At 71.1% G+C, this 57,671-nt stretch carries 48 protein-coding genes (2 of these 48 cut by a window edge); 26 read left to right on the forward strand and 22 right to left on the reverse strand.

Annotated elements, in window-relative coordinates; all coding sequences use genetic code 11:
* From ACU6P3_RS22520 to ACU6P3_RS22565, 10 genes are all read right to left on the reverse strand, one after another.
* Positions 1-735 carry the 5' portion of a cation:proton antiporter gene (locus ACU6P3_RS22520; protein WP_447193852.1) on the reverse strand. It extends 555 nt beyond the left edge of the window, so only the first 735 of its 1,290 coding nucleotides appear in the window; it begins with the start codon at positions 733-735; its stop codon lies off the left edge, out of view.
* Entirely contained in the window at positions 732-1,286 is a 555-nt protein-coding gene (locus tag ACU6P3_RS22525; protein ID WP_447193853.1) for a flavin reductase family protein, read from the reverse strand. Before ACU6P3_RS22525 ends, ACU6P3_RS22520 begins: the two co-directional genes overlap by 4 nt.
* A gap of 153 nt (positions 1,287-1,439) precedes the next feature.
* On the reverse strand, positions 1,440-2,978 hold the full coding sequence (locus ACU6P3_RS22530) for a tryptophan halogenase family protein (RefSeq protein ID WP_447193854.1): 1,539 nt from the start codon (positions 2,976-2,978) through the stop codon (positions 1,440-1,442).
* 101 nt (positions 2,979-3,079) lie between these two features.
* Entirely contained in the window at positions 3,080-4,309 is a 1,230-nt protein-coding gene (locus tag ACU6P3_RS22535; RefSeq protein ID WP_447193855.1) for a methyltransferase domain-containing protein, read from the reverse strand.
* A gap of 64 nt (positions 4,310-4,373) precedes the next feature.
* On the reverse strand, positions 4,374-4,985 hold the full coding sequence (locus ACU6P3_RS22540) for a dTDP-4-dehydrorhamnose 3,5-epimerase family protein (protein ID WP_447193856.1): 612 nt from the start codon (positions 4,983-4,985) through the stop codon (positions 4,374-4,376).
* A gap of 73 nt (positions 4,986-5,058) precedes the next feature.
* Positions 5,059-6,951: an AfsR/SARP family transcriptional regulator gene (locus tag ACU6P3_RS22545; RefSeq protein ID WP_447193857.1), complete on the reverse strand. Its 1,893-nt coding sequence runs from the start codon at positions 6,949-6,951 to the stop codon at positions 5,059-5,061.
* A 363-nt stretch (positions 6,952-7,314) separates the two neighbouring features.
* A complete protein-coding gene (locus ACU6P3_RS22550) occupies positions 7,315-8,397 on the reverse strand; it encodes an aminotransferase class I/II-fold pyridoxal phosphate-dependent enzyme (protein ID WP_447193858.1) in 1,083 nt (360 codons plus the stop codon).
* 18 nt (positions 8,398-8,415) lie between these two features.
* Positions 8,416-9,042 (reverse strand): class I SAM-dependent methyltransferase, encoded by a 627-nt coding sequence (locus ACU6P3_RS22555; protein WP_447193859.1) that lies wholly within the window; start codon positions 9,040-9,042, stop codon positions 8,416-8,418.
* 416 nt (positions 9,043-9,458) lie between these two features.
* Entirely contained in the window at positions 9,459-10,697 is a 1,239-nt protein-coding gene (locus tag ACU6P3_RS22560) for an activator-dependent family glycosyltransferase (RefSeq protein WP_447193860.1), read from the reverse strand.
* A gap of 18 nt (positions 10,698-10,715) precedes the next feature.
* The gene (locus tag ACU6P3_RS22565) at positions 10,716-12,011 is read right to left on the reverse strand and encodes an activator-dependent family glycosyltransferase (protein ID WP_447193861.1); all 1,296 of its coding nucleotides are present in this window, start codon (positions 12,009-12,011) and stop codon (positions 10,716-10,718) included.
* 240 nt (positions 12,012-12,251) lie between these two features.
* Between ACU6P3_RS22565 and ACU6P3_RS22570 the strand changes: the two genes are divergently transcribed.
* From ACU6P3_RS22570 to ACU6P3_RS22580, 3 genes are all read left to right on the forward strand, one after another.
* Positions 12,252-13,205: an aldo/keto reductase gene (locus ACU6P3_RS22570; RefSeq protein WP_447198017.1), complete on the forward strand. Its 954-nt coding sequence runs from the start codon at positions 12,252-12,254 to the stop codon at positions 13,203-13,205.
* Between the two features lie 45 nt (positions 13,206-13,250).
* Positions 13,251-14,255, forward strand: coding sequence for an NAD-dependent epimerase/dehydratase family protein (locus ACU6P3_RS22575; RefSeq protein WP_447193862.1), 1,005 nt, complete (start codon positions 13,251-13,253; stop codon positions 14,253-14,255).
* A 67-nt stretch (positions 14,256-14,322) separates the two neighbouring features.
* Positions 14,323-15,672, forward strand: coding sequence for an activator-dependent family glycosyltransferase (locus ACU6P3_RS22580; RefSeq protein ID WP_447193863.1), 1,350 nt, complete (start codon positions 14,323-14,325; stop codon positions 15,670-15,672).
* 78 nt (positions 15,673-15,750) lie between these two features.
* On the opposite strand, the gene ACU6P3_RS22585 is transcribed toward ACU6P3_RS22580, so the two are convergent.
* The 4 genes from ACU6P3_RS22585 to ACU6P3_RS22600 form a co-directional block, all read right to left on the reverse strand.
* Complete coding sequence (locus ACU6P3_RS22585; RefSeq protein WP_447193864.1) at positions 15,751-17,355, reverse strand: PH domain-containing protein; 1,605 nt, start codon at positions 17,353-17,355, stop codon at positions 15,751-15,753.
* Positions 17,352-17,855, reverse strand: a complete 504-nt coding sequence (locus ACU6P3_RS22590; RefSeq protein WP_447193865.1) for a PH domain-containing protein — start codon at positions 17,853-17,855, stop codon at positions 17,352-17,354. Before ACU6P3_RS22590 ends, ACU6P3_RS22585 begins: the two co-directional genes overlap by 4 nt.
* A gap of 128 nt (positions 17,856-17,983) precedes the next feature.
* On the reverse strand, positions 17,984-18,169 hold the full coding sequence (locus tag ACU6P3_RS22595; RefSeq protein WP_447193866.1) for a DUF397 domain-containing protein: 186 nt from the start codon (positions 18,167-18,169) through the stop codon (positions 17,984-17,986).
* Positions 18,166-19,029, reverse strand: a complete 864-nt coding sequence (locus ACU6P3_RS22600; RefSeq protein ID WP_447193867.1) for a helix-turn-helix domain-containing protein — start codon at positions 19,027-19,029, stop codon at positions 18,166-18,168. The genes ACU6P3_RS22595 and ACU6P3_RS22600 overlap by 4 nt, the downstream gene beginning before the upstream one ends.
* Positions 19,030-19,292: 263 nt before the next feature.
* Here ACU6P3_RS22600 and ACU6P3_RS22605 point away from each other — a divergent pair, with 263 nt between their 5' ends.
* Positions 19,293-19,670 (forward strand): nuclear transport factor 2 family protein, encoded by a 378-nt coding sequence (locus tag ACU6P3_RS22605; RefSeq protein WP_030278697.1) that lies wholly within the window; start codon positions 19,293-19,295, stop codon positions 19,668-19,670.
* Positions 19,671-19,731: 61 nt separating this feature from the next.
* Here ACU6P3_RS22605 and ACU6P3_RS22610 read toward each other — a convergent pair whose 3' ends face one another.
* Positions 19,732-20,577, reverse strand: coding sequence for a helix-turn-helix domain-containing protein (locus tag ACU6P3_RS22610; RefSeq protein WP_447193868.1), 846 nt, complete (start codon positions 20,575-20,577; stop codon positions 19,732-19,734).
* 151 nt (positions 20,578-20,728) lie between these two features.
* Between ACU6P3_RS22610 and ACU6P3_RS22615 the strand changes: the two genes are divergently transcribed.
* Positions 20,729-21,070 (forward strand): hypothetical protein, encoded by a 342-nt coding sequence (locus ACU6P3_RS22615; protein ID WP_447193869.1) that lies wholly within the window; start codon positions 20,729-20,731, stop codon positions 21,068-21,070.
* A gap of 109 nt (positions 21,071-21,179) precedes the next feature.
* On the opposite strand, the gene ACU6P3_RS22620 is transcribed toward ACU6P3_RS22615, so the two are convergent.
* Positions 21,180-23,957, reverse strand: coding sequence for a discoidin domain-containing protein (locus tag ACU6P3_RS22620; RefSeq protein ID WP_447193870.1), 2,778 nt, complete (start codon positions 23,955-23,957; stop codon positions 21,180-21,182).
* Positions 23,958-24,295: 338 nt separating this feature from the next.
* Between ACU6P3_RS22620 and ACU6P3_RS22625 the strand changes: the two genes are divergently transcribed.
* The 5 genes from ACU6P3_RS22625 (at position 24,296) to ACU6P3_RS22645 (ending at position 29,623) form a co-directional block, all read left to right on the forward strand.
* Positions 24,296-25,048: a GntR family transcriptional regulator gene (locus ACU6P3_RS22625; protein ID WP_447193871.1), complete on the forward strand. Its 753-nt coding sequence runs from the start codon at positions 24,296-24,298 to the stop codon at positions 25,046-25,048.
* A 316-nt stretch (positions 25,049-25,364) separates the two neighbouring features.
* Entirely contained in the window at positions 25,365-25,544 is a 180-nt protein-coding gene (locus ACU6P3_RS22630) for a hypothetical protein (RefSeq protein WP_030749770.1), read from the forward strand.
* Between the two features lie 22 nt (positions 25,545-25,566).
* On the forward strand, positions 25,567-25,977 hold the full coding sequence (locus tag ACU6P3_RS22635) for a (deoxy)nucleoside triphosphate pyrophosphohydrolase (protein ID WP_447193872.1): 411 nt from the start codon (positions 25,567-25,569) through the stop codon (positions 25,975-25,977).
* A gap of 384 nt (positions 25,978-26,361) precedes the next feature.
* Complete coding sequence (locus ACU6P3_RS22640) at positions 26,362-26,928, forward strand: ATP-binding protein (RefSeq protein ID WP_447193873.1); 567 nt, start codon at positions 26,362-26,364, stop codon at positions 26,926-26,928.
* Positions 26,929-27,073: 145 nt separating this feature from the next.
* Positions 27,074-29,623, forward strand: coding sequence for a SpoIIE family protein phosphatase (locus tag ACU6P3_RS22645; protein ID WP_447193874.1), 2,550 nt, complete (start codon positions 27,074-27,076; stop codon positions 29,621-29,623).
* Positions 29,624-29,718: 95 nt separating this feature from the next.
* Here ACU6P3_RS22645 and ACU6P3_RS22650 read toward each other — a convergent pair whose 3' ends face one another.
* The 5 genes from ACU6P3_RS22650 to ACU6P3_RS22670 all read right to left on the reverse strand — a co-directional run bounded on the left by ACU6P3_RS22650 (position 29,719) and on the right by ACU6P3_RS22670 (position 34,364).
* A complete protein-coding gene (locus ACU6P3_RS22650; protein WP_447193875.1) occupies positions 29,719-29,955 on the reverse strand; it encodes a hypothetical protein in 237 nt (78 codons plus the stop codon).
* A 262-nt stretch (positions 29,956-30,217) separates the two neighbouring features.
* Positions 30,218-31,003: a succinate dehydrogenase/fumarate reductase iron-sulfur subunit gene (locus tag ACU6P3_RS22655; RefSeq protein WP_344270210.1), complete on the reverse strand. Its 786-nt coding sequence runs from the start codon at positions 31,001-31,003 to the stop codon at positions 30,218-30,220.
* Complete coding sequence (locus ACU6P3_RS22660; protein ID WP_447193876.1) at positions 31,000-33,072, reverse strand: fumarate reductase/succinate dehydrogenase flavoprotein subunit; 2,073 nt, start codon at positions 33,070-33,072, stop codon at positions 31,000-31,002. Before ACU6P3_RS22660 ends, ACU6P3_RS22655 begins: the two co-directional genes overlap by 4 nt.
* Positions 33,073-33,169: 97 nt before the next feature.
* Positions 33,170-34,027 carry a succinate dehydrogenase subunit SdhC gene (sdhC, locus tag ACU6P3_RS22665; RefSeq protein ID WP_447193877.1) on the reverse strand — a complete coding sequence of 286 codons (858 nt, stop codon included), beginning with the start codon at positions 34,025-34,027 and terminating at the stop codon, positions 33,170-33,172.
* Positions 34,028-34,133: 106 nt separating this feature from the next.
* Positions 34,134-34,364, reverse strand: a complete 231-nt coding sequence (locus tag ACU6P3_RS22670; protein WP_447193878.1) for an Rv0250c family protein — start codon at positions 34,362-34,364, stop codon at positions 34,134-34,136.
* Between the two features lie 350 nt (positions 34,365-34,714).
* Between ACU6P3_RS22670 and ACU6P3_RS22675 the strand changes: the two genes are divergently transcribed.
* The 12 genes from ACU6P3_RS22675 to ACU6P3_RS22730 all read left to right on the forward strand — a co-directional run bounded on the left by ACU6P3_RS22675 (position 34,715) and on the right by ACU6P3_RS22730 (position 52,570).
* Positions 34,715-37,456, forward strand: coding sequence for an ABC transporter substrate-binding protein (locus ACU6P3_RS22675; RefSeq protein ID WP_447198018.1), 2,742 nt, complete (start codon positions 34,715-34,717; stop codon positions 37,454-37,456).
* Between the two features lie 355 nt (positions 37,457-37,811).
* Positions 37,812-39,686, forward strand: a complete 1,875-nt coding sequence (typA, locus tag ACU6P3_RS22680) for a translational GTPase TypA (protein WP_447193879.1) — start codon at positions 37,812-37,814, stop codon at positions 39,684-39,686.
* 587 nt (positions 39,687-40,273) lie between these two features.
* Positions 40,274-41,302, forward strand: coding sequence for an ABC transporter permease (locus ACU6P3_RS22685; RefSeq protein ID WP_447193880.1), 1,029 nt, complete (start codon positions 40,274-40,276; stop codon positions 41,300-41,302).
* A gap of 102 nt (positions 41,303-41,404) precedes the next feature.
* Positions 41,405-43,204 (forward strand): ABC transporter substrate-binding protein, encoded by a 1,800-nt coding sequence (locus ACU6P3_RS22690; protein WP_447193881.1) that lies wholly within the window; start codon positions 41,405-41,407, stop codon positions 43,202-43,204.
* A 110-nt stretch (positions 43,205-43,314) separates the two neighbouring features.
* Positions 43,315-44,292, forward strand: coding sequence for an ABC transporter permease (locus ACU6P3_RS22695; RefSeq protein ID WP_030749732.1), 978 nt, complete (start codon positions 43,315-43,317; stop codon positions 44,290-44,292).
* An 11-nt stretch (positions 44,293-44,303) separates the two neighbouring features.
* Positions 44,304-45,365: an ABC transporter ATP-binding protein gene (locus tag ACU6P3_RS22700; protein WP_344270228.1), complete on the forward strand. Its 1,062-nt coding sequence runs from the start codon at positions 44,304-44,306 to the stop codon at positions 45,363-45,365.
* Between the two features lie 25 nt (positions 45,366-45,390).
* Positions 45,391-46,521: an ABC transporter ATP-binding protein gene (locus tag ACU6P3_RS22705; protein WP_344270231.1), complete on the forward strand. Its 1,131-nt coding sequence runs from the start codon at positions 45,391-45,393 to the stop codon at positions 46,519-46,521.
* Positions 46,522-46,768: 247 nt separating this feature from the next.
* Complete coding sequence (locus ACU6P3_RS22710; RefSeq protein ID WP_447193882.1) at positions 46,769-48,421, forward strand: peptide ABC transporter substrate-binding protein; 1,653 nt, start codon at positions 46,769-46,771, stop codon at positions 48,419-48,421.
* Between the two features lie 13 nt (positions 48,422-48,434).
* Positions 48,435-49,358, forward strand: coding sequence for an ABC transporter permease (locus ACU6P3_RS22715; RefSeq protein ID WP_447193883.1), 924 nt, complete (start codon positions 48,435-48,437; stop codon positions 49,356-49,358).
* Positions 49,359-49,521: 163 nt separating this feature from the next.
* A complete protein-coding gene (locus tag ACU6P3_RS22720) occupies positions 49,522-50,481 on the forward strand; it encodes an ABC transporter permease (RefSeq protein ID WP_447198019.1) in 960 nt (319 codons plus the stop codon).
* 3 nt (positions 50,482-50,484) lie between these two features.
* Complete coding sequence (locus ACU6P3_RS22725; RefSeq protein WP_447193884.1) at positions 50,485-51,498, forward strand: ABC transporter ATP-binding protein; 1,014 nt, start codon at positions 50,485-50,487, stop codon at positions 51,496-51,498.
* A complete protein-coding gene (locus tag ACU6P3_RS22730; RefSeq protein ID WP_447193885.1) occupies positions 51,491-52,570 on the forward strand; it encodes an ABC transporter ATP-binding protein in 1,080 nt (359 codons plus the stop codon). The genes ACU6P3_RS22725 and ACU6P3_RS22730 overlap by 8 nt, the downstream gene beginning before the upstream one ends.
* A gap of 189 nt (positions 52,571-52,759) precedes the next feature.
* Here the strand turns inward: ACU6P3_RS22730 and ACU6P3_RS22735 are convergent, their stop codons facing one another.
* Positions 52,760-55,018 (reverse strand): prolyl oligopeptidase family serine peptidase, encoded by a 2,259-nt coding sequence (locus ACU6P3_RS22735; protein WP_447193886.1) that lies wholly within the window; start codon positions 55,016-55,018, stop codon positions 52,760-52,762.
* Positions 55,019-55,175: 157 nt separating this feature from the next.
* On the opposite strand from ACU6P3_RS22735, the gene ACU6P3_RS22740 reads away from it, so the two are divergent.
* The 4 genes from ACU6P3_RS22740 to ACU6P3_RS22755 all read left to right on the forward strand — a co-directional run.
* A complete protein-coding gene (locus ACU6P3_RS22740) occupies positions 55,176-55,370 on the forward strand; it encodes a hypothetical protein (protein ID WP_030749702.1) in 195 nt (64 codons plus the stop codon).
* Positions 55,371-55,851: 481 nt separating this feature from the next.
* A complete protein-coding gene (mshB, locus tag ACU6P3_RS22745; RefSeq protein WP_447193887.1) occupies positions 55,852-56,739 on the forward strand; it encodes an N-acetyl-1-D-myo-inositol-2-amino-2-deoxy-alpha-D-glucopyranoside deacetylase in 888 nt (295 codons plus the stop codon).
* Complete coding sequence (locus ACU6P3_RS22750) at positions 56,736-57,170, forward strand: DUF6113 family protein (RefSeq protein ID WP_447193888.1); 435 nt, start codon at positions 56,736-56,738, stop codon at positions 57,168-57,170. Before mshB ends, ACU6P3_RS22750 begins: the two co-directional genes overlap by 4 nt.
* Before the next feature lie 197 nt (positions 57,171-57,367).
* Positions 57,368-57,671, forward strand: partial view of a hypothetical protein gene (locus ACU6P3_RS22755; RefSeq protein ID WP_447193889.1) — the start only. 1,769 nt of this gene lie beyond the right edge of the window; only the first 304 of its 2,073 coding nucleotides appear in the window; the start codon lies at positions 57,368-57,370; the stop codon falls past the right edge of the window.

The raw sequence follows: 57,671 nt of genomic DNA on the forward strand, positions 1-57,671 counted from the left end.
GAAGATGATCGCGCCGCACAGCAGCGACACGGTGAGCCCCCGCTCGGAGTCCACGCGCCGCACCAGCACCCGCAGAGCGGGACGTACGCACAGCGCGGTCACCGCCACCAGCGCCACCGCCAGGCAGGCCGTCTCCATGGGCGTGGTGGTGGGGGACTCCGCGGTGCCGGCGAGGATGAAGGTGAGCCCGAGCCAGGCCACCCCGTCGCCGACGGCCGCCGAGGACATCGCGAGGGTGCCGACCCCGGTGCGGTCGAGCCCCAGGTCCACGAGGATCCGCGCCAGTACCGGCAGCGCGGTCACGGACAGCGCCAGGCCGAAGAACAGGGCGTACGGCGTCGTCCCCGTACCGTCCACCGCGAGCAGCGGCGCGAGGGCGGTGGCGATCCCGATCCCGGCGACGAGCGGGAGCCCCATGCCGCCCAGCACGACGGCGGCCACCACGCGCGGAGGTCTGATCCGGTCGGTCCTCAGCTCGCAGCCGAGCAGGAACATGAACACCACCAGGCCGAGCTGGCCGACCTTGTCCAGACCGTCCAGCACCGCCGGCGCGGACACCCAGTCCAGCGCTCCCGGCCACACCAGTCCCAGCGCCGACGGGCCGAGGGCCACACCACCGAGGATCTCCCCGAGCACCGCCGGCTGCCCCAGCCGCCTCATCATCCCCCCGAGCAGATGACTGACCAGCAAGATGGCCGCGGTCACCAGCAGGAACCGGGTGATCGGGTCGGTCATGACGGCCTCCTGCCCGGCACCGGTACGGACGCCGGTACCGGGGCCGCCGCCGGCACCGGCGCCGCGTCCGCCCGTTCCTCCGGCGTCGGCGGGCCCGGGGCGTCGTAGAAGCCTCGCCGCCCGTACAGCAGCGGCGCCGGAGGGTGCTCCCGCGCCGTGGTCGTCACCCCCATGACGGCGCCATGGACGACGGCATGGTCACCGACCACATGCGTGGCGGTGGTCCGGCACTCCGCGATGGTCCGGGCGCCGTCGGTGAGCCACGGCAGGCCCAGCCGCGGCGAGGGCTCCCACGCGACCCGCCGGAACCGGTGGCGCGTGGGGGAGGCGAACAGCTCCGCCGCCCACCGCGCCCGCCCGTGCAGCAGGTTGACGACGAAGCCGCCGCGCTCGCGCACGGCCGCCAGTGTCCCGCTGCGCAGGTCGAGGCAGACCAGCAAGGTCGGCGGCGCGAAGGTCACACTGGTGAGGGAGTTGCAGGTCAGGCCGTGCGGGGCACCAGCGGTATCCAGCGAGGTGATCACCGTGACACCGGTGAAGTAGTCGCTCATGAACCCGCGGAAGGCGTCTCGCGTTGCCGGGCCCGGTGTGTCGGCGTCCAACGGGCTCACTCTCCGGTCCGTCCGGTCGGGACACCCACGCCCGGGGCCGGCCGGCGGATCGGCCCGATCCGCCGGCCGGGCCCCCGGGGGGAGGCGCCGTGCTCAGTCGTTGATGCTCGCCAGGTACTCGTGGCAGCTGGGGAGGGCGGCGACCATCGCTTTCGCCTCCGCCTCGATACGGGCGAACTCCGCGAGGGCCCGGGTCGGGTCGATGTGTTTCAGCGCGGGATGGGGCCGTCGCGGCCGGAGGCCGAGCCCCACGCTCATCGCGTTCCACGAATAGCTCTCGAATCCGTGGTAGTGCGGGTAGATGGTCTCCTCGTCGAGCAGCCGGCTCCCGGCCAGCTCCATCCGCGCCGCCAGGCCGTCCGGCACGGCCCGGACCTTGGCTTCCTTCCAGTACGGGGTGTCGTCCCGCCGTGCGGCTCTGTAGTGCAGGGCGAGGAACTCCTTGACCCCGTCGACGGCGTTGCCGATACGGGTGTTGTACGCGGCGGTCTGCCGCTCGTCGAAGGTCTCGTCGGGAAAGTGCTTCACCAACTGCTCGACGGCGTGCTGGATGAAGAAGATGCCGGTGGACTCCAGCGGTTCGACGAACGCGCTGGACAGGCCGATGGCCACACAGTTGTTCACCCACGAGTGCGTGTGGCGGCCGATCCGCATACGGATGTGGTTGGCCTCGAGGTCGTCGCGACCGGGTGCCACCGTGTCGCGCAGCTCCCGTTCGGCGTCCTCCGGGCTGATGAACCTGTCCGAGTAGACATAGCCGTTGCCGTCGCGGCGGAACAGCGGGATGGTCCACATCCAGCCCGCGTTCATCGCGGTCGCCTTGGTGTACGGCGCCATGTCGCTCTCGACCTCCCGGGGCACGCGCAGCGCCACGGCCCGGTTGTTCGGCAGCACGTCCTCGAAGGACTCGAACCGCGTCCCCAGCGTCTTGTCGATCAGCAGGGCGCGGAAGCCCGTGCAGTCGATGAACAGGTCACCGCGGAGCGAGCCGTGTTCGGCCGTGCGCACCTCGCTGATCCAGCCGCGCTGGTCCTGGACCACCTGCTCCACGCTGTCGATGACGTGCCGTACCCCGCGCTCGGTGGCATGGGCCGCGAGGTACCCGGCCACCTTGTCGGCGTCGAAGTGGTAGGCGTACGGGAACTGGGCCCGCTGTTCGTCCAGGGTGGACCTGCCGAGGCTGCCGTCCAGCCCGGCGGCGAACAGCGTGCCGTCCAGCATCCTCGGCGACCGCTTGGCCTCGCTGAGGGCGGTGGTCAGGAAGACCGACCGGTCCATGGGGCGGCCTCGGTCGCCGAGCTCCAGCCACCAGTCGGCCAGCGAGAACCCGTCGACCATCCGCAGTCGCTCGAACGGGTGGTAGAAGTGTCCGCCGTCCCCGTCCCAGTTCTCGAACCGGATGCCCAGCTTGTAACCTCCGGCGCATTTCGGCAGCCAGTCGGCCTCGTCCAGGCCGAGGTAGTCGAAGAAATGACGGATCGTACTGAACGTCGCCTCGCCGACCCCGATACGGGACACGGCCGCGGACTCCACGAGGGTCACGTCGATCCGATCGGCGAACGCCTCCTTGAGGTAGGAGGCCGTCATCCACCCCGCTGTGCCACCGCCCACGATGACCACGGAACGAATCATTCCCCAACTCCTTTGTTCCTGGCTTATTCACGGCAAACAGGGCCCTGAACCGAACGGAATCCACCCTGGACAGGGGAAGGACGGTGCGCCTACCGGTGGCGTTACACGATGTGCACGTCGGGGACGTACAGGATCCACCGGCCGCCGGCGGCGCTGAATTCCTTTTCCTTCGCCATGATCTCGTCCGCGTGGTTCCAGGCGAACAGCAACGCGTAATCGGGGTACGGATCGGCGAACGCCTTCGGATCGCGGACCGGAATATGAGCGCCGGGTGTCAGGCGCCCCTGCTTCGCCGGAGTGCTGTCCGAGACGAACGGAATCAGACCGGGGCCGATTCCGCAAAAGTTGTTGACCGTCGCGCTCTTCGCGGTGGCACCGTACCCGACGACTGTTCTGCCTTCCCCGTGCAGCCGGTTCAGCAGCGCGACCAGATCTGTACGGATCTTGTTGACCCGCTGTCCGAACTCCTCCAGCGTGGCGAGTTCGGTCACTTTCCTCCGGTCCTCCTCGGCGAGCAGTTCCGACACCGCGCCGGACGGTGTCCTCGCTCCCGCGCGGGCGAGGGTGTAACGGACCTCGCCGCCGTGCACCGCGAGCCGTTCGACGTCCACCAGTTCCAGACCGTGCAGGGCGGCCATCGCCCGCACCGACCGGGCGGTGAAGAAGAAGAAATGCTCGTCGTAGATCTGGTCGAAGGACGTGCGCTCGATGATGTCACCGAGGTACGGATCCTCGAAGACGAAGACCCCGCCCGGCGCCAGCAGCACCTTCACGCCGGCCAGGATGGAATCCATATAGGGAATGTGGCACAGCGTGTTGGCCGCGTAGATGACGTCCGCCGGGCCCTCCTCGCGCAGGATGTCCCGTGCGGTGGATTCCTCGAAGAACGATTTCCGCACGCGGATTCCCCGGGCGGCGGCCACATCCGCCACACCGCCGGAGGGCTCCACTCCCAGGTGCCGGACACCGGCCCCGGCGAGGGTGCCCAGCATGACGCCGTCATTGCATCCCATCTCGACGACGAACGGGTCGTCGGCGGTCAGCTCGGTGGCCAGCAGGCGACCGGCGAACTCCTCGAAGTGGGCGCGCATGAAGGAGGATCCCGAGGAGTGGTACGGGTAATCCTCGTGGAACATACGCCCCCGTGGGACCTCCTCCGTCAACTGCACCATCGTGCACTTCTCGCAGATTCCGGTGGCCAGCCGGAAGAAGAACTCCTCCCGGCTGTCCGCCCCCGGCACCACAAAGGCGTCCGACAGTGGCTGGCGTCCGAAATCGAAAAACTCATGGACCCGGCCACCACATATACGACACACGAACTCGGTCGACATCACCACTCCTGATCGTACGAACCGAAAAAAGGCACCCCTGTCCCGCCGGCGAGACGGATCCCGCTCAGGCCGCGGCAGCCGGCCGGAGGGACGCGTAGTGCTCCAGACATTCCTCGTAGCCGGGCAGCATTCCCGCATCCGCCGCGGCGGCCAGTCCGGGTGCCGCGGCATCCTTGTCCGACATGACCGGCGGGCCGTCCAGCTCCCACGGAATGCCGATGTCGGGGTCCAGCGGATTGATCTCGATCATCGTTCCGTGCACATATTTCTCCGAGCACAGATAGTTGACGCAGGCATCGTCGGTCAATGCCACAAAGGCATGGCCAATACCGTCGGACAGGTACACCGAGACCCCGGTCCCGGCATCCTGCCTGGTCATCTCGTACTGCCCGAAGGTGGGCGAGCCCACCCGCAGATCCACGGCCACATCCAGCACCGAGCCACTCACACAGGTGACGAGTTTTGCCTGGCCCGGCGGCAGTGCGGTCCCGTGGATTCCGCGGATGGTGTTACGGCTGCTCAGCGAGCAGTTCGCCTGGCCGATCACGAACGGATAGCCGATGGCCTCGGAAAGAAGGGCGGAACGGGCCAGCTCCATAAAGGATCCCCGTTCGTCCTCATGTATTTCCGGGACGATCCGGAAGGCGTTCGGTATCGACATCTCGGTAATCTTCATCGCACCGATAATGAGTGGAAGGCTTGTCCCGCTGCAACCCCCCGAAACCTCGTGCCGTGATGTGTGCGATGCTTCAGCAGGAAACCGTCGGGGTGGCCCCGAGCGCCACATCGCGGTGATACAGATGTCGCGCGTAAGCGAAGATCAGCGGGTTCAGGCGGAAGTGGTCGTGCACCGGTTCCTGGACCAGACTCGCCTCCACCAGGACGTCCAGACCGCGACGGGCGCCCCGTGGCGTGAGGCCGGCCAGCCGCCCGGCGGATCTGATACCGAATCTGGGCTCGGTGCCGCCGCCCAGCGCGCGGAACATCAGACGGGCGTCCTCCGGCAGCGCGTCGTAGGACCAGCCGAACACGGTCTTCAGGGAGGAGTGGTCGTCGCCGAGCACATCCAGCCGTCCCAGCAGATCCCCCTCGCGGAAGCGGGCGAGGGCGCGTTCCGGCGCGGGGTACATGCCGATACGGGCGCCCGCGATGCGCAGGGCCAGCGGAATGCCACCGCACGCCTCGACCAGTCGCCGCACCTCGGTCTCGGCGCCGGCCACCAGCGGCCGGGCCACCATGCGGCCGAACAACTCGACACCGTCCTCCGTCATCCCGTTCAGCGTGATACGCCGCGCTCCGTCCCGCACGGTGAGTCCCGTCAGGGAGTTCCGGCTGGTGACGATGACCAGACAGGAGGCATCACCCTGCAGAAGCGGCCGGACCTGCTGGACGTAGGCCGCGTTGTCCAACAGGATGAGCAGCCGTCGGCCGGCCACCAGCCGGCGGAGCAGCGCGCGTTGACCCTCGATGTCCAGGTCCGCCCGCGGGGGTGCCCCCAGTCCGTCCAGGAGATGACGCAGCGCCTCGTCCAGTTGCATCGGGCCGGGCCCGTCACCGTATCCTCGCAGGTCCAGCTGCAACTGTCCGTCGGGGAAGTGCGAGGAGAGGGCGTGAGCGATCCGTATCGCGACCGCCGTCTTCCCGATCCCCGGAGCCCCGTTGATCAGGATGACGGCGCTCTCGCCCGCACTCTCGGCGGACTCCACCAGCTGACGCAGTTGCCGGAGTTCGGCCGCGCGGCCGGTGAAGTCCGGTATGTCCCGTGCCAGCTGGGCCAGTTGCGCGGGCGGCGCGGCCCGCACCGAAGAGGCCGGCGCGTTCGACGGCCCGGCGGGTTCGGCTTCCCGCGGCGGAAGGGACATCCTGCTCGACGGCCCGCTGCGCAGGATGTCCTCGTAGAAGCGCTGAATCCGCTCCCCGGGCTCCAGGCCCTGCTCTTCGGCCAGCCTGCCGCGCAGGTCGTGGTACTCCTCGACCGCCTCGGCCTGTCTGCCGAACCGGGCGTAACCGAGCATCAACAGGTGGCGCAGCCGTTCACGCAACGGGTGTTTCCGTACCAGCGAGGAGAGTTCGGACAGCTCGCCGCTGAAGTCGACATCGTGCTCCAGCTGGTGCAGAAGCTCCATCCGGTCCTCGATGGCGGTCAGCCGCAACTCGGTGAGGGCCCTGCGCTCGGTATCGGCGAAGGGGCCGGTCGCTCCGCCGTAGGGAGCGCCGTGCCACAGTGCCAGCGCCGCGTTGAGCTCCTCGACCGCACGCTCGACCGCCTGGGTGTTCTTCAGCTGCCCGGCACGCTTCAGATGGGTCTTGAATCTCCTGAAATCCACTTGGTCCGGAGGGAGTTGCAGTCGGTAGCCCAGGCTGTCGGACACCAGCAGATCCGAGGGCCCGCGCTGGGAACGGGTCGGCTCCAGGAGGCGCCGCAGCCGGGCGACATAGGTGTAGACGCTGTTCATCGCGGTCGCCGGGGCATCGAGCCCCCAGACGGCGGTGACCAACTCCTCGCGGCTGATCACCTGGTTGGCGTGCGCGGCCAGTACCGCGAACAAGGTGCGCTGTCTCGGTGAGCCGAGTTCTAACCCCTGCCCGTCCCTGCAGGCCGTTACCGGTCCTAAGAGCGTGACGTGAGTTGTATCCCCCATACCCTGCACTCTCCATCGTGGGCACCCCGTCGGAGTGCGTGCGCGGCTCCTGATCCTGGTCAACTCAACCTGATTCAGCGATCAGGACTGGATGAAATTGGGTCGTTTGGGGGCGCGAAGGCTCGCTTCGGCGTTGCCACCGCCAGCGTGATGCCTGGTTCCCCCGGTTGCACAGCAGCATCCTACGTCTCAGTCGCGCAGACTTGACGGTCGTTTCGCGGGGGCGATTCAGGGATCCGTCCGGGGGATTGGGGGGATTCATGGGGGCGACGTGCGACGGCGCACCGGCCGGACAGGGTGGCCGGCCGGTGCGCCGGGGGCCGGGCTCAGGTCCCGCTGAACGTCTCGTGAGGCTCCGCGGAGCTACGTGGCGGCCCGGCTGAAATCGTGTGCCGCCGCTATCAGTGCCCGGTGAGCGGCCTCGTTCCCCACGGTGACCCGCACACCCTGACCCGGGTACGCGCGGACCTTGACGCCGGCGCCGGCCGACGCCTCGGCGAAGCGTTCGCTTCCGGCGCCGAGAGGGATCCAGAGGAAGTTGCCGCGCGAGGGCAGCGGCGCGAGGCCGGCGTCGGACAGGTGCTTGAAGAGGCTGTCGCGTTGTCCGCGGACGTACGCCATCCGCTGCCGCAGGGTGTCCCGCTCCCTCAGCGAGGCGATGGCCGCCCGCTCCGCGCCGCGGGTGACGGAGAAGGGGATGGCCGTCTTGCGGGCGCGCGCCACGAGAGCGGGCGGCGCGATGGCGTAGCCGACGCGCAAGCCGGCCAGGCCGTGCGCCTTGGAGAAGCTGCGCAGCAGGACCAGGTCGCGGTGTGCGTGGAGGAGCCCCAGGTCCCGGGGGTCGCTCTCGCCGTCGAACTCGACATACGCCTGATCGAGGACGGTGATCACGCCGGGCGGGAGACCGACGAGGAAGTCATGGAGGTCGGAGGGCGTCAGGGATGTCCCGGTCGGGTTGTGCGGAGAGCACAGGATGACGACGCGCGTGTCCGCGCCGACCCGGGCACGCATGGCGCGCAGGTCGTGTTCCCCTGTCGCCGTCAACGGTACGGGGACCCCTCGGGCGGCGGAGGTCGCGATCAGGAGGGGATACGCGTCGAAGCACGGATCCGCGTGGATCACCTCGTCCCCGGGACCGCACAGGGTCAGCAGGAGTTGCTGGAGAACGCCGGCGCTGCCCGGCCCCACCAGGACCGATCCCCGGTCCACCGGGAAGTGCCCGGCCAGCGCGTCCACGAGGAGTCCCGCGCGCGGGTCGGGGTAGAGGTGGGCCCGTTCGCTCTCGCTCCGCAGGATCGAGAGGACGTGGGGCGGCGGCGGCAGGGAGATCTCGTTGTTGGACAGGTCCCACAGGTCCCCGGAGGGGGCGGCGTACGGCGTCTCGTCGTCGCGGTAGGCGGGGAACTTCTCCGTCGCCACCATTCGCGGTGGCCGGGCGGATGGCATGGTGGTGCGTACCTCCCTTTATGGGCGCGCGGCTCTGCCGTCGGGCCGGAGCACCCAGGCGTAGCTGTTGGGGACGTCGAGCGTGATCTCGCGCAGGCAGTGGTAGCCGGCCTCGGCGAACACCCGCCGGGCGGCTTCGTACGTACGGGGTTCCATGCCTTGGAGCGCGTGGATGTAGTCGAACCCCGGCGCGAAGAGTTCCGGTGCCGGCGCGGAGGCGGCGGGGGAGGCGACGGTGTCGAAGACGACCAGGTAGCGGGCGTTGGGGAACCGTTCCTGGTAGGAGCGCAGTACGCGCACGCCGCGCTCGTCGGGCGCTATGTGGTGGGTCATGAACGCCTGGGTGACGATGTCCACTTCCGGCCGGTTGTCCGTGAGCCGGGTGACGTCGGCCTGTCGGATGTCGAGTGCGACACCCACCGCGCGCGCGTCCCGCACCGTGCGCCGGGCGGAGTCGACCGCCGCCGCGGAGACGTCGAATCCGAGTCCGGGCCGTCCCGCGCGCGTGCACATGGCGAGCAGCCGCGATCCCGTGCCGCACCCCAGGTCGCAGAGGGCCCCTCGCGGTGCCAGGGAGGCGACGAGGTCGAGGATCGTCCCGTCCAGGTACTGGGCCCCGACGCGGCTGGACGACTCCGCGACCACGGCGCCCCTCACCAGCGTCGCCGGGTCCGGCGTGCCGGCGACGGCGCCGGCCAGGACGGAGGCGTAGGCGCCGAACCACAGCTTGAAGACAGGTGCCTGCTGCCGCAGGTCCCAGCCGAGTTCGGTGAGCTCGTAGGAGGAGTCGCGGTGTTCGACCGCGCCCGCTCGGCACAGGGCCCGGAGGACCCCCGTGATCCTGACGCGGTGAGCGGACCAGGGGGCCCGGTCCAGGTCCGATTCCCTGATCGGTTCTTTGGCGAGTTTCTCGAAGAGCCCCAGGTCGTCCGCGAGGACGGTCGCGTGGGCCGCGACGGCGCCGGTGAACAGCGGTGCGAGCTGAGGATGGACGAAGTCGGTGCTGGCGATGATGCTCTCCTGGGCCGAAGGACCATGTCGGTGGGTGTGACGGGTGCCGATTACGCCGCGAGTTCCTCCAGTACGGGCACCAGATCCAGGGGGGTGGGCCGCTCCCGCATCTCCTCGCGCAGCCCTGCGGCGGCGTCGCGGAAGGACCGTTCGTTCAGCAGCCGCAGCAGGTTCTCCCGGATGACGGGGGCGGTCGCCCGGCTCGCCTCGACGGAGATCCCGGCGCCCTGGGCGGCGAAGCGCCGGGCCAGTTCGGGGGCGTCGAACTCCCATGGCAGCAGCAGTTGCGGAACCGCGTGCCGCGCCGTGGTGAGGAGGGTGCCGGGACCACCGTGCTGAATGAGCGCCGAGCAGGTCGGGGCCAGCGCCTGCAGGGGGACATAGGGGACGATCCGCGCGTTCGGTGGAACGGCGGCCAGTTTCCGCTGCTCCTGTTCGGTGATCGTGGCGACGATCTCGATGTCGAGATCGGCCAGCGCGTCCAGGATCTCCGCCACGTCGAGGTTGTAACTGCCGAACCGCGTGATGCTGGTGATGCCGAGTGTGACCGCGACCCGCGGGCGTTCCGGGGGATCCCGCAGCCAGGGAGGCACCACGGCGGGGCCGCCGTACGGCATGTACTGCATGGGCAGGTAGCGCAGCCGTGCCTCCATCCGCATCGAGTCGGGAAGCTGGTCGATGGTGAACGAACCGGTGACCAACTCCTCGGTGAAGCCGAATCCGTAGTGGTCGGCATAGGTGCTCAGCCACTGGGCCAGCGGATCGTCCGCCTCGCTCCGGCCGGTCTTCAGCCGTAGGTAGTGCTCACGGGCGACGCCGAAGACGTCCACACTCCACAGCAGCCGTCCGTGCGCGGCGCCGACGGCCTCCGCCGCGATGCCACCCGCGTAGGTGCTGGGTTCCCACAGCACCAGATCCGGCCGCCAGTGCCGGGCGAAGTCGACCAGGTCCGGGATCATCGGCACATTGGCCGTCTTGTGCCACCAGCGGACGATGTTCTCGTAACCCGACCGCATGTACTCCCAGGTGGCGCGCTCGGGTGCGGCTGCCACGTCGTACGGCTGGAGCAGGCCGGTCAGCAGTGACGCGGGCTCGGGCCCGAGTATGCGGGAGAAGCCGTCGTTCCGGCCGACCGGCACCGCCGGCAGGCCCGCGCCGGTGATCACGTCGGTCAGGTCGGGGGCGCTGGCGACCCGTACGTCATGGCCCGCGCCGCGCAGGGCCCAGGCCAGCGGCACCATGGACAGCAGCAGGCTCCGGTCGGAGTACGTGGTGAAGAGGATGCGCACCTTCGCTCCAGATCGCGGTCAGGGCCGGTACCGGGCAGTCGCCCGGACCAGCTGGGGAACCAGGTCGCGTGGGGCCGGCATGGCCAGCATCTCCTCACGCAGGGCGGTCGCGGCGGTGGTGAAGGAGGGCTCGTCGAGCAGCCGGACCAGGTGGCCGCGGACCTTCTCGCCGGTGACGTCCGTGTAGTACTCCGTCAGTCCGGCGCCGTACCGGACCAGCCGGTCGCAGACCGGGGGATTGTCGTGCTGTTCGGGAATCGTCAGCTGGGGAACCCCCGCGAGCGCCGTGGTGTTGAAGGTGCCGAAGGCGCCGTGGTTGATCGACGCCACACAGGTCGGCATGAGGGCGCTCAGCGGAACGAAGGAGACGAGCCGGACGTTGTCGGGCACCCGTTCCAGTTCGCTCTGCGCCTCCTCGGACAGCGTCGCCACGATCTCGGCGTCCACATCGGCCAGCGCGTCGAGGATCTCGCCGACACGGACCGGATAACCGCCGAACCGCTGGGTCGCGGAGACGCCGAGGGTGAGGCAGACCCGTGGCCTCGCCGGCGGCTCCCACAGCCAGTCCGGGACCACGGAGACCCCGTTGTACGGCACGTACCGCATCGGCAGGTACTCGATGTCCGCCATGAGCCGCAGCGGACTCGGATACTGATCGATGGTCGACTGCCCCGTCGTCATGTCCTCGGAGAACTCGACCCCATATCTTTCACAATTCTCGCCGAGCCATTCGCCGAGTGGATCCCGCCGTGCATGTTCGGGCTGTTTCTCGCGTAGTCGGAGGAAATTCTCCCGGGTCTTCCCGAAGATGTCCAGGCACCAGGGCATCCGTATATGGGCGGCCCCCACCGCCCTGGCCGCGATCGGCCCCGCATAGGTGGCCTGCTCCCATATCACCAGATCCGGTTTCCACTGCCGGGCGAAGGCGACCAGATCGCTGGTCATCGGATCGTTGATCATTCGGTACCAGCTGCGGACGACGGTCTCGTATCCCGATTGCAGGTACTCCCAGGAGATGTCCTCCACGGGGTCGTCCGCGGTATCGAACGGCGGCAGGTCCACGGCGCGGATCTGCTTGTACAACTCCGGATTCGCCGCGGCGAAGCGCGGATTCAGAAATCTGTCCAGCACGCGCCAGAGGTGATGGTCGGAGCCGACGGGAACCGCGGTGAGCCCGCTGCGGGTGATCACCTCCGTCAGCGCGGGCTGGCTGGCCACCCGCACCTCGTGGCCGGCGCCCACCAGCGCCCAGGCCAGCGGCACCATCGCGTGGAAGTGGGTCTTCTCCGAGTACGTGGTGAAAAGAATGCGCATGCGTGCTCCACGGTCGGCGGCGGGTTGCTCCGGGGTTTCACCGGCGATTCACCGGCGCGCTGTTGCCTGTGGTGTCCGTCCCGCCGGCGGGACGGACACCACAGGCAACAGGATTCTGGCTGATTCCGGCCGGCAGCGATAACGTACTGCCAGTTTTTCTCTTCTATGCCTTCGGCCCGCCTCGTACTTGCCGCATCCAAGCAGCCGGGGCCAGGATGGAAAATCATGCGCAACATTCTCATGGATGACGATTCCCAATCGATCAGAGTGGGGCTCGGCTGTACTTCGCTATCACGCGGATACAGTCCGGTCCAGCAGGACGAGGACGACTCCGTCCGAGTTGTTCACCGGGCGCTTGATCTCGGCATCAGAATTTTCGACACCGCTGACATATACGGGCCCTACAGTAACGAGCGGCTGCTCGGACGGGCTTTGAAGAGCCATCGGGACCGGGCCGTGATCGCCACGAAATGCGGTCTGGTCACCAACCCCGACGGCACGCTGAGCCGCGACGGCCGGCCTCAGCACATCCGGGCCGCCTGCGACGCCTCGCTCCGCCGCCTGGCGACGGACACGATCGACCTCTACCAGTTGCACCGCGTCGATCCGGACGTACCGCTGGAGGAGACCTGGGGTGCCTTGGCCGAACTGGTGCGAGCCGGGAAGGCCAGGGGGCTCGGCATCTCCCACGCCACTGTCGACGAACTGGAGCGGATCAACGGACAGTTCCCCATCAGCGCCGTCCAGTACGAACTCTCCGTCCTGGCCAGGCACAGCCTGGATGACGTCCTCAAGTGGTGCGAGACGACGGGCACTCCCTTTCTCGCGTTCTCCCCGCTGGGCCGGGGCCTGCTCACCGGACAGGTCGACCACGCGGTACTGGACGAGAAGGACGCACGGTCCCGCGATCCCCGCTTCCGCGAACACGCGTTCGCCGCGAACCGGGCGATCGTCGACGGTCTGACCAGGGTCGCCCGCAGGCACGGGGCGACGACGGCGCAGGTCTCCATCGCGTGGGTACTGGCGCAGAGCGAGCTGGTGATACCCATTCCCGCGACCAAACGTCCGCGCTGGCTGGAACAGAACGCGGCCGCGGCCAGTCTCGAACTCACCGACGAGGACCTGCGGGATCTGGCGCGGCTCCCGGCGGTCGTCGGGCGGATGCACTGGGACTACGCGCGTTCCGGAAGCTGACCGGCCTGACCCGCCGGCGAAAGCGGCTCTGCGAAGGAGAGAGAAATGACCGACAGCCCCGCCCTCCCTCTGGTCGTCGTACTCGGCGCGTCCGGCCTGCTCGGCACGGCGGTGACGCGCGAGCTGGCGAGCCGTCGGCTGCGGCTGCGGCTGGTCGGCCGACGCCCCGTCAGGGTGCCCGAGCGGCACCGCGCCGAGGTGGAGATCCGCCGGGTCGACCTGACCACGCCCGGCGCGGTCGCCGAAGCCGTCGAGGGCGCTGACGCGGTCCTGCACCTCGTCGCGCATGTCGTCGGCCCGGCGACCTGGCGGGTGTCCTCGGACGATGCCCTCGCCGAACGGGTCAACCTGGGCCTCGTGCACGAGGTCATCGACGCGCTGAGAGCCCAGCGACGTACCGGACCACCCGTGGTGATCTTCACCGGATCCATGTCGCAGACGGGCAAGTTCACCTCCGAGCGCATCACCGAGAGCACCCCGGACCAGCCCCTGACCACGTACGACCGGCACAAGATGGATGCCGAGCTGGCCCTGAAGGCCGCGACCGCCGAGGGTGTGGTGCGCGGGGCGACGCTGCGGCTCGCCACCCTGTTCGGACAGGGCAGGGCCGCCAGTGCCCTGGACAAGGGCCTGGTCGCGGTGATGATGCGCCGCGCCTTCGCCGGCCGGCCGCTGACCATGTGGCACGACGGCGGCATCGCCAGGGACCTGGTCTGCATCGACGACACGGCCCGCGCGGTGGTCGCGGCCCTCGACCACGCCGACCGGCTGGCGGGACGGCATTGGCTGGTGGGCACCGGACGGGCCACCACCATCGGCGAACTGTTCGCCGGGATCGCCCGGGCGGTGTCGGAGGCCACCGGACGGCCCCCGGTGCCGGTCACCTCCGTGGCCCCGCCCGACCAGGCGGGACCCACCGACTTCCTCGACTTCGTCATCGACCCGTCCGCCTTCCAGGAGGCCGCCGGGTGGAGTCCGCGGATCCGCTGGGAGGACGCGGTGACCGCCACGGCCGCCGAGCTCGCGGCCGCCGCGCCCGGACAGCCCTGAGCCGGACAGCCCTGAGCTGGGCCGTCCTCGGCAGGACGCCGGCCGCCACGAAACGGAAGGAACCGGTATGCGCATCCTTTTCGCCACCTACTCGGAGAAGACGCACTTCCTCAGCATGGTGCCGCTGGCCTGGACGCTGCGGGCCGCCGGTCACGACGTACGCGTCGCCAGCCAGCCCGAACTGGTCGACGTGATCACCACGGCCGGACTTCCGGCCGTCCCGGTGGGCACGGACCACGCGCTCTGGGCCGTGGCCCGGAGAATCCTCAACGAGCGCTTCGCCGCGTTCGATCCGCAGCTCTACCGCGAGACCCGGCTCGGCAGGACCCCGCCGTTCGACCTCCCCCGGCAACAGCACCTGATCACCTGGGAATATCTCCGCGGGGCCGACCGGGACGCCGCCGCCACGGCGCGGCTGATCAACTCCTCGATGCTCGACCAACTGGTCGCCTTCGCCCGGCACTGGCGGCCCGACCTGGTGATCTGGGAACCGACCAGCTACGCGGCCCCGATCGCCGCGCGGGCCGCCGACGCGCCCCATGTGCGGTTCATGTGGGGGCCCGACCACTACGGGGCGCTGCGCGGGCACTTCCGCCGGGTACGGGACGAACAGCCCGCGGCCGAACGGACGGACGCGCTGGCCGACTGGATCGGCGAGCAGGCCGCGCGCCACGGGGTCCCCTTCGGGGAAGACCTGATCACCGGCCAGGCCACACTCGACCAGCTGCCGCCCGCCCTGCGCCGCCGAGGCGATCTCGACTATCTGCCCATCCGGTACGTGCCCTACGGTGGCGCCGCGGTGCTCCCGGACTGGCTGCGCGAGCCGCCCGCGCGGACGAGGGTGGCACTCACCCTGGGGCTCAGCGCGACGGACCGCTTCGGCGGCTATGTGCTGCCCGTCGGCGAGATTCTCCGGGACCTGGGGGACCTCGACATCGAGGTCGTGGCCACCATCGCCGAGCAGGAGCGGAAGAAGCTCGGACCGGTGCCGGACAACGTACGGGTGGTCACCTTCGCCCCGCTGCACGCACTGCTCTCCACCTGTACGGCGGTGATCCACCACGGCGGCGCCGGCACCGTGGCCACCAGCAGTCTCCTCGGACTGCCCCAGCTGATCGTGCCGGACCAGGGCGACGGGGAGTACGCGGCGACGCGGATGGCGGAGCAGGGCGCCGGGATCCTCCTCCAGCCGGCGGACGCCGACGGCCCGAGCGTACGGGCCCGGCTGGAGCGGTTGCTGCGGGAGCCGGTGTTCGCCCGGCGCGCGGCGGAACTGCGCGAGGAGGTACGGGCGCTGCCGACGCCGCACGAGGTGGCCGGCCGGCTCGAGGAACTCGTCGCCCGGCTGCGGCGGGACGCGGGCCGGGAGCCGATACGCCGGGAGCCGGGCGGTCACCCGGTGGGACCGAGGGCCTGAACGGTGCGGTCGGGAATCCGGCCGGCCGTGTCAGGGATCCGGCGCGGTCACGTGCGGTCAGGGATCCGGCCGGTTCGGTCAGGAATCAGGCCCGTTCGGCCGGGAGTCCGACGGCGCGAGGAACTGGTCCAGCAGTCCGGGCACCGCGGTCCCCGCGAAGCCGATGCCGTCAGCCTCCGCCGTGTCCCGCACCGTGTACGCGCCGGACCCCGCCGGGGTGAGCGCGGTGACGGAGATCAGGCCCGCCCGGCGCTGGAAGACCGACTGCCTGATCTTCCAGCCGATGACCCCGGACCGCTGCAACGCCACGGTGCGCCGGGTGAGAGTCCCCGAGCGTATGACCACGTACGCCCCGCTGAGCGCGTGACCGAGGCTCCGGTACGCGTCCAGCCCGAGCAGTACGGCCGCCGGCGACAGCACCACCGCGACGGTCCACACGGCGACCCACGTCGCGGGTGGCAGCGCCCCGGGGAGGGCCGCGCCCACCAGCGTCGTCGTCAGACACAGCGCCGGCACCGCCGTCACCGCCCACACCACGCGTTTGCGCCGCGCGGCCGCGGGGTGCGCCCGGAGCGGTACGGCCAGCGGGCCCGCCTCCTCCCGCAGCACCGAGGCGGCCACCCGGTCGGCCGTCTCGCGCGGGGCGGCGGGCAGCAACGTGCCGTAGCCCGCCGCCTTCTTGTCGTCGTCCCCCGTGCGTATCCCGGTGCCCACGGCGTCCACCCGGGCCGCCCCGAACGGTCGGCTGCCCAGCGGTTCGGCCACGTCGACACCGCGCAGGCGCCGCTGTTCGATGGAGACCGAGCGGGTGGTGAACAGACCGCGCCGGCAGAGCAGGGTGGTCCCGCCCGGCTCCCGTTCCAGGCGGTAGTCCCACCACTGCTCGACGAACCAGACGAGTGATCCGAGCATGCCGACGGCGAGCCCGGCGGCCACCAGGACCAGGACCGCCGGCCAGATCCCGCCGTCGCCGAGCACCCCGGCGACATACTCCAACGCCGACTCCTCCAGATCGAACCGGCCGACGACCCTCAGCGCCAGGCCGACCACCACGGCGCCGATGGCGGGCGCCGCGAACGACACCGGCGCGTAGCGCAGCCAGCTCCAGTCGATGGCCGCGAGGAGGTGGGGACCCGCCACAGCGGTCTCCGGCTCGGGCTGGTTCAGCAGCGACCGCCTCAGCCGCTCCGCCTCATGGCGGTTCAACGGCGCCAGCTTCACGCGTTCCTTGTTGTCCTCGCCGCCCTGTCCGGTGCCTGCCGTCAACTCCGCGAGCCTGAACAGCCGGTGCAGGGGGCCGGCGGTCACATCCACGGTGCGCAGCCGCTCGCGGCGCAGCTTCCGCCCCGAACTCAGTACGAGATCGACGCGGACCTCGACGAACTCGTCGGTGATCCGGTACCGCACGGAGCGCCGGTGCAGCAGACCCGTCAGCGGGCTGAGCAGGATCAGGAGCGCGGCGACGGGCAGCACCCATGACAGGGCGGCGCCGAACCCGATGTCCCGGCCGAGGACGACGGTGGCGGGGACCGCGGCCCCGCAGACCGCCCCGCCGGTCAGGACGGCGGTGAGCCAGACGGTCCGCGGGTCCACCCGCCGCCAGCCCTCGTCCGCCGCCGGGCCGGAGCCGCCGCCCGCACCGCCCGCACCGCTCGTGCCGCTCGCACCGCTCGTACCGGTCATGTCGCGTCCCCCGGGGTGGCCTGGGCGAGCGCGAGCAGCCGCTCGGCCAGTTCGGTGGCTGTCGTGGCGTCGAGCCCGTGAAGTCGCAGTTCTCCCTTGGGCGAGGCCGTGGTCACCACCAGTGTGGCCAGGCCGAGGCGCTGCTGAAGCGGGCCCCGCAGGATCTCGACGGTCTGGATGTGCGACATCGCGGTGATGCCCCACTCCCGACGGAGGTACCCGCCCCGTACGTACACCGCCGTGCCGGTCACCTCCCAGCGGTGCAGGCGGAACCACCAGCGCGGCAGCAGCAGGACCGCCGCGACGGCAAGCGCAGGCAGCGCGCACAGGCCCACCCACGGCCACGGCGAACGGACCGCCGTCAGCAGGGAGACGAGCCCCCACGAACCGACGACCGCGGCACTGCCGCCGACAGTCAGCCGGACACGCCACAGGACAAGGGACCGGGGATCAACGCGACAAGCGGGCGGGCGGAGTCGGGCGGTCGAGATCTGCGCCAAGCTCTCCTCCTCGGATCACGGCGAATCCTAACCGCGCGCGCTCGCGGTGCCGATGCTCAGCGCGTACGCGGAGATCAGCCGGTCCGCCACCGCGCCGGACGGATCCGGCACGGGGCGGGGCGTGAGGGTCAGTCCCGGGCGGCGTAGCCGACGAAGTCGTTCCACGCGGTGGGGGAGAGGGCGAGTTCGGGGCTCCGCAGGTCCTTGGAGTCCCGGACGTGGACCGCCTGGGCGCCCTGCGCCACCTCGACGCAGTCGTCTCCCTGCGAGCCGCTGTAACTGCTCTTGAACCAGGTCAGGTCGGACGTGGTCATAGCGCTCCTCGCAATCGCTTCAGCAGGCCCACGGAGTCCTCGGGGGTCATGGCCTGCGAGCGCAGTTTCGCATACCGCTGCTGGAGCAGGCTGATCTCTTTCGGGCTGGAGATCAGCCGTCCGTTCTGCTGGCCCTCCGAGTAGGCGAACCACCGATTGTCCGGGGTCTCGGCCAGCCGCATCGGCCCGTCCACCCCCGCATGTACCGGTTGCCGCAGCGGCATCACCTGCAACTCCACGTTCCAGTTCCGCTCGACCAACCCCAGCAGATGGTCGAAGAGTTCCCGCGTCACCTCCTCCCCGCCCGTCCCCCGCTCCAGCACCGCCTGCTCCACGATGAAGCTGAACGCCGTCGGTGGCTTCCGTGTCACCGCCAGCAGCGCCTGCCGCGCCAGTCGTGCCGCGATCCGCTGCTCCATTTCCTCCGGGTCGGGCAGCGGCGGCACGGCCAGCGACACCGCGCGCGCGTACGCCTCCGGCTGCAACAGGCCCGGCACCACCCGGCACTCGTACGTGTACAGGCTGATCGCCGTGGCCTCCCGCCGGGCCCACTCGCGGAACCAACTCGCCAGCCCCGCCTGCCGCGTCAGGTGCGGCGCGGCCGCCCGCAGGGCGCCGGTGCCGCCGGTCGCCGCCTCCGCGCGTTCCACGAAGTCGCGGTCGGGCATGCGGCGGCCCTGCTCGACGGAGGCGACCGTGTGCCTGGAGAAGCGGACCAGCTCGGCGAACTCCTCACGGCTGAGGCCCGCGTGTTCTCGTAAGGCCTGGACCACCGCGCCGAAGGTGCGCAAACTGTCCGAGACCCCGGGCTCGCAACTCCCCGCGCCCGCCGCCCCGCCGTCCGTGTTCTCGTAGGCCACTGTCGGCCACCTCCCGCGCACACACCACGTCGTACCGCTTCTGACTCGGCCCCATCGTCGCGTTTCGGCGGGCGTACCGTCCACTTTCTGTGCGCGTACGCTGACTCAGCGTACGCGGATCGCCCGCAGGCCGGATCGTCTCTCGTCGTCGGGCGCGGACCGGCGAACCGCTCGCCGCGTACCGCTGTGGCCGGGATGGTCCACCGCTGATCGGAAGGCGGCTCGCGGACGAGCGCACGCGCGACGGCTGGTATTACTGGGGCATGCAGGAAGAGACGGCACGCTCCGCGATCGACACGTTCATCTCCGCGTTCAACGCCTCGGACGACAGCTATGTGACTGCCCTGCTCTCCCAGGCCCTTACCTCGGACGTGGTCTTCTGGGGGCCGTTGGGCCGCAGCGAGGGAATCGCGGCGGTCGAGCGGTTCGTGCTGGACATCCGGCGCCATCCGGCGGGGACCGGCACGATGGTGCGCTGCTCGGCGGTGGACATGCCTGGCGAGTGGGCCCGGTACCAGTGGGTCTTCACCACGCCTGACGGAGGCCCCCGCCTGGCGGGAACGGATGTCGTCCACCTGCGGCGGAGCCTCATCGACCAGGTCATCGTCTTCGCGGGAGAGATCGAGCCGTCCGCCTCCTGAGTCGTTCTTGCCCGGGTTCGCGTGGGGTGGCCGCGGTGGTCGAGCGGGCACGTCCCCGGCGTCACAGCTTCGCCGCCGCCCGTTCGATCATGCGGGTCGACTCCTCCGGGTCCAGTGCCTGGGAGCGGACCATGCCGAAGCGCATCGCGATGTCGCTCACCTCCGCCCGTTCGGTGACCAGGGAGCCGCCGTCCCAGGACTCCACGTAGGCCAGTTGCTCCCGTTCCACCGTCTCCACCAGCACCAGGGGGCCGTGTACGGCCGCCTGGCCCGACCGGATCAGGGGGAGGATCTGGATCTCCACATGGCGCAGGCGACCGCACTCCAGCAGCCGGCCGAGCTGTTCCCGCAGCGCGTCCCGGCCACCGATCGGGCGGTGCAGGACGCTCTCCTCGATGACGAAGACCAGCAGCGGCGGCGGGTTCCCGCGGGTCAGCAGCGCCTGCCTGGCCAGGCGGGCCGCGACATGACGGTCCAGGTCCTCGCCGTCGGGCGGCGGGAGGCGCGAGGCCATCAGCCTGCGCGCGTAGGCCTCCGTCTGGAGCAGCGGCGGGACCATCATCGGATCGTACGAGTAGCGGGCCATCGCCGCCGCCTCGATCGCCGAGAAGCTGCGGAAGAACAGCGGACGCTGGGCCAGACTCACCTGCTCCTGGAGCACGGCCAGCACTCCGCCCGCCTTCAATAACGTCTCCGCCGTGTCCGTGAAGGCGGGCTTCGCCGGTCTGCGGCCCTCCTCGATCGAGGCGATCTGCCGGTACGAGCACCCCACGGCGTCCGCGAGGTCCTGCCGGCTCAGGCCGGCCCGTTCCCGGAGCAGTCCGACGAGTTTGCCGTACCCGATCCAAATGCCCGGACGGTCGTCGTTCCGGGCCCGCTGGGGCTTCTTCTGGCGGCTCGTTCCCATGTGTCGTGCACACCTCGATTCACTACGTACGTCCCTCCTGGTCAGCGTATGTACGAGGCGGGCCCGGCATCCGGGGAAGCCGGAAAGTCGCCCGCGCAACCGGAACTCCGCCGCACACGTCCCTCCTCGTATGGGCGACAGCGAATCGAGAGTGCCTACGGCGACGAGCGGCTGGAGCGGCGCGCTCGCCGTCGTGGGCGGCTTCCTGACCGGGTTCGCCGTATGGGGACTCGGCGCCGCGCCCGGCCTGCGCGGCACGTTCGAGAGCGAGCGCGACCTCAGCCTGCTCTACGCCGATCTGCCGCTGATGCTGTTCGGCACGCCCGCGCTCGCCCTCGGAGCCTGGGCGCTCGTCGCCCGCACCAGGGCCGGCCGCGGGCGCGAGGGGAGGGCCGCTCTCGCCGTCGTCGCCGCGCTCGCGCTCGCCGGGTGGGGCGGTACGGAGTGGCTCCAGATGCGCACCGCGGCGTTCGTGCGCACCGAGGCCTGGTGAGCCGGCGCACCGGGACCCGGTGAGCCGCCCGCGCCGGCCGCACTTCTCCTCCCGCGAGACGCCGGCCGCGATCCGCGATCCGCGATCCGCGATCCGCGATCCGCGAGTCCTACGACGCCCTCACCCTCAGCTCGCCGATCCCCGTACGCGTCCGCCCCGCCGGCGCGCGCACCCGCACCCGTACGTGCCGTACCGCCGCCCCCGCCCGCCACGGCTGCCAGCGCGCGCCGTCCCGCGACGTCTCGATCTCGTACGCGGCGGGCTTCGGCCCCGTCCAGCCGGGCGTGACCGACGTGACGGGCACCGTGCGTCCCAGGTCCACCGTGAGCGCGGCCGTCGCGTCCGCCGGGACCCAGGCGGTGGCCGGGCTGCCGTCCACGGCGGCCGGGGCGTACCGGCCCGGCTGCTCCGAGGACGCCGTCGCCGCGCGGCACCGTGCCGCGTTGTCCGTCGGCGCCCGGTCCGGGCGGCGGGTGGGCAGCGTGAGCGTGGACTCCAGCAGCCGTGCGCCCGCCGGGGTGTGCACGGTGAACGGCTCGCCCGACCGCAGCCGGACCGTCGTCTCGCGCGCGCCGAGGGCGATGTCGTACACGCGCCCCTGCCAGCGCAGGCCGCGCACCGCGACCCCGGCCGCCAGCTGCGGCGGCAGCAGCGGGTCCAGCCGTACGCCGTCCTCCCGCAGCCGGAGCCCCGTCAGCCCGTGCGTGAACACCTGGAGGAAGCCGCCCTTCGCCGTCAGGAAGTCCTGCGCGGGCGAGCCGGAGAGCGGGTCGTCCGCGCCCGCCCGGTCGCCCTTCGCCTCCGAGAACAGCACGAACGGCCCCCGGACGAACGGCTCGACCGCCCGGCGCAGGTACGTGTACGTCGCACAGCCCGGCGCTCCGACGACCGCGGCGTCGATCGCGTGCACCGAGTCCGTCATCGCGGGCCCGTCCGGGTCGGTGCGCGCGGTGTAGTAGTCGAGTGTCGCGGCCGCCGCCCCGGCCGGCATCGGCCACTCGAGGGGGTACGTCAGCAGGACCGTGTCGGCCTGTTTGATGGCGGAGCCGGTGTAGCCGGCGTACTGGAGGTAGATCTTCCGCTCCGCGTCGTACGGGATCCGGATCCGGTCGGCGATCCGCGTCCACAGTCCGGGGGCCGGCTCGCCGACGAGCGCGGCGGCCCTGGTCGCGGCCCGGAGCGCGGTGGCGGCGCCCGCGTTGGTGAAGACCGCGTCCGTGACGCCGTTGCTGTACTCGTCGGGGCCCGCGACCTCCCGCACCGAGTAGCCGCCGTCGGCGTCGGCGGTGACCCGCGACGCCCAGAACTCGGCGATCCCGCGCAGCAGCGGCCAGCCGCGCTCGCGCAGCCAGGCGCGGTCACCGGTCGCCAGGTAGAACTGCCAGGCGGCGAGGGCGACATCGCTCTGGAGGTGGTTCTGGGTGACGCAGTGCGGCGGGTACCAACTCTGGCACTCCGTCCAGACGTCCCCCGTGCCGCCGCTGGTCCAGGGGAAGAACAGGCCCTGGAAACGGAGCTTGTCGGCGTTGCGGGCCGCGGCGGGGCGGGTGCGGTGGCGGTACTCCACGACCGTGCGCGCCAGTTCGGGGTCGGTGGCCAGCAGGCCGGGGAACATCCAGGTGTCCGCGTCCCAGAAGACCAGGCCCGCGTAGTCGTCGCTGCTCAGGCCGGCCGGCGCGACGCTGTCCGCGGCACCCTCCCGGACGGCCGTCAGCAGGCCGTAACGCGCGGCCCGCAGCCACAGTTGGAGCGCGGGGTCGCCGGGTACGTCGACGCCGGCCGCCCACAGCTTCGCCCAGGCGGCCGCGTTGGCGGCGTACAGCGCGTCCCAGCCCCGCCCGGCGGCCCGCCGCGCGGCGCCGAGCGCGGCCGGTCCCGGGGCGGTGGCCGTACGGGAGGTGTCGACGCCGACGTACTTGACGACGGTGTACGTGACGCCGGCCCGGAGCGTCACGGTGTGCGAACCGTCGGCCCGCGCCACGGAGGGGATCGTGCGGCCCGCAGCCGGGGAGGAGTCCGCACGGCTCGGCTCCCCGGGCGCGTTCCTACGGACGCCTTCGGACGGTCGCGGGAGCCGGAGGACGGAGGCGACGGCACCCGTCGTTCCCGTGCCGTGCGCCCGGAAGGACAGGACGCGCGCGCCGGCGCTCCCGTCCGTGCCGGTACGGGTGAGCCGCCGCGCCCCGCGCCAGTCCGGGTCGGCGCCGATGACCGCCGTCCCGCTCCAGCGCGGGGTCATGGTCAGCCGTACGGCCCCGACGTGCGGGTCGGAGCGGTCGGTGAGGACCTCGTACACCAGATCCGTGGCGCGGCCGTCGGCCGTGGTGCGGCGCAGCCGGGTGACGACCACCCCGCAGCGCAGCAGCAGACTCTGGCGGTAGGCGGAGATCCGGGCCCGCCCGCCGGGGGCGGAGGCGGACGTCCCGTCCCCGACGCGCACGTCCAGTGTCGTCCACGTGGGCAGGGCGGCGAGCACCTGCCGGCCGGCGGTGGTGGCCGGTTCGTGGGCGTACAGACCGGTGACGAAGGAGCCGTCGTAGCGCGGGCTGTACAGCGGCCAGCCGGTCGGCGTGCCCTCCTCGGCGTATCCGGAGCCAGACGGCGGGATCCGCGCGCCGAGGTAGCCGTTGCCGGTGTAGGCGTGGTGGCTGTCGGCCGGGTCGACGCGGACGGCGGCGGGGGACCAGCCGCGATCGGACTCCCGGCACGGGTCGGCGTCGCGGGCGGGGGAAGGGCGGACCGCCGGGGCGTGGTCGTCGTCGGCGTGCGAGAGGGGAGGGACGGTGAGGACCAGCGCGCCGGTGGCGAGCGTGGAGACGAGGAGCGGGGCGCGGAAACGGAGCAGGCGGGCGGGGGAAGGAGTGCGGCGGGTACGCGGGAGGCTCACGGGAGGACGGTACGAACGGCGGTACGGCCGGGGGCGTGGGGCGCGCGTGGTGAACGGCTGATTCCCGTCGCCGGACCGGGGCCCGGCCGGGCCGGGCGTGTAAGGCGCCCCGGCGTGTACGGCGCCCCGGCGTGTACGGCGCGGCCCCGGCGGGCGCGCGATGGCGTCTGCACGCCGAGCACGAGCGCCTCGCGCGGGCCTCCGGAAGGGTGTCCTCCCTGCGTACACCCAACTCATCACTTCGGGTGAATCTTTGGCCTCTGCTTGCGGTCAACAACCCACGGTTGCCAATCTGTTGCTGTCTGTCAACCTGATGGGTGTCCTGAGGGGAGTGGCCCGTGGCCTTCGGTGAGCAGCCCGCCTATCTGCGTGTTGCGAGCGATCTGCGCGAGAAGATCGTCAACGGTGCGCTGCCGCCGCACACCCGACTGCCGTCGCAGGCGCGCATCCGCAAGGACTACGGAGTCTCCGACACGGTCGCGCTGGAGGCCCGCAAGGTGCTCATGGCCGAGGGGCTGGTCGAGGGGCGCTCCGGCTCGGGGACCTATGTACGGGAGCGACCCGTTCCGCGCCGGATCGCGCGCTCCGGCTACCGGCCGCCGTCCGGTGCCAGCCCGTTCCGGCAGGAGCAGGCGGAGGCTGGCGCGCGCGGCACGTGGGAGTCCAGGAGCGAGCAGGGGGAGGCGTCCCCGGAGATCGCCGTCCGGCTGGGCATCGCGCCGGGGGACCGGGTGATGCGCACGCGGTACGTCTTCCGGGACGGCGGCGAGCCGATGATGCTCTCCACCTCCTGGGAGCCGCTCGCGCTCACGGGGCGCACGCCGGTGATGCTGCCCGAGGAGGGGCCCCTGGGCGGTTGCGGCGTGGTGGAGCGGATGGCGGCCATCGACATCGTCGTGGACAACGTGCTGGAGGAGGTCGGCGCGCGCCCGGGGCTGGCGGAGGAGCTCCTGGCGCTCGGCGGGGTCCCGGGGCATGTGGTGATGGTGCTGGAGCGGACGTACTACGCGTCGGGACGGCCGGTGGAGACGGCGGACGTGGTCGTGCCGGCGGACCGGTACCGGATCGCGTACCACCTGTCGGTGAAATGAACGCCCGAGGAGGTGAGCGACCGGGGCGTGGCGGGCCCGTGTGCCTCACGTGGTACGGAGGGCGCGTGGGGCAGGCCGGTTGATGCGTCGGCAAAGGTTTCGCGGGGGACACATGGCTTATGCGGGCGTCTGCAACATGAGTCAACGAAGGGGGCGCGCGGGGTCGCGTTTTTTGGGCGCGTTGTTGGCCGGATGCACACCTGTTTGTGAGACTCGATAACCGCTGAGTGAAGGTCAGGCGTAGGCTCCGGCATATGCGCATTGCGGTTTCCTGGAGAAGCTCACTGAGACGCGGTCCGGCCGTGGGAGACGCCCGATGAACGACACCGGAGCCGTGCTCCCCTGGCTGGTGATACGGCAGGACGCCAACGGCAACCGCTACCGCGTCGGTCAGTACGCCACCGAGGACGAGGCGCGGAAGATGGCGGACAGCCTGGACGGCCGCGCCGACGAGCGCCTGTACTGCGTGGAACGGGTCGGACAGGCCGCCGGTTAGGTGCCGCGTTACGCTCCGGCGTATGAGTGAGCGAGTCGTGGTGGCCGGTGCCGTCTGTGACCGTGGGCGGCTGCTGGCCGCTCGCCGCAGCGCGCCCGAGGAGCTGGCCGGCCGGTGGGAGCTGCCCGGCGGCAAGCTGGAGCCGGGTGAAGGGCCCGAGGACGCCCTGGTGCGCGAGCTCAGGGAAGAACTCGGCGTGGAGGCCCGGCCGGTGGAGCGGATCCCCGGTCGCTGGCCGCTCAAGCCCGGCTATGTGCTCGAGGTGTGGACCGTCCGGCTGCTCTCCGGCGACCCCCTGCCTCTGGAGGACCACGACGAACTGCGCTGGCTCGGTCCCGACGAGGCGTACACGGTGGACTGGCTCGACCAGGACCGCCCCGCCGTGGCCGAAGTGGTGCGCAGACTGCGCGCGGCAGCGCCGACGCGCCTCTGAGGCGCCCGGGTGGACCGCCCGGCCACGCGACGGACACCTGCAGCCCCTGAGCCTCGTGAGCCGCGGAGCCGCGTGAACCCCTGGGCCGCGTCGACGAACTCCCGGGCCCGGGGCGACGAGCCGCTCGGCCGTACGGCCCGCCGCGACCGCCGGGCGGCCCCCGCCTCCGCGCGTTCCTGGCGCCCCTCCCGGCAACGGCTCCGCGCGCCCTCGACGACCGTGCTTCCGGCATACTCCCCCGTACCCCCCTCATATGCGCCCCTCGTCGCCCGTGCTCCATTGGTGCCACCGTGCGCCCGCCGTGGCGGTAGCCGCTTTAGATATCGGGTATGTGCCGATTAGCCGCCCTATAAAGGATGCGGCCCCTTCCGTCGGTCTCGGGAAGTGATCGGCTTGATCGACGCAGCGGGTGGCGCGAGCGCCGAGTGGACCTTTCCCGCGGTGCTCGACACGGCGCACGACGCCCGGCACGCCGTGCACGAGACGCTGGATGCCTGGGGCCTGCCCCCCACGCTCCGCGAAATGGCGATCCTGCTGGTCAGTGAGTTGGTGACCAACTCCCTCCGGTACGCGACGGGCCCGATCGGGGTGCGGCTGGCGGTCCGCCCCGGCACCCCGGGCCCGTCCGCCGCCGGCCGCGCGGGCCCCGGGCCCGACGGCTCCGGACCCGATGGCTCCGCCCCGGCCGGAGCCGGCCGGGACGGCGGCGGCGCACCCGGTGGTTCACAGGGCGCACAGTGCGGGACAGGGAGCGCCGTCGAGGGGGAGGGCGCCGCTCTGCTGGTCGAAATCTCCGATGCGTTGCCCGATCCACCGGCCGCGCGACGCGCGGGCCCCGATGATGAAGGGGGGCGCGGTCTTCAGCTCGTGGCGTGTTCGTCACGCCGGTGGGGAACACGTCGGGGGAAGACGGGAAAGACCGTGTGGTTCGAGCTGCCGCTCCCTGGTTAGAAGTCTGAAGGGACAACGATCACGTCGACACGTCTCAAAAGGAGCGAGAGTGTGCTGTGATCGTGAACGCCGTGCCGACCGGAGCCGTAGTGCTGAATACTGCGGGTTAGGCCGGTCCGGTGCGTGAGCTGGAGGGGACGGTCGCGTGAGCGAGATATCTGGGACGGCGGGCGACGTCGTATGGCAGAGCAGTCCGCCTGGCTCGATCTATGACTACATAAGGGTCGCTTCCTTCTCGATCGGCCCCGACGGACTGGTCGATCAGTGGAGCGACCGGGCCGCCGAACTGTTCGGCATCGGCCCGCACGAGGTCAGGGGCAAGGACCCGGTCGAGGCGTTCATGCCCGCCGAGCTGTGGCCGCGTGGTCACCGCAAGGTGAGGGAGATTCTCGACGGCAAGGAATGGACCGGTCTGGTCCCTTTCGCGACGGGCGGGGAGCACGGCGTCGCCGAGATCTACGTCATGCCGAGCGAGACGGCGGCGGGCGAACGCGGTGCCCTGTGTCTCGTCGTCGACGTACGCGCGCTGCGCGGGATCGAAACCGACCTGATGTCCGCTCAGGCGATTTTTGGCCAATCTCCTTTTGGATTTATGCTCTTCGGTACCGACTTCACGATGCAACGAGTGAACGAGCGGTTCGCGACCGTCTTCGGCGGATCCATCGAGGACCACCGCGGCCGTACGGTCCACGACTACCTCTCCCGGCCCGAGGCCGACCGCATGGCCGACGCCCTCGCACAGGTGATGGAGAGCGGCAAGTCCGTCACCGACCTCCAGATCGTCGGTTTCGCCCCCGGCGTCGGCGAGCGCCGGCACTGGTCCGTCAATCTCTACCGGGTGCACAGCGGGTCCGGCCGCACCGTCGGGGTCGCCGTCGTCGGCACCGACGTCACCAACCGTCAGAACGCCGCCCGCGAGGCGGCCAGCGCCCGGCGCAATCTCGCGATCCTGAACGAGGCGAGCGCGCGGATCGGCAATTCGCTCGACCTGGAGACCACCTCCCGCGAACTGCTCTCGGTCGCCGTCCCCGGCTTCTGCGACCTCGCCTCGGTCGACCTCTACCAGTCCCTGCTCACCGGCGAGGAGGCGCCGCCCGGTCGCTGGAGCTCGTCCCGCGCGGACTCCGGCGGCGGCAGCGCCCGGCTGCGCAGGGTCGCCTTCGCCAGCGCCGTCTCCGACGTACCGCTGTCCGGTTCGGCCGGGGGGTACGACGGCGGGTACGTGCCGCCGGTGCTCGGCGCGGTCCACCGCTTTCCCTTCAGCTCCCGAAGGGCGGACGCGTTGCGCACCGGCCGGGTGCAGACGGTCCCGGGCGAGCTGGGCAGCCCGGTCCAGTCCACGCTCGCGGTCCCGATGGTCGCGCACGACAAGGTGATCGGGCTCGTGCAGTTCTCCCGTACGAAGGGCAGCGAGCCGTTCGGGGAGCGGGACCAGGCGCTCGCCGTGGAACTGGCCGCGCGGGCCGCCGTCTGCATCGACAACGCCCGCCTCTACCGCCGGGAGCACGAGCGCGCGCTGATCCTCCAGCGCAGCCTGCTGCCCCCGGGCGACCCGGAGGCCGCGGGACTCGACATCGCCTGCCGCTACCTGCCGGGCAACACGGCAACGGAGGTGGGCGGCGACTGGTTCGACGTCATCGAACTGCCCGGCCACCGCACGGCGCTGGTCGTCGGCGACGTCATGGGACGCGGACTGCGGGCGGCGGTGGCCATGGGCGAGCTGCGCACGGCCGTGCGGACGCTGGCGCTGCTCGACCTGGAGCCCGCCGAGGTGCTGTCCGCGCTGGACGAGATCGCCCGCGGCCTCGGCTCGCCGAGCGGCGCGCAGCACGCCTCACGGGTCGCGCACAAGTCCCGGGACGCGGACCTCGCCGAGGTCTACCTCGCGACGTGCGTCTACGCGGTGTACGACCCGGTCACCGGGCGCTGCACCTTCGCCAACGCCGGGCACCTGCCGCCCGTCCTGGTCGAACCGGACGAGGAGGCCCTGATGCTGGACGTACCGCCGGGCATGCCCCTGGGCGTGGGCGGGGAGCCGTTCGAGCAGGTGGAGGTCGATCTGGCGGAGGGCGCGCTGCTGGCCCTCTACACGGACGGGCTGGTCGAGTCCCGGGACCATCCGCTGGACGAGGGACTGAGCGGGCTGCGGGGGGCGCTGACCCGGGCGGAGCGACCGCTGGAGGACGTCGCCGACCATGTCCTGAGCACCTTGGACACCCGCCACGGCGAGGACGACATCGCGCTGCTGATGGCCCGGATCCAGGGACTGCCGGCCGACTCGGTGGGCGACTGGCGGCTGCCGCGCGAGCCGCGCTCGGTGGGACGGGCGCGGGAGCTGGCCCGTACGCAGCTGGTGGCCTGGGATCTCGAACCCCTGGTGGACACCGTGGAGCTGCTGGTCAGCGAGCTGGTCACCAACGCGATGCGGTACGGCGAGGGCGAGATCAGACTGCGGCTGCTGCTCGACCGCACGCTCGTGTGCGAGGTCTGGGACGCCGGGCTGGTGCAGCCCAGACGACGCCGGGCGCGGGACACGGACGAGGGGGGCCGGGGGCTGCAACTGGTGGGGCAGCTGAGCGCGGCCTGGGGCTCGCGCCGTACGCCGCGCGGCAAGACGGTCTGGTTCGAGCTGTCCCTGCCCGACGGGAAGCCGCTGCCGGAGCCCACGGTGGAGCAGCTGCTCAGCATGTTCTGACGGTTCTGATCGTGCCGACCGCTCCTACGGCGGCGTGGTGGCGCGGCCCGGCCCGCGTGCGGCTCCGCGCGGTGGGCGGCAGGACCGGGGAGGGCTCAGCCCCGGTCCTGCCGCCCACCGCCCGGAGTCGTACGGGTCCGTGCCCGCCGTTTGCGCTTGCGGAAGGAGTACGTGGCGACCACGGCGACCACCACGACGACGGCCACGGGCAGCACCAGGTTGCTCGCGGCACCGGCCTCGGGGGCGGTGTCGCCGGTCAGTACGACGGCCAGGGCGCCGGGGGCGGATCCGGCGACCGGCCACCAGGCCAGGACCAGCACGGCCGGAGTCACCTCCAGTACGGGGCGCGGCCGGCTATGTGCGGCGGGGATCGGCGTGCGGGGAGCGTCACAGTCGGAGGCTAAGCCCGTATCCGTACGTCCGCGACCCGACGGGTGCGTACGGAGCGACGGCGGCGGAACGGCCACGACCGTGCGGCCGACGGCGCCCCGGGGGCGCTTGACCGTGCCGACGCCGGCGCGCGGTCTCGGGCAGCCGGGCCGGGCCGGGGCGTGGCAGGTCCGGCCCCGCCCCCGGTAGCGGCCGCGCCGGGAGCTACTCGCCGCGGCGCCGGATCTTGTTCCCCAGCCACACCAGCGGGTCGTACTTCCGGTCCGCCGCCCGCTCCTTGAGCGGGATCAGGGCGTTGTCCGTGATCCGGATCCCTTCGGGGCAGACCTCCGTACAGCACTTGGTGATGTTGCAGTACCCCAGGCCGTGCTCGTCCTGGGCCGTCCGCTTCCGGTCGAGCCCGGACCGCTCCGCCGCGTCCAGCGGATGCATGTCGAGCTCCGCCACCCGCATCAGGAAGCGCGGCCCGGCGAACGCCGTCTTGTTCTCCTCGTGGTCCCGGACCACATGACAGGTGTCCTGGCACAGGAAGCACTCGATGCACTTGCGGAACTCCTGTGACCGGTCCACATCGACCTGCCGCATCCGGTACTCCCCGGCGGCCACCCCGGGCGGCGGCACGAACGCCGGTACCTCCCGCGCCTTGGCGTAGTTGAACGACACATCCGTCACCAGGTCCCGGATCACCGGGAACGCGCGCAGCGGAGTCACCGTGATCGTCTCCTCGCGCGAGAAGACCGACATCCGGGTCATGCACATCAGCCGCGGGCGGCCGTTGATCTCCGCGCTGCACGAACCGCACTTGCCCGCCTTGCAGTTCCAGCGCACCGCCAGGTCCGCGGCCTGGGTGGACTGCAGGCGGTGGATGATGTCCAGGACCACCTCGCCCTCGTTCACCTCGACGGTGAAGTCCTTCAGTTCGCCGCCGTCCGCGTCGCCGCGCCACACCCTGAACCGTGCCTCGTAGGCGGTGGACCCACTCGCAGTCACTCGTGCAACTCCTCTTCGGCGAGGTACTTGACCAGCTCCTCCTTGTCGAACAGGGCGAGCAGGTCCGGGCGGATGGGCTCGGTGGTGTGCCGGGACAGCGCGATCACGCCGTCACCCGGACCGGCCGGGTCCCCGGGGGCGTCTCCCGGTGACAGGGGCCGACCGGGGTCTTCCGGCCTCCCGGGCTCCTGGGACGCGGGCGCCACCAGGCGGCAGTGCAGGTTGATCCGGCGCCAGACGTGGTCCATGCCGGGCCGGTCCTCGCGGGTGTGGCCGCCCCTGCTCTCCGTACGCTCCAGGGCCGCCCGCGCCACGCACTCGCTGACCAGGAGCATGTTCCGCAGGTCGAGCGCGAGGTGCCAGCCGGGGTTGAACTGCCGGTGCCCCTCGACCACGACACGTCCGGCCCGGGTCCGCAGCTCGGCCAGTTTCGCCAGCGCGTCCCGCATCTCGTCCTCGCGCCTGATGATGCCCACCAGGTCGTTCATCGTCCGCTGGAGCTCCTGGTGGAGCGTGTACGGGTTCTCTGCGGGCTCCGAGGGCTCCGTGGCGCCGGCCGGGCCGTTCCCCGTACCGCCGCCGAACGGACGCAGTGCCTCGGCCGCCGCCGTGTCGATCAGCGCCTCGTCCGGGACCGGCCGGGCGCCGTCGAGCCCCATCGCGTACTCCGCCGCGTACAGCCCCGCCCGCCGGCCGAAGACCAGCAGGTCGGAGAGCGAGTTCCCGCCGAGCCGGTTGGAGCCGTGCATGCCGCCGGCGACCTCGCCCGCCGCGTACAGGCCGGTGACGCCCGGCGCGGCGGCGGTCTCCGAGTCGACCGCGACCCCGCCCATGACGTAGTGGCAGGTGGGCCCGACCTCCATGGCCTCCGCCGTGATGTCCACGTCCGCCAGCTCCTTGAACTGGTGGTACATCGACGGCAGCCGGCGCCGGACCAGCTCCGCCGGCATCCGGGTCGACACATCGAGGAACACCCCGCCGTGCGGCGAGCCACGGCCCGCCTTCACCTCGGCGTTGATGGCACGGGCCACCTCGTCACGGGGCAGCAGCTCGGGCGGCCGTCGGTTGTTGTCCGGGTCCTCGTACCAGCGGTCGCCCTCGTCCTCGGACTCCGCGTACTTCTCCTTGAAGACGTCCGGGATGTAGTCGAACATGAACCGCTTGCCCTCGGAATTGCGCAGCACCCCGCCGTCCCCGCGCACCGACTCGGTGACGAGGATGCCCTTCACGGACGGCGGCCAGACCATGCCGGTGGGATGGAACTGCACGAACTCCATGTTCAGCAGGGGAGCGCCCGCGAGCAGCGCCAGCGCGTGCCCGTCGCCCGTGTACTCCCAGGAGTTGGACGTCACCTTGAAGGACTTGCCGATGCCACCGGTGGCGAGGACGACGGCCGGTGCCTCGAGCACGAAGAAGCGGCCCGACTCCCGCTCGTAGCAGAACGCGCCGGCCACTCTGCCGCCGCTCGCGGGGGAACTGCCCGCCGGAGCGCCGGTGCCCCCCGCGTCCCCGGCGTCCTGGAGGACGGCGTCTTTGAGGACGCGCGTCACCGTGCACTCCTGATAGACCTTCAGCCGCGCCTCGTAGTCGCCGTACCGGCGGAAGTCCTCCTGTTGCAGGGCGACGATCCGCTGCTGGAGGGTGCGGATCAGCTCCAGGCCCGTACGGTCGCCGACATGGGCGAGGCGGGGGTACTCGTGTCCGCCGAAGTTGCGCTGGGAGATCCTGCCGTCGGGCGTCCGGTCGAAGAGCGCGCCCCAGGTCTCCAGCTCCCAGACCCGGTCCGGTGCCTCCCGCGCGTGCAGCTCGGCCATCCGCCACTGGTTGAGGAACTTCCCGCCGCGCAGGGTGTCGCGGAAGTGCACCTGCCAGTTGTCGCCGGAGTTGACGTTGCCCATGGAGGCGGCGATGCCGCCCTCGGCCATCACCGTATGGGCCTTGCCGAAGAGGGACTTGCAGATCACGGCGGTACGGGCGCCGCGTTCCCGCGCCTCGACGGCGGCCCGGAGCCCCGCGCCGCCGGCGCCGACCACCACGACGTCCCATTGATGGCGTTCGAGTTGGGTCATGTGGGAAGGTTCTCCGTCTCTCGCCCTCTGCGGGACAGGTCGGGTCGGCCCGGGTCCGCCCGGGTTCGCACGGTCGGCTCGGGCCCGCCCGGGCGGGTCAGAACAGGCGCGGGTCGTCGAAGACTCCCGTGGCCAGCAGGTAGACGTACAGGTCGCACAGCGCCACGCTGACCAGCGACGCCCAGGCGAGTTGCATGTGGCGGTTGTTCAGCTTCCCCACCCAGCCCCAGAGCCGGTAGCGCACCGGGTGCTTGGAAAAGTGCCGCAGCCGGCCGCCGATGACATGCCGGCAGGAGTGGCAGGAGAGCGTGTACGCCCAGATCAGCGCGGCGTTCACCAGGAAGATCAGCGAGCCGAGGCCCATATGGCCCCAGGCGTACTCCGCGTCGCGGAAGGTGAGCACGGTGTCGTAGGTGAGGACGCCCGCGACCGGCACGGCGGCGTAGAAGAAGTACCGGTGGGCGTTCTGGAGGATCAGCGGGAAGCGGGTCTCGCCGGTGTAGCGCCGGTGCGGCTCGGCGACGGCGCAGGCGGGCGGGGAGGCCCAGAAGCCGCGGTAGTACGCCTTGCGGTAGTAGTAGCAGGTCAGCCGGAAGCCCAGCGGGAAGATCAGGATCAGCAGGGCGGGGGACAGGCCCCACCAGCTGCCGAACAGCTCCCAGTTGGGGCCGTGCCGCATCGGGACGCAGTTCTCCGCGAGGCAGGGCGAGTAGAACGGGGAGACGTACGGCGCCGCGTAGTAGTCGGCGTTCGCGAACGCCCGCCAGGTCGAGTACACGACGAAGGCGAGCAGCCCGGCGGCGGTCGCGGCGGGCGTCAGCCACCAGCGGTCCGTACGCAGGTGGCGGGGGGCGATGGCGGCGCGCGAGGCGCCGCGGACCCCGGCCCCGCCGTGCGCGCCCGGGGCGGACCGGGGTGTGGTGCTCACATCGGGAGGTTCCGTACCGGTGGCCAAGGAGATCTCCAGGGGCTCCTAGGGGGCGAAACGGCAGAACGGTGCGGGGGCCGCGTCGCGGGGGAGTGCGGGGCGGCGGTGGCTGTCGAGGGGACGCGGGCCCCGGCTACGGCGCGCGTCGGTCCCGTACGCCCAGACCCTCGTCGTCCGAATCCGTCCACAGGGCGGTGTTGTACGGGGCGTCGGAGATGGTGACCAGATCGTCGGCGCGGCGGACGGGCTGGGGCCGGAACTCGTTCTCGTTCGCGCGGGCCAGGTTCCGCTCCAGCTGCGCGACCGTGCGGACCAGGTCGTCCAGGCTGCGCCTGACCGCCGTCAAATCGTCTTGCAGAGACACGAGTTGCCCTCACTTCCACTGTTTGGGTGGCATGCGGGGAGCCGTCGGGCGGCAGCCTCGGACGGCACTCTGGTGCGTCTAGCGAGTGTTCCGCGTCACATTTCTTTTTTCAAGGCCGGGTTCACCCCCCCCGGGGGTGTGGGTGAGGTGCGGCTCGGGAGACCCCCGGCCCGGCCGGGGACGTACCGGGCACCCCGGTCTCCGGCCCGCGGGGGTTCCGCTCTCCGGGTGAGGTTGGGGGCCCTCTCGCCGTGTCGGCCCCGCCGGAGGCCGCCCGTTCCCCTTCAGTGGGTGGACATGTGTGTGTGATCATCTATAAATTCGACAAACAGGACGAAGAGGTACACGTCATGTCCCACGTCGGCGCCCCACGCGGGAGGACATGCTCCCGAACACTCCGCTCCGTCGCCCTCGTCACCGCCGGTGTCCTCGCCCTGCCCGGGCTGTCCGCCTGCTCCTCGGACCAGGACGGCGGCGACGCCTCCGCCGCGCCGGACATCGCGCCCGCCGCGCGGGACGTGGTCTCCCAGGGTGGCACCCTGCGGTGGGCGGTCGACTCCGTGCCCGCCACCCTCAACGTCTTCCAGGCCGACGCGTCCAGTGCGACCAGCCGGATCGCCGGGGCGGTGCTGCCCTCCCTCTTCACCCTCGACAAGCGGGGCCGACCGCAGCACAACAAGGACTATCTGGAGTCCGCCAAGGTGGTCGAGCGCGAACCCAAGCAGGTCGTGCTCTACAAGCTCAACCAGCAGGCGGTCTGGAGCGACGGGCGGGAGATCGGCGCGGCGGACTTCGCGGCCCAGTGGCGGGCGCTGCGCGGCAAGGACTCCGCGTACTGGACGGCCCGTAACGCCGGTTACGAGCGGATCGAGAAGATCGAGCGCGGGGCGAGCAACCTGGAGGTCCGGGTCACCTACGCCAAGCCCTATGCCGACTGGAAATCCCTCTTCAGCCCCCTGTATCCCAAGGACATCACCGGTAAGCCCAACTCGTTCAACGACAAGGCCAGATCCGCGCTGAAGACGACGGCGGGGCCGTTCAAGGTCAAGTCGGTGGACCGCAAGGACAAGAAGGTCACGCTGGTCCGCAACCCCCGCTGGTGGGGCGACCCGGCCAAGCTGGACGCGATCGTGCTGAGCGCGGTGCCGAGGAACAAGCGCGCGTCCGCCCTCGCCGACGGCAAGATCGACCTGGCGGAGCTGGACACCAAGGGGGCGGAACGCATCTCTTTGGCGCTCGCCGACACGGGAACCGAAGGCCAGGCGCTCAACCACGGCCCCGGCGCCGAGATCACTCCCGCCTCCGCGCTGCGTTCCTGGGCGCTGGCCCACGGATCCGACGACGAGAAGGCCGAGGAGGCGCGGATCGCGCGGGAGCAGACGGCGGCGGCGATCAAGCGGTACGCCCGGGAGCAGAAGGCCCTGCGCCGCTACGAGCTGCGCAAGTCGCTGGAGCCCGCCTACACCCAGCTGGCCATGAACGGGGAGTCGGGGCCGCTGGCCGACGAGCGGGTACGGCGCGCCATCGCCCGCGCGATCGACCGCCAGGAACTGGCCGACCTGGTCCTCAAGCCGCTCGGGCTGCCGGCGCGGCCGCTCGGCAGCCACCTGGCCCTGCTCGGGCAGGAGGCGTACGCGGACAGCAGTGACGCGCTCGGCGAACAGGACACGAAGGAGGCGCTGGCCCTGCTGGCGGACGCCGGCTGGACGCCCGGCGGGGCGCTGAAGAAGGCCGGGGTCAAGGCCGGTTCCGAGGGCAAGAAGAAGGCCGCCGACGCGGACCAGGAGGACGGCGGCGACGAGGGGAACGAGGACGGCGGCAACTCGGACGAGAAGCGGTCGGGGACCGAGGGGTCCGCCCCGGACGAGCGGCACGCGCGGTCCGGGCCGGTCGAGGAGCGGCCGTCCGAGCGGCGCGCGCAGGGGCGGGGCACGGCCGAGGAGGAGCGGGCCGGGGAAGGACGGCGGGAGAGGGCCGAGGCGGCCGGCCGCGAGAAGGAGGCGCGGCGCCCGGCCGAGCGGGCCGACACGGCGCAGGCGCGTCAGCAGCGCCCGGCGGAGCGCGAGCCGGAGCGCAAGACCGGCACGGGGAAGAAGCCGGTGGAGCAGAGCGCCGCCGACGAGGCGGCCACCGACGAGGGCACGTACATCGTCGGCCAGGACGGCAAGCCCGGCGAGGCGCGCCGGGACGGCAAGCCCGGCGAGGCGCGCCGGGACGGCAAGCCCGGCGAGGCGCGCCAGGACGGCAAGCCGCCCGCCGTGGCGCACCAGGACGACAGGCCCGGCCGGGCCCTTCCGTACAGCCCGTTCGCCCCCGAGTTCTCCCCGGGCAAGGCGACCGACACCCACTTCCAGGAGGCCCCGCTGCAGGGCAGGTCCATGCTGCGCAGGGGCGCGTTCTTCGAGGACTCCGGCAGCCGGCAGCAGCCGGCGCGGGCGGCCCAGGAGCCGCAGGACAAGAAGCAGAGCGGCGTGACGGGCGCCTACGCGCCCCGGGGCACCGCCGCCCCCGCCCCGGTGGGCGGGCCGCTCGGGAAGAACGGCAAGCGGCTCACCCTCCGGTTCGTCCTGCCCAAGGGCGAGGGGTCGGAGTCCCTGCGCGCGGTCGGTGAGCGGATCGCGCGGATGCTCGACCGGATCGGGATCGGTACGGAGATCACCAAGGTCGACGACGCCTCGTACTTCAAGGACCACATCGCCTCTGGCGTCTACGACCTGGCCCTCTACTCCTGGCCCGCCACCGCCTACCCGGCGACGGACGGCCGGCCGATCTTCGCCAAGCCGGTGCCCGCGAGCGACGGTTCGCTGCTGGTGGAGCAGAACTACACACGGGTCGGCACCAACCACATCGACCAGCTCTTCGACCAGGCGGTCGCCGAACTGGACGAGAAGGCGGCCCGCGATCTCGTACGGCGGGCGGACGCGCGGATCTGGGCGGCGGCCGGTTCCGTCCCTCTCTACCAGCGCCCGGAGCTGGTGGCCGCGAAGCCGGGGCTGGTGAACGCGGGAGCCTTCGGCCTGTCCACCCCCCGCTACCAGGACATCGGCTTCCAGAAGGCCGGATCGGCCGGGCCGGACGGCAAGAAGAAGTAGCGAACACCCGCCGACGCGCAGGGGACGGGCAGGCGAGGGACAGGAGAGGGAACGGGGAGAACGGGCGGAGAAAGCGGAGAAACCGATAATCGACTTGCCCGCCGGCCGTGCCGGCGGGCAAGCTCGTGCCCGTCCCCGACCCGGGCAGTTCCCCGCGGTTTCTCCTCCTCGTGGCGCCCCCCACGCGCCCCGCGCCCCCCGTTCCCCTCCACCCTCGCGCCCAGTCCCTCGAACGGGGCGGGAAGCCCCTCTCCGCCCGGCCCCGTACCATGGGACGAGCCGTGGCGTGTCCGCCCGGCGGGCGTACGAGGAACACCACGCGCCGCACCCACGATCGAGAGAAGCGCCAGCCAGCATGCCCACGCGCCACGACATCCGTAACGTCGCCATCGTCGCCCACGTCGACCATGGCAAGACCACTCTGGTCGACGCCATGCTGAAGCAGGCCGGGGCCTTCGCCGCGCACGCCGCCGAGCACCTCGACGAACGGATGATGGACTCGAACGACCTGGAGCGTGAGAAGGGCATCACGATCCTGGCGAAGAACACCGCCGTGAAGTACCACCCGAAGTCGGGTGGCGACCCCATCACCATCAACATCATCGACACCCCCGGCCACGCCGACTTCGGCGGCGAGGTCGAGCGCGGACTGTCCATGGTGGACGCGGTGGTCCTGCTGGTCGACGCCTCCGAGGGCCCGCTGCCGCAGACCCGCTTCGTGCTCCGCAAGGCGCTCGCGGCCAAGATGCCCGTCATCCTCTGCATCAACAAGACGGACCGGCCGGACTCCCGGATCGCCGAGGTCGTGGACGAGACGTACGACCTGTTCCTGGACCTGGACGCGACCGAGGAGCAGATCGAGTTCCCGATCGTCTACGCCTGCGCGCGGGACGGCGTGGCCTCGATGACCAAGCCGGAGGACGGCACGGTCCCCTCCGACAGCCAGAACCTGGAGCCGTTCTTCACCACGCTCCTGGAGCACGTGCCGGCGCCGGAGTACGACGAGTCCGCGCCGCTCCAGGCCCATGTCACCAACCTGGACGCCGACAACTTCCTCGGCCGTATCGCGCTCTGCCGGGTCGAGCAGGGCGAGCTGCGCAAGGGCCAGACCGTCACCTGGATCAAGCGTGACGGCTCGATGTCCAACGTCCGCATCACCGAGCTGCTGATGACCGAGGCGCTGACCCGCAAGCCGGCCGAGAAGGCGGGCCCCGGTGACATCTGCGCCATCGCCGGCATCCCGGACATCATGATCGGCGAGACGCTGGCCGACCCGGACAACCCGATCGCGCTGCCGCTGATCACGGTCGACGAGCCCGCGATCTCGATGACGATCGGCACGAACACCTCGCCGCTGGTCGGCAAGGGCGGCAAGGGCCACAAGGTCACCGCGCGCCAGGTCAAGGACCGCCTCGACCGCGAGCTGATCGGCAATGTCTCGCTGCGGGTGCTGGACACCGAGCGCCCCGACGCCTGGGAGGTGCAGGGCCGGGGCGAGCTGGCGCTGGCGATCCTGGTGGAGACCATGCGCCGGGAGGGCTTCGAGCTGACCGTCGGCAAGCCCGAGGTGGTCACCAAGCAGGTCGACGGCAAGACCTACGAGCCGATCGAGCGCATGACGATCGACTCGCCCGAGGAGCACCTGGGCGCCATCACCCAGCTGATGGCGGCGCGCAAGGGCCGTATGGAGACGATGACCAACCACGGCTCCGGCTGGATCCGCATGGAGTGGATCGTTCCGTCGCGCGGCCTGATCGGTTTCCGTACGGAGTTCCTGACCCAGACCCGCGGCACGGGCATCGCCCACTCGATCTTCGAGGGCCACGAGCCGTGGTTCGGCGAGCTGCGCACCCGCAACAACGGCTCGCTGGTCGCGGACCGCGCCGGTTCGGTGACCCCCTTCGCGATGATCAACCTCCAGGAGCGGGGCGTGATCTTCACGGAGCCCGGCACCGAGGTCTACGAGGGCATGATCATCGGCGAGAACTCACGCTCCGACGACATGGACGTGAACATCACCAAGGAGAAGAAGCTCACCAACATGCGGGCGGCGTCGGCCGATTCGACCGAGAACGTGGTCCCGCCGCGGAAGCTGTCGCTGGAGCAGTCGCTGGAGTTCTGCCGCGACGACGAGTGCATCGAGGTGACCCCGGAGACGGTCCGTATCCGCAAGGTCGTCCTGGACCAGCGGGAGCGCGCCCGCGCCGCCTCCCGCGCCAAGCACGCCTGACCCGGCCGCCCGGGCCGAGGCGCCCGGGGCCCGGAACCGCTCGGCGCGAGGCGCCCGGTCACCCCTTGAGTTCACAGGGGTGGCCGGGCGCCTCACGTCTTTCGCCGGGGCGCGGAGCGAAACATCGGCGCAGCAGAATTGGCGACTTCACGTCAAGCGCGTTTTCACGAGTGACGTCCGATTATCGACCTGTGATCTCCGAATGATGTGTTAACGGTCCGTTTCGCGGGTGTCTGCCTGAACTAACTTTGTCCGGATTTCGGGCGGACAGGGGGTGACGATGTTGTCAAAACGAGACCCATTAACTGTGGTTTACGGCCCGGCCGTACTTAATAGTTGGCCATTGAGCTCGGGTCAATGGGTCAGTGCGCTGTGGGGGTGCGTCGGCTCACGAGCACACTTCGGGGTCTTGGGAACACCGCACTGCGCAGAGTTGTCAGCGCGCGTAGACCGGGCCCCTCTGGCAGTGACAAGTGGACTCATGAGGAGGACCCCATGCGTGGTGCCGTCAGCACCGGCCGGGTCGGGCACACGGCCGTGGGCACGGTGGCGGCCGCGGCAGTGATCAGCGCGGGGGAAGGGCGATCGTGACCAGTCCCGTGCAGACCGAGGGCGACCGCACGTCCGCAGTTCCGGACGCGGCAGGCCCCAAGGACGGTTCCCAGGAGGCCAAGACGCCGGCCGGGCTCTCTCCCGGCCAGTTGATGTGGCGTCGCTTCCGGCGCGACAGGACCGGGGTCGTCTCCGCCTTCGTCGTCCTCTTCTTCTTCGTGGTCGCGCTCGCCGCACCGTTGATCAAGATGGTGTACGGCAAGGACCCGTACACCCTCTACGGCCAGGACAGCCTGGACCTGCTCGACGAGTTCAACATGCCGACCGGCACCTTCGGCGGGATGTCCCCGGACCACTGGTTCGGCATCGAGCCCAACCTGGGCCGCGACGTGTTCATGCAGCTGGTCTACGGCATGCGCACCTCGATCTACACCGCCCTGGCGGCCACCGTCCTGATGGTCCTCGTCGGCGTGGTGATCGGACTCGTCGGCGGTTACTACGGCGGCAAGGTCGACTACTGGCTCGGCCGGCTGACGGACTTCCTGCTGGGCTTCCCCAGCCAGCTGTTCTTCATCGCCTCCATGCCGGTGGTCGTGGCCGCCTTCGTCCGCCCCGACGAGGAGACCCCCACCGCGCTGCGCGCGGCGGCGATCATCGTCGTGCTCTCGACGCTGGGCTGGATGGGGCTCTCCCGGCTGATCCGGGCCGCCACCCTCTCCCTGCGCGAGCGGGAGTTCGTGGAGGCCGCGAAGATCGCGGGGGCCTCGCCCTGGCGCATCATCCGCAAGGAGCTGCTGCCCAACCTGGTGACGCCGATCCTGGTGCAGGCCACGCTGCTGCTCCCGTCCACCATTCTCTCGGTGGCCTTCCTCTCCTTCGTCGGGGTCGGGTTCGTCGAACCCACGCCCGACTGGGGCCGCATGTTCGCCACCGGCGCGAGCATCTACGAGCAGGACCCGGCCTACATGGTCTTCCCGGGTGTCGCCATGGTGATCTTCGTCGTGGCGTTCAACCTCCTCGGTGACTCGGTCCGAGACGCCTTCGACCCCAAGTCCGGACGCTGACGTCCAGCTGGGGGGAGCGCTGCCCCCCGGGCGCCGGGACGTACGTACCGGACGCGCCAGGCAGCACAGTTGGATCACTACTGACAGATGGGGACCCTCATCATGAGCATCTTTGGCACGCGCAGGACACGTGCTGCCGTCATCGCGCTGGCGGCCGGGTCGCTGGTGCTGACCGCCTGCGGCGGGAGCAATGACAGCGGCACCAAGGACAACAGCAAGACCCAGGAGGACGCCGCCAAGCAGTCGGCGGCCGTCACCTACGGCGACGCGAAGGCGTCCACCGGCCCGGCCGCCGAGGTCCCGGGCGCCAAGCCCGGCGGGACGATCTCCGTCCTCCAGGAGGACGACTTCTCCCACCTGGACCCGGGGCAGACGTACGTCAGCGACGGCAAGATCCTGGACCGGCTCATCCAGCGCGGCCTGACCCAGTACCAGGAGGACGACGAGGGCAAGCAGACCCTCGTCGGCGACCTGGCCACGGACTCCGGCAAGCAGACCGACGGCGGCAAGACCTGGACCTTCACCCTGAAGGACGGGCTGAAGGACCAGAACGGCACCGCCATCACCTCCGCCGACATCCGGCACACCATCGAGCGGATGTACGCCCCGTTCATCACGGACGGCCCGACCTACATCCAGCAGTGGCTCTCGGGCTCCGGCACCACCTACCGCAAGGCGCTCCCGGACGGACCGTACAAGGGCAAGCACCTGCCCGACTCGGTGCTCGCCACCCCGGACGAGAAGACGATCGTCTTCAAGTTCAAGGAGCCCCAGCCCGACCTGCCGCAGGCGCTCGCCATGCCCGGCTACTCGGTGGTGCCCGAGAAGACGGACACCAAGGAGAAGTACGACACGGCCCCCGTCGCGACGGGCCCGTACAAGATCGCCGAATTCAAGCCCGGCAAGTCGCTGAAGCTCGTCAAGAACACCAACTGGGACCCGAAGACCGACTCGGTCCGGCACCAGTACGTGGACGGCTTCAACATCGGGTTCAACCAGAGCGACGACGACCAGACCAAGACGCTGCTGGCCGACCGCGGCGAGGCCAAGAACTCCATCATGTTCACCGGCCAGGTCGCCACCAACCAGGTGCGCAACGTCGTCGAGGACCCCGAGGCGATGAAGCGCACCATCCAGGGGTACGCACCGTACGTCTGGCAGCTGAACTTCAACCTGGACCGGATGAAGGACAAGAAGGTCCGGGACGCCATCACCTACGCGCTGCCGAGCGCGCAGATCTACAAGCTCGACGGTGGCGCGTACGGCGGTGAGACGGCGACCGGCCTGATGTCGCCGACCACGCCCGGCTACGACAAGACGTACGACCCCTTCGGCAAGCTGAAGAAGCCGAACGGTGACGTCGAGAAGGCCAAGCAGCTGATCAAGGAGGCCGGCGCCGAGGGCAAGAAGGTCGTCTACGCCTACGCCAACACCCCGGTCCGCCAGCAGCAGTCCGTCGTCATCGCCGACCGGCTGAAGGCCATCGGCCTCGAGGTCGTGAAGAAGGAGATCGACCAGGCGACCTGGTACGAGCAGGTCGGCAAGGTCGACAACGGCCTGGACCTCTACATGACCGGCTGGGGCCAGGACTGGCCGTCCGCCTCCACGGTCTTCCCGCCGCTGTACGACGGCACGCAGCTCCAGGACGGTTCGTCGGTCTACTCGCACATCAACGACGAGAAGGTCAACAAGGAGATCGCCCGCATCCTGAAGATCACGGACCCGGCCGAGGCCCAGAAGGCCTGGGGCGCGCTGCACCGTGACATCGTCGAGCGGATCAACCCGGCGGCCCCGATCTACTACACCAAGGTGTTCCAGATCTTCGGCTCCAACGTCGGTGGGCTCCGTTACTCGGCGGACTCCAGCTATGTCGACGTGACGCGTCTGTACCTGAAGAAGTAGCGCGCGCGGGCGGACCCGGAGGCGCGCACCCGGCGGAGTGCGCGCCTCCGGTCCGCCCGGCACCACCCTCGACCCCCTCACAGCCGCCGTCCTGAGAGCAGCGACCTGCCATGCTTCAATTCCTCATTCGCCGGACGTTCGGCGCCATCCTGACCCTCTTCCTGATCAGTGCGGTCACGTTCTTCATGTTCTTCGCCATCCCGCAGGACCCCGCCCTGCTGGCCTGTGGCAAGAACTGCACTCCGGACGCGCTGGCTGTGATCCACCAGAACCTCGGCCTCGACAAGCCGGTGCCCGTGCAGTTCTGGAACTTCCTCGTCGGGATCTTCGCCGGCCGCGACTTCGCCGTCGGCCACTGCTCGGCCCCCTGCTTCGGTGTCTCCTTCAGCAACCAGCAGAACGTGTGGGACACCATCGTCGACCGGTTCCCCCTGACGCTCTCGCTCTCGGTGGGCGGCCTCATCGTCTTCCTGATCGTCGGCCTGGGCGCCGGCCTGATCGCCGCCAAGAACAAGGGCACCGCGATCGACAAGGTCTTCAGCTCCGCCTCGCTGGTGCTCACGTCGATGCAGATCTACTTCCTCGGCCCGGTCGTCCTCGGCCTCTTCGTCTACAGCACCGGCTGGCTGGACAAGCCCAGCTGGGTCCCGATCGGCGAGAGCGTCAGCGGCTGGTTCATGGGCCTGCTGATCCCCTGGCTCGTGATGTCGGTGATCTTCACCGCCAACTACACCCGCATGTCCCGGTCGACCATGATCGAACAGCTCCAGGAGGAGCACGTCAGGGCCGCCCGCGCCAAGGGCATGAGCAGCCGGTACGTCTTCTTCCGGTACGCCTGGCGCGGCTCGCTCATCCCGATCGTCACCATCCTGGGCATGGACCTCGGCGCCCTCTTCGGCGGCGCGATGGTCACCGAGATCACCTTCGGCCTGCCCGGCATCGGCCGGCTCGCCCGTGACTCGGTCATCGACAAGGACCTGCCGCTGACCATGGGCGTGATGATCGTCAGCGCCGCCTTCATCCTGCTGTTCAACCTGATCGTGGACGCCATGTACGCCGTGATCGACCCGCGCGTGCGCCTGTCCTAGGAGAGAAGACCGTGACCACACTCACCAAGACCGAGGACGCCCCGGCCCCGACCGACCCGGACGCCTTCCTGTCGGTGCGCGACCTGCGGGTGCACTTCTCCACCGAGGACGGTCTCGTCAAGGCCGTGGACGGGCTCTCCTTCGACCTGGAGCGCGGCCAGACCCTGGGCATCGTGGGCGAGTCGGGCTCCGGCAAGTCGGTGACCAACCTGTCCATCCTGGGTCTGCACAACCCGCAGTCCAGCACCATCACGGGCGAGATCCTGCTGGACGGCCAGGACCTCACCGACGCCTCGGACAAGGAGCTGGAGAAGCTCCGGGGCAACAAGATGGCGATGATCTTCCAGGACGCGCTGACCGCCCTGTCGCCGTACTACACCGTCGGCCGGCAGATCGCCGAGCCGTACATGAAGCACACCGGCGCGAGCAAGAAGGAGGCCCGGGCGCGGGCCGTCGAGATGCTCGGCAAGGTCGGCATCCCGGACCCGAAGAACCGGGTGGACGACTACCCGCACCAGTTCTCCGGCGGTATGCGCCAGCGCGCCATGATCGCCATGTCGCTGGTCTGCAACCCCGAGCTGCTGATCGCCGACGAGCCGACGACCGCGCTGGACGTGACCGTCCAGGCGCAGATCCTCGACCTGCTCAAGGACCTCCAGCAGGAGTTCGGCTCCGCGATCATCCTGATCACCCATGACCTCGGAGTCGTCGCCAACGTCGCCGACGACCTGCTGGTGATGTACGCGGGCCGGGCCGTCGAGCGCGGCTCCGTACGCGAGGTGCTCAAGCGGCCCGAGCACCCCTACACCTGGGGCCTGCTGGGTTCGATGCCCCGCCTGGCGTCCGATGTGAGCGAGCCGCTGCGGCCCATCCCGGGCTCCCCGCCCAGCCTGCTGAACCCGCCCGCCGGCTGCGCCTTCAACCCCCGGTGCGACTATGTCGACCTGGTGGGCGGGGGACGCTGCACCAGCGAGCGTCCGCTGCTGCCCGCGGGGCGCGGCTCCGCCTGCCATCTGGAGGCGGAGCGCAAGCAGCAGGTTTTCATCGAGAAGATTCAGCCCCGGCTGGGCTGATGTACCGGCGACTGGGGCAATGACCATGAGCGAGAAGAACACCAACACCACCGTCGAGGACGCGGTGCCGCCGCCCCGCGCGGCCGCCTCGTCCGAGCCGCTGCTCGAAGTGAAGGGCCTGACCAAGCACTTCCCGATCTACGGCGGCTTCCCCATCAAGCGCAAGGTGGGCGCCGTCCAGGCCGTGGACGGGGTGACCCTGAGCGTCTACCCGGGCGAGAGCCTCGGGCTGGTCGGCGAGTCCGGCTGCGGCAAGTCCACCACCGGCCGGCTGCTCACCCGGCTGCTGGAGCCGACGGACGGCTCGATCACGTACAAGGGCCAGGACATCACGCACGCGGGCCGCAAGCAGCTGGCGCCCATCCGGTCCGAGATCCAGATGATCTTCCAGGACCCGTACGCCTCGCTGAACCCCCGGCAGACGGTCGGCACGATCATCTCCAGCCCGATGGAGATCAACGGCATCAATCCGCCGCAGGGCCGGGAGGCCCGGGTCCGGGAGCTGCTGGAGATCGTCGGCCTCAACCCGGAGCACTACAACCGCTTCCCGCACGAGTTCTCCGGCGGTCAGCGCCAGCGCATCGGGGTCGCCCGCGCGCTCGCCCTGGAGCCCAAGCTGATCGTCGCCGACGAGCCGGTCTCGGCGCTCGACGTCTCCATCCAGGCGCAGGTCGTCAACCTGCTCCAGGAACTCCAGCGGGACCTCGGCATCGCCTTCGTCTTCATCGCCCACGACCTGTCGATCGTGCGGCACTTCTCCGAGCGCGTCGCCGTGATGTACCTCGGCAAGGTGGTGGAGGTCGCGGACCGCGACTCGCTGTACGAGCGGCCCCGCCACCCGTACACCCACGCGCTGCTGTCGGCGGTGCCCGAGGCGGACCTCGACCAGGAGAAGCGCGAGCGCATCCGGCTGGCCGGGGACGTTCCGTCGCCGATCATGCCGCCGTCGGGCTGCCGGTTCCGTACGCGCTGCTGGAAGGCGCAGGAGAAGTGCGCGACGGAGGAGCCGCCGTTGATCCAGCTCTCCGGAAGCCGCGAGGGACACCTGACGGCCTGCCACTTCCCGGAGGAGCCGACCACCGAGGCGCGCGAGACGGACGTCGTCATGGACCCGGCGCTGGTGGCGATCGAGAAGGAGCTGTCCGGCGAGGAGTGACGCGGCGCCGCCCGCGCAGGGCGCCGGTACGCGCACGGGCCCGTACCCGAGGACAGCCTCGGGTACGGGCCCGTGGCGTTCGGCGTCCCACCGGCCGGCACGCCGGTGACGGCGGATCGCACAAACGTCCGGGCCGGCCGGGCGCGGCGCGGCCCGACGCCCGTACAGCCGTCCCCCGCGTGCGGGGCGGTGCCGTCCGGGGTCTATTGGGGGCACACGCCGCCCGCGTCCGACGAGGAGGGCCCCCATGCGTCTCGCCGCCCCCGGTCCGCCGGCGCGGTCCGTGTGCGCGGGGGCCGCGCTGGTGCTGACGGGGACGGTGGGGGTCGCGGGCTGCGGCGGGGGAGCCGGGGGCGCCATCGGCAGCGGGGTCACCGGGATCGTGCGCGCCTCCTGGGGCGACCCGCAGAATCCGCTGGAACCGGCGAACACCAACGAGGTCCAGGGCGGCAAGGTCCTCGACATGATCTTCCGGGGGCTCAAGCGGTACGACCCCAGGACCGGACGGGCCGAGAACGCGCTCGCCGAGAAGATCGAGACCACCGACTCCACGCACTACACCGTCACCGTCAAGGACGGCTGGCGGTTCAGCGACGGTGAGAAGGTCACCGCGAAATCCTTCGTGACCGCCTGGAACTACGGCGCGCACCTCAAGAACAACCAGAAGAACGCCTACTTCTTCCAGTACATCGACGGATACGACAAGGTCCACCCGGCCTCGGGCGAACCCACCGCGACCACCCTCTCGGGGCTGCGGATCACCGGCCCCCGGACGTTCTCCGTCACCCTGTCCCAGCGGTTCTCCACCTGGCCGGACACCCTCGGCTACGCCGCCTTCGCGCCCCTGCCCACCGCGTTCTTCGAGCACCACGACGCCTGGCTGGCCAAGCCCGTCGGCAACGGACCGTACCGCGTCGAGAAATACACCAGGGGCGCCCAGATGTCCCTGCGCGCCTGGAAGGGATATCCCGGCCGGGACGCGGCGCGCAACGGCGGTGTGGACCTCGTCGTCTACACGGACAACAACACCGCCTACACCGACCTCGTCTCGGGGAACCTCGACCTCGTCGACGACATTCCGGCCGCCCAGCTGAGGAACGTGCGGAAGGATCTCGACGGCCGGTACCTCAACACCCCCGCCGGAATCATCCAGATGCTCGCCTTCCCCTTCTACGACCGGAGATGGAACACCCCGGGAGCGGCCAAGGTCCGCACCGGCCTGTCCATGGCCATCGACCGTGAGCAGATCACCAGGACCATCTTCCGCTCCACCCGCACCCCCGCCACCGACTGGACCTCCCCGGTCCTCGGCGCCGCCGGCGGCTACCGGCCCGGGCTCTGCGGCCGCGCCTGCCGGTACGACCCCGCCGCCGCCCGGCGGATGGTCTCGGACGGCGGCGGCATCCCCGGCGGCCGGCTCACGATCACCTACAACACCGACACCGGCTCCCACAAGGACTGGGTCGACGCCGTCTGCAACAGCGTCAACAACGTGCTGCGCGACGACCACGCGTGCGTGGGCAGCCCCGTCGGCACCTACGCGGACTTCCGGAACAAGATCGGGCGGCACAAGCTGACCGGCCCGTTCAGGGCGGGCTGGCAGATGGACTACCCGCTGATCCAGAACTTCCTCCAGCCGCTCTACTACACGGGCGCCTCGTCCAACGACGGCGGCTGGAGCGACAGCAGGTTCGACGCCCTGGTCGACCGGGCGAACGCGGAGACCGGGACGAAGACCGCCGTCGCCACCTTCCAGCGCGCCGAGGAGGCCGTACGGGACGCGATGGCGACCATCCCGCTCTGGTACCAGAACGGCAGCGCCGGGTACTCGGACCGGATCCGCCACGTGGAACTGAACCCCTTCAGCGTGCCGGTCTTCGACGAGATCGACGTCAGGTGAGGGGGCGACGGGCATGGGACGGTATGTGACCCGGCGGCTGCTCCAGATGATCCCCGTCTTCGTCGGCACCACCCTGCTGATCTTCCTGATGGTCCATGTGATGGGCGACCCCGTCGCGGGCCTGTGCGGGGAGCGCCAGTGCGACCCGGCGACCGAGGCCCGGCTGCGCCAGGAGTTCGGCCTCGACCAGCCGGTGTGGCGGCAGTACCTCACCTACATGGGGAACGTCTTCTCCGGCGACTTCGGCACCGCCTTCAACGGGCAGCGGGTCATCGACCTGATGGCCACGGCCTTCCCGGTCACCCTCCGGCTGACACTCGTGGCGGTCGTCCTCGAGGTCGTCATCGGGATCACCCTGGGCGTCGTCACGGGCCTGCGCCGGGGCCGGCCCGTCGACACCTCCGTACTGCTGCTGACCCTGATGGCCGTCTCCGTGCCGATCTTCGTGACCGGTCTGCTGGCGCAGCTCCTGCTCGGCGTCGAGTGGCGGCTGGTCCCGCCCGCGGTCTCCGCCGCCGCGCCCCTGGACGAGCTGATCGTGCCCGGGCTGGTGCTGGCCTCCGTCTCCCTCGCGTACGTCACCCGGCTCACCCGCACCTCGGTCGCCGAGAACGCGCGGGCGGACTACGTCCGTACCGCCGTCGCCAAGGGCCTGCCCCGGCACCGGGTGATCACCCGGCACCTGCTGCGCAACTCGCTGATCCCGGTCGTCACCTTCATCGGGACGGATGTCGGCGCGCTGATGGGCGGGGCCATCGTCACCGAGCGGATCTTCAACATCCACGGCGTCGGCTTCCAGCTCTACCAGGGCATCCTGCGCCAGAACACCCAGACGGTCGTCGGGTTCGTGACCGTGCTCGTGATCGTCTTCCTGCTGGCGAACCTGCTGGTCGACGTGGTGTACGCGGTGCTCGACCCGAGGATCCGCCATGCCTGAGCCGCGCGTGTCCCCGGCCGGTGACGGAGCCGCGCCCCGGGCCGGCGAGCGGGCCGCCTTCGGCGCCGGCGCGGGAGCGGCGGCACGGTCGGACCGGGCCGGCGGGGGCGCCGGGCCCCCGGCCGGTGACGGAGCCGTCGCGGCGACCGGCGCCGGTGGCGCGATGGACCTCGCGATCAGCGAGGGTGCCGCCCGGGAACGCGGTCCCGAGGGTCCCCCCGGTCCCCGGGGGACCGCCCCCGGGGACACCGGGCCGGGCGGCGGCGGACCCGCGGGGCGGCCGCGCGGACTGTGGGCGGACGCCTGGCGCGATCTGCGCCGCGACCCCGTCTTCGTGGTCTCCGCGCTCGTCATCGTCTTCCTGGTGGTCATCGCCGTCCGGCCGTCCCTGATCGCCGGCGGCAATCCCCTCTCCTGCGACCTCGGCCGCGCCCAGGAGGGAGCCCGGCCCGGCCACCCCTTCGGCTTCACGGCACAGGGCTGCGACGTCTACACCCGTACGGTGTACGGCGCCCGGACCTCGGTCGTCGTCGGTGTCCTCGCCAGCCTCGGCGTCGCCCTCATCGGATCGGTCCTCGGCGGACTCGCCGGATTCTTCGGCGGGTTCTGGGACACGGCCCTGTCCCGGGTGACCGACATCTTCTTCGGGATCCCCGTGGTGCTCGGCGGACTCGTGCTGCTGTCGGTGGTGACCAGCTCCACCGTCTGGCCGGTCATCGGCTTCATGGTGCTGCTCACCTGGCCCCAGCTCTCCCGGATCGCCCGCGGCTCCGTCCTCTGGGTCAAGCAGAACGACTTCGTCCAGGCGGCCCGGGCACTGGGTGCGTCCAGTACGCGGCTGCTGCTCCGGCACATCCTGCCGAACGCCGTCGCGCCGGTGATCGTCGTGGCGACCATCGCGCTGAGCACGTTCATCGCCCTGGAGGCGACCCTCTCCTACCTCGGGGTGGGCCTCAAACCGCCGGCCGTGTCCTGGGGGATCGACATCTCCAACGCCTCGCCGTACATCCGCAACTCGCCGCACATGCTGCTCTGGCCGGCCGGCGCGCTGGCGGTCACGGTGCTCGCGTTCATCATGCTCGGCGACGCGGTACGCGACGCCCTCGACCCCAAGCTGAGGTGATCCGTGGCACTGCTGGAGGTGACCGGCCTGCACGTCGAGTTCCGTACCCGGGACGGGACCGTCCCGGCCGTGAGCGGCGTCGGCTACCGGGTGGACGCGGGGGAGACCCTCGCGGTCCTCGGCGAGTCGGGCTCCGGCAAGTCCGTCACCGCCCAGGCGGTCATGGGCATCCTGGACTCGCCGCCGGGCCGGATCACGGCCGGCCGGGTGCTGTTCCGGGGCCAGGACCTGCTGACGCTCAAGGAGGAGCGGCGGCGCCGGATCCGGGGCGCCGAGATGGCGATGATCTTCCAGGACGCGCTCTCCGCGCTCAATCCCGTGCTCACCGTGGGCAGCCAGCTCGGCGAGATGTTCACCGTGCACCGGGGCATGTCCCGCAAGGCCGCGCGGGCCGAGGCGGTGCGGCTGATGGACCGGGTCGGGATCCCGGCGGCGAAGGACCGGGCCGGGGACTACCCGCACCAGTTCTCCGGCGGCATGCGCCAGCGCATCATGATCGCGATGGCGCTGGCCCTGGAGCCCGCGCTGATCATCGCCGACGAGCCGACCACCGCCCTGGACGTGACCGTTCAGGCCCAGGTCATGGACCTCCTGGCGGAGCTGCGCCGGGAACTGGCCATGGGGCTCGTCCTGATCACCCACGACCTGGGCGTCGTCGCGGACGTCGCCGACCGGATCGTGGTGATGTACGCGGGCCGGATCGTCGAGAGCGCGCCCGTGCGCGACCTCTACCGGCGCCCGGCCCACCCGTACACCGAGGGCCTGCTGGAATCCGTCCCGCGCGTGGACCGCAAGGGGCGCGAACTGTACGCCATCAAGGGGCAGCCGCCGAACCCGCGCCGGATCCCGCCCGGCTGCGCCTTCCACCCGCGCTGTCCCCGCGCGCGGGAGGTGTGCGGGACGGAGGTGCCGCCCCTGTTCGAGGTGGCGCCGGAACGGACGAGCGCGTGCTTCTTCTGGAGGGAGACACCGGGCGGGACGGGGACATCGGGCGGGGCGGAGGTGGGCCATGGCTGAGCGGGCGGCCGAGCCGATCCTGGAAGTGCGGGACCTCGTCAAGCACTATCCACTGACCCGCGGAGTCCTGTTCAAGAAGCGGACCGGGGCCGTACGGGCGGTCGACGGAGTCTCCTTCGAGCTGGCCGCCGGCGAGACGCTGGGGATCGTGGGGGAGTCCGGCTGCGGCAAGTCGACCGTCGCGCGGACGCTGGTGCACCTGGAGCGCCCCACGGCGGGCCGGATCCGCTACCGGGGCGAGGACATCACCAGGCTCTCGGGCCGGGCCCTGAAGGCGGTCCGGCGGAACATCCAGATGGTGTTCCAGGACCCGTACACCTCGCTCAACCCGCGGATGACCGTGGGCGACATCGTCGGGGAGCCGTACGAGATCCACCCCGAGGCCGCGCCGAAGGGCGACCGGCGGCGCCGCGTGCGCGAACTGCTGGAGGTGGTCGGGCTGGACCCCGACTACGCGGGCCGCTACCCGCACCAGTTCTCCGGCGGCCAGCGCCAGCGCATCGGCATCGCCCGCGGCCTCGCGCTGCGCCCGGAGATCATCGTCGCAGACGAACCGGTCTCGGCCCTCGACGTCTCCGTCCAGGCCCAGGTCGTCAACCTGATGGAACGGCTCCAGGCCGAGTTCGGCCTGGCGTACGTCTTCATCGCCCACGACCTCTCGGTCGTCCGGCACATCTCGGACCGGGTCGCGGTGATGTACCTGGGGCGGCTGGCCGAGACCGGGACGGACACCGAGATCTACGAGCACCCCACCCACCCCTACACGCGGGCGCTGCTGTCCGCCGTGCCGCGGCCGGACCCCGCGGCGCGGGCGCGGCGGGCGCGGATCCCGCTGGCGGGGGAGGTGCCGTCCCCGGCGCACCCGCCGTCGGGCTGCCGGTTCCGTACGCGCTGCTGGAAGGCGCGGGAGAGATGCGCGCGGGAGGTTCCCGAACTGGCGGTGCCGGAGGCGTACCGGGCCTCGGGCGGTCCCGCCGCGCACCCGTCGGCCTGCCACTTCGCGGCGGAGCCGGACGAGCCGTACGAGCCGGACGAGCCGTACGGGACGGGCGAGGCCGGACGGGGCGCGTGAGGACGCCGGGCCACCCGGCCGGCCACCCGTAATGTCCGCCAACGTCGTTAACGCGAGCGCAACTTGGCCGACCCGGCACCGATATACGGACGCGGCACGCTTATCGGCGTACGGCCGTGCGGGTGCCGTAGACCGGCCGGGACTCCAGGGTCCCGGCCGGTCGCCCGACTCCGACGCCTGTTCCGCCTCTCAGGGCGCGGTGCGTCCGGACATGCCCAGCGAACGCTTCAGGAAGTCCACTTGGAGCAGCAGCATGTTCTCCGCGACCTCCTCCTGCGGCGTCATGTGGCTCACCCCGGTCAGCGGCAGCACCTCGTGCGGCCGGCCCGCCGCGAGCAGCGCCGCGGAGAGCCGGAGCGTGTGGGCCATGAACACGTTGTCGTCGGCGAAGCCGTGGACGAGCATCATGGGCCGCGCGGGCTCGGCGGGGGAGGAGAGCCCGTCGTCCGTGATCAGGGAGTGGGCCGCGTACACCTCGGGCGCCTCGTCGGGGAGGCCGTAGTAGCGCTCCATGTAGTGCGTGTCGTACAGCCGTACGTCGGTGACGGGGGCGCCCACCACGGCCGCGTGGAAGACGTCGGGGCGGCGCAGGACGGCCAGCCCGGCCAGCCAGCCGCCGCCCGACCAGCCGCGCATCGCCACCCGGCCGGTGTCCAGCGGGTACCGCCCGGCCAGGTCGTGGAGCGCCTCGATCTGGTCGTCCAGCGCGAGCAGCATGTTGTTCTTGACGGCCTTCTCCCAGGCCGGGGAGCGGCCGGGGGTGCCCCGGCCGTCGGCGACGATCACCGCGAACCCCTGGTCGGCGAACCACTGCGACGTCAGGTGCGGGTTGTGCGCGGCGACCACCCGCTGGCCGTGGGGGCAGGCGTAGGGGTCCATCAGGACCGGCAGCGGACCGTCCGACTCCTGGTAGCCGGTGGGGAGCAGGACGGCGCAGGGAATGCGGGTCGTGCCCGCCTCGGTGAGCTGTGCGCGCGCCGTGAGCGCCGGCCGCTCGGCGTACGAGGCGATGACGGCGATCCGCTTGCCGTCCCTGAGCACCTGTACGGAGGCGCCGGGGGCGTCCGGCCGTGCCGAGACGAGTACGGTCACGGCGCCCGTCCGCACGGCCGAGTGCAGCCCCGGTCCTTCCGAGAGCCGCTCGACGCCCAGTTCGTCGACCCGGTACACGTGGACCTCGCCGGTCTCGGGCTCGGGGGCCTCCTCGCCCGCCGACGCGGAGATCAGGACGTCGTCCTCGCCGATGTCCAGCACGGCGCGCGGGTGCAGCCGCGCTCCGGTCAGCGGGCGGTCACCGACCATCAGGACCCGGGCGCCGCCCTCGTCCGCGAGCCGGACGAGCCGCCCGTCGGCCGCCCAGGCGGGGGCCCCGGCGGAGAGCTCCAGCCAGGCCGGGTCCTCGTCGTGGTGGACGGTGCGGGTGGCGCCGGTCTCCGTGTCGACCGCGAGGTGGAGCTGGGTGCGCTGGTCCCGGCTCTGGACGAGCAGCAGAGGGGCGCCGGCCGAGGACCAGTGGACGCGGGCGAGGTAGGGGTAGCGGGCGCGGTCCCAGAGCACTTCCGTACGGCTGCGGGAGGGGCGGTCCGCGGGTACGGACGACGCGTCCGGGGCAGCCGTGGGTTCCGGGGTGTCCGTGGCGTCCCCCGCGTGGAGATCGACCAGAAAGAGCCGCACGTCCGCGTTGGGGGTGCCCGCGGCCGGGTAGGCGACGGAGGCCGGTTCGCGGTCGGGGTGCGCCGGGTCGGAGATCCACCAGCGGTGCACCGGGGCCGTGTCCGCCCGCTCGACCAGCAGCCTGTCGGATCCAGGAGACCACCAGAAGCCCCGTGTGCGGCCCATCTCCTCGGCCGCGATGAATTCCGCCAGCCCGTAGGTGACATCGCCTCCAGCGGCCTCCTGCGGCGTTTCGTGGCCCGCGAGTTCGCGGTCGCCCGTGCCGTCCGCGCCGATCACCCGCAGCGTGCCCCGCGACACGTACGCGATGTGCCGTCCGTCCGGCGCGGGTCTCGGGTCGATCACCGGCCCCCGCGCGGGCAGTTGGCGGGCCGTCCCGGCGCGCAGCTCCGCGGCGAAGAGCCGGCCCGAGAGGGTGAAGGCGGCCAGTTCGACCGCGCTGTCGACCGCGTACCCGACGATCCCGGCCGACCCCTCGCGGCTGCGCTCGCGCCGGGCCCGCTCCTCGGGCGTGAGCCGCTCGGCGCCGCCGCCCAGCAGCACCGCGGGGTCCGCCGCGACCCGTTCCCGGCCGCCCCCGCCGACGGCGGAACCGCCCGGGCCGCGCAGGTCCAGCACCCAGAGGCGGTTCGTCAGTTCCGTGCCGCCGGCGGACCGCAGGAAGACGACCCGCTCTCCGTCCGGGGACACGGTGAAGGAGCGCGGGGCGCCGAGCGTGAACCGCTGGGTCCTCGCCGACTGCCGCGGAAACGAGACGTGCTGGCTCAAGGTCATACGACCGAAAGTAGCGCTCGTGCGCCCCCCTGTGCTGCCATGCACCGATCGATGCGTGGGTACGGATAGTTATGATCTGTGGCGCTAGGTGGGTAGGAATCTGCCGGCACATGCACGCTGCGATATCCCGATCGAATATTTACGGAGGTGAACCGCCGTGGCACTCTCGATTTCGGCGGTGGTGCTGCTGGCGATCATCGTCTTCCTGCTGGTCCGGAAAGCCGGACTCAAGGCCGGACACGCGGTGGTCTGCATGCTGCTCGGGTTCTACATCGCCAGTTCCTCCATCGCTCCCACGATCAGTGAACTGACCACGAACGTGGCCGGGATGATCGGCGGGATCAAGTTCTAGCGCCCCTCCGGGCACCGTTCGCCCCGTCGCGACGCCCGGCACGCGCGCTCCGGCCCTGACCGCCGCGACGGCCGAACCGAACTGGTCCCACCCATCCCACCCATCCCAGCCCAAGCCCTTTCATCCCCCACTCGCCCCCGCCGACCGCCATCCCCTCGATTCCCCATCCCCCATCCCCCATCCCTCATCTCTCACCCCGTCCTCGAGGCCCTCGGCTTCGGCTCTTCGAGGCGGGTCCCCGACGCCGGTGATCGCGCGGATCCCGGATGTCCGGCCACCGAGCCCGGCGCCGTACGACCGGCGACCGGCGCCCGTACGAGCAGCGATCGTGTGCCCGGCGACCTCGGCCAGTGACCGCACTGGCCGAGGTCTCGTGCGACGGTCCGCCGTGCGCCCCGGCGGTCCGCCGGACAGGACCTCGCGCCGGACGAGACCTCGGTCTCGCGCACGTCCCTTTCGTGCCGCCTCGTAGGCTGTCCCCATGACCGATCTCCCCGCCCGCCGTCTGCTGCTGGTGCACGCGCACCCGGACGACGAGTCGATCAACAACGGCGCCACCATGGCCAAGTACGTGGCCGAGGGCGCCCTGGTCACGCTCGTGACCTGCACGCTTGGCGAGGAGGGCGAGATCATCCCGCCCGGGCTCGCCCATCTGGCGGCCGATCGCGAGGACACCCTCGGCCCTCATCGCATTCGCGAACTCGCCGCCGCCATGCGGGAGCTGGGCGTCACCGACCACCGTTTCCTGGGCGGACCCGGCCGGTACCGCGACTCCGGGATGATGGGACTGGAGCAGAACAGCCGCGCGGGTGCCTTCTGGTCCGCCGATCTGGACGAAGCCGCAGGTCACCTGGTGGATGTGATCCGGGAGGTCCGGCCGCAGGTGCTGGTGACGTACGACCCGGGGGGCGGGTACGGCCACCCCGACCACATTCAGGCCCACAGGGTCGCCATGCGGGCCGCGGGGCTTGCCGGTACCGTCGATTTTCGGCCTAATTCTTCAGGCCCGCACACGATCTCGAAGATCTACTGGAACCGGGTGCCGCGCACGGTCGCGGAGGAGGGTTTCGAGCGGCTGCGCGCGGCGGGCGCGCCCTTTCCCGGCGTCGCCGCGCTCGACGACATCCCGGGTGTGGTCGCCGACTCCGAGATCACCGCGGCGGTCGACGGGACGCCGTACGCCGAGCGCAAGGCCGCCGCGATGCGCGCGCACGCCACCCAGATCGCCGTGGACGGGCCCTTCTTCGCGCTCTCCAACAACCTGGGGCAGCCGATCTTCGCCACCGAGTTCTACGAGTTGGTCCACGGCCGCTCCGGGGCGCCCGCCGGCGAACGCGAGAGCGACCTCTTCGCGGGGGTGGACGCGTGAGCGCGCGGCAGCGGCCGCCGAGGCAGGGGCCGCCGGAACCGGGCTCCTGGTTGACATCTCCGCCCAGACCCGGGCGAATTGCCGCATACCTCGGCCTGGCCGTGCTCGGCGCCCTGGTCGGCACAGCCGGTTCGCTCGTCCAAAGCGGCTGGTTCCCGGGCGGCTTGCTGCTCGCGCTGCTCGCCACCACCGGCCTCTTCTACGGCGGCCGGTACGCCACCGGCACCCAACTCGGGGTCGCGGCGCCCGGCGTCGGCTGGCTGGTCGCCGCCATCGGTCTGAGCATGGGCCGCCCGGAGGGGGACGTCGTCTTCTCCGCCGGCCTCGGACCGCTCGCCTACCTGCTGGGCGGCATGGCCATGGCTGTGATCTGCGCCACCATGTGGCGGTTGCCGCAACCGGGTTCGAAACCCGGCCGACTTGAGGAGTGAAGCGCGCTCGGCGGCCGCCGAATCGGCCCTGTCAGGACGGTGTGCCGGGGTGACGCTCACTCGGTCGTCAGGTGCGTGCCCGCCGAGGCCAGTATGGTGGTGCGCGCTCCGGGCCATCCCCTCGCCTTCGGCAGGGGGGACCTGAACAGTTGAGTACCAGTAAGAACGGGCGGCGGAGCCAACCGGGAGAACCTGCCTTGAGTCGTGAAACTGACAGTTCGTCCTCCGGGCCCCAGGGGCGCGGCGGAGCCGCGTACCCGTCGGGCACACCGCCGTACGGATCCCGCCAGTACCCTTCGCTGCACCCCCAGCAGGACGCCCAGGAGGAGGCCGACGCGGAGCCCGCGCCACCGGCGGACCAGCCCAGAACGGAAACCACGCTGACCACGCGGATCCGGATCAACATCCCGGGTTCGCGGCCGATCCCGCCCGTCGTGATGCGTACGCCCATGAGTGATGTGGACGCCCGGGGCGAGGGAACGGCCACCCGTACGGCGGAGC

The organism is Streptomyces hebeiensis (assembly GCF_052983195.1).

What these genes read in the sequence shown, in the direction of transcription:
- ACU6P3_RS22695 (WP_030749732.1), top strand. Translation starts at nt 43,315, where the DNA reads ATGCTTCAATTCCTCATTCGCCGGACGTTCGGCGCCATCCTGACCCTC.
- ACU6P3_RS22595 (WP_447193866.1), bottom strand. Translation starts at nt 18,169, where the DNA reads ATGACCACGTCCGACCTGACCTGGTTCAAGAGCAGTTACAGCGGCTCG.
- ACU6P3_RS22550 (WP_447193858.1), bottom strand. Translation starts at nt 8,397, where the DNA reads ATGCCATCCGCCCGGCCACCGCGAATGGTGGCGACGGAGAAGTTCCCC.
- ACU6P3_RS22690 (WP_447193881.1), top strand. Translation starts at nt 41,405, where the DNA reads ATGAGCATCTTTGGCACGCGCAGGACACGTGCTGCCGTCATCGCGCTG.
- ACU6P3_RS22535 (WP_447193855.1), bottom strand. Translation starts at nt 4,309, where the DNA reads ATGTCGACCGAGTTCGTGTGTCGTATATGTGGTGGCCGGGTCCATGAG.
- ACU6P3_RS22575 (WP_447193862.1), top strand. Translation starts at nt 13,251, where the DNA reads ATGACCGACAGCCCCGCCCTCCCTCTGGTCGTCGTACTCGGCGCGTCC.
- ACU6P3_RS22570 (WP_447198017.1), top strand. Translation starts at nt 12,252, where the DNA reads ATGGATGACGATTCCCAATCGATCAGAGTGGGGCTCGGCTGTACTTCG.
- ACU6P3_RS22705 (WP_344270231.1), top strand. Translation starts at nt 45,391, where the DNA reads ATGAGCGAGAAGAACACCAACACCACCGTCGAGGACGCGGTGCCGCCG.
- ACU6P3_RS22605 (WP_030278697.1), top strand. Translation starts at nt 19,293, where the DNA reads ATGCAGGAAGAGACGGCACGCTCCGCGATCGACACGTTCATCTCCGCG.
- ACU6P3_RS22630 (WP_030749770.1), top strand. Translation starts at nt 25,365, where the DNA reads ATGAACGACACCGGAGCCGTGCTCCCCTGGCTGGTGATACGGCAGGAC.
- ACU6P3_RS22715 (WP_447193883.1), top strand. Translation starts at nt 48,435, where the DNA reads ATGGGACGGTATGTGACCCGGCGGCTGCTCCAGATGATCCCCGTCTTC.
- ACU6P3_RS22610 (WP_447193868.1), bottom strand. Translation starts at nt 20,577, where the DNA reads ATGGGAACGAGCCGCCAGAAGAAGCCCCAGCGGGCCCGGAACGACGAC.
- ACU6P3_RS22735 (WP_447193886.1), bottom strand. Translation starts at nt 55,018, where the DNA reads ATGACCTTGAGCCAGCACGTCTCGTTTCCGCGGCAGTCGGCGAGGACC.
- mshB (WP_447193887.1), top strand. Translation starts at nt 55,852, where the DNA reads ATGACCGATCTCCCCGCCCGCCGTCTGCTGCTGGTGCACGCGCACCCG.
- ACU6P3_RS22730 (WP_447193885.1), top strand. Translation starts at nt 51,491, where the DNA reads ATGGCTGAGCGGGCGGCCGAGCCGATCCTGGAAGTGCGGGACCTCGTC.
- ACU6P3_RS22530 (WP_447193854.1), bottom strand. Translation starts at nt 2,978, where the DNA reads ATGATTCGTTCCGTGGTCATCGTGGGCGGTGGCACAGCGGGGTGGATG.
- ACU6P3_RS22675 (WP_447198018.1), top strand. Translation starts at nt 34,715, where the DNA reads ATGTCCCACGTCGGCGCCCCACGCGGGAGGACATGCTCCCGAACACTC.
- ACU6P3_RS22660 (WP_447193876.1), bottom strand. Translation starts at nt 33,072, where the DNA reads ATGACCCAACTCGAACGCCATCAATGGGACGTCGTGGTGGTCGGCGCC.
- ACU6P3_RS22565 (WP_447193861.1), bottom strand. Translation starts at nt 12,011, where the DNA reads ATGCGCATTCTTTTCACCACGTACTCGGAGAAGACCCACTTCCACGCG.
- ACU6P3_RS22525 (WP_447193853.1), bottom strand. Translation starts at nt 1,286, where the DNA reads ATGAGCGACTACTTCACCGGTGTCACGGTGATCACCTCGCTGGATACC.
- ACU6P3_RS22540 (WP_447193856.1), bottom strand. Translation starts at nt 4,985, where the DNA reads ATGAAGATTACCGAGATGTCGATACCGAACGCCTTCCGGATCGTCCCG.
- ACU6P3_RS22545 (WP_447193857.1), bottom strand. Translation starts at nt 6,951, where the DNA reads ATGGGGGATACAACTCACGTCACGCTCTTAGGACCGGTAACGGCCTGC.
- ACU6P3_RS22580 (WP_447193863.1), top strand. Translation starts at nt 14,323, where the DNA reads ATGCGCATCCTTTTCGCCACCTACTCGGAGAAGACGCACTTCCTCAGC.
- typA (WP_447193879.1), top strand. Translation starts at nt 37,812, where the DNA reads ATGCCCACGCGCCACGACATCCGTAACGTCGCCATCGTCGCCCACGTC.
- ACU6P3_RS22720 (WP_447198019.1), top strand. Translation starts at nt 49,522, where the DNA reads ATGGACCTCGCGATCAGCGAGGGTGCCGCCCGGGAACGCGGTCCCGAG.
- ACU6P3_RS22635 (WP_447193872.1), top strand. Translation starts at nt 25,567, where the DNA reads ATGAGTGAGCGAGTCGTGGTGGCCGGTGCCGTCTGTGACCGTGGGCGG.
- ACU6P3_RS22585 (WP_447193864.1), bottom strand. Translation starts at nt 17,355, where the DNA reads ATGACCGGTACGAGCGGTGCGAGCGGCACGAGCGGTGCGGGCGGTGCG.
- ACU6P3_RS22710 (WP_447193882.1), top strand. Translation starts at nt 46,769, where the DNA reads ATGCGTCTCGCCGCCCCCGGTCCGCCGGCGCGGTCCGTGTGCGCGGGG.